Origin of the sequence: Sphingobium quisquiliarum P25 (assembly GCF_000445065.1) — a bacterium.
GTDB classification, from domain to species: Bacteria; Pseudomonadota; Alphaproteobacteria; order Sphingomonadales; family Sphingomonadaceae; genus Sphingobium; species Sphingobium quisquiliarum.
This window is the reverse complement of the sequence record NZ_ATHO01000147.1, coordinates 1-49,678: the sequence shown is the minus strand read 5'-3', so window position 1 is coordinate 49,678 and position 49,678 is coordinate 1. Positions and strand designations below refer to the sequence as shown.

The 49,678-nt window shown below is 65.8% G+C and carries 42 protein-coding genes; 19 read left to right on the top strand and 23 right to left on the bottom strand.

The window, feature by feature from the left end; translation table 11 throughout:
* Positions 1–554, top strand: a 554-nt coding sequence (npdG, locus tag L288_RS38315) for an NADPH-dependent F420 reductase (protein WP_021239451.1), incomplete at its 5' end; no start/stop codon positions are given.
* 90 nt (positions 555–644) lie between these two features.
* On the opposite strand, the gene L288_RS43670 is transcribed toward npdG, so the two are convergent.
* The 3 genes from L288_RS43670 to creD form a co-directional block, all read right to left on the bottom strand.
* Entirely contained in the window at positions 645–818 is a 174-nt protein-coding gene (locus L288_RS43670; RefSeq protein ID WP_021239450.1) for a DUF6771 family protein, read from the bottom strand.
* A 128-nt stretch (positions 819–946) separates the two neighbouring features.
* The gene (locus L288_RS43665) at positions 947–1,114 is read right to left on the bottom strand and encodes a hypothetical protein (protein WP_169533914.1); all 168 of its coding nucleotides are present in this window, start codon (positions 1,112–1,114) and stop codon (positions 947–949) included.
* Between the two features lie 365 nt (positions 1,115–1,479).
* A complete protein-coding gene (gene creD, locus L288_RS38310) occupies positions 1,480–2,889 on the bottom strand; it encodes a cell envelope integrity protein CreD (protein ID WP_031304742.1) in 1,410 nt (469 codons plus the stop codon).
* Between the two features lie 178 nt (positions 2,890–3,067).
* Between creD and L288_RS38305 the strand changes: the two genes are divergently transcribed.
* The gene (locus L288_RS38305) at positions 3,068–4,420 is read left to right on the top strand and encodes an FAD/NAD(P)-binding protein (protein ID WP_021239448.1); all 1,353 of its coding nucleotides are present in this window, start codon (positions 3,068–3,070) and stop codon (positions 4,418–4,420) included.
* 199 nt (positions 4,421–4,619) lie between these two features.
* Positions 4,620–6,983, top strand: coding sequence for a TonB-dependent receptor (locus tag L288_RS38300; protein ID WP_021239447.1), 2,364 nt, complete (start codon positions 4,620–4,622; stop codon positions 6,981–6,983).
* Between the two features lie 136 nt (positions 6,984–7,119).
* Here L288_RS38300 and L288_RS38295 read toward each other — a convergent pair whose 3' ends face one another.
* From L288_RS38295 to L288_RS38265, 7 genes are read right to left on the bottom strand one after another with little or no spacing between them, the layout of a single operon-like run.
* The gene (locus tag L288_RS38295; RefSeq protein ID WP_021239446.1) at positions 7,120–8,277 is read right to left on the bottom strand and encodes an LLM class flavin-dependent oxidoreductase; all 1,158 of its coding nucleotides are present in this window, start codon (positions 8,275–8,277) and stop codon (positions 7,120–7,122) included.
* Between the two features lie 11 nt (positions 8,278–8,288).
* The gene (locus L288_RS38290) at positions 8,289–9,245 is read right to left on the bottom strand and encodes an LLM class flavin-dependent oxidoreductase (RefSeq protein ID WP_021239445.1); all 957 of its coding nucleotides are present in this window, start codon (positions 9,243–9,245) and stop codon (positions 8,289–8,291) included.
* Entirely contained in the window at positions 9,242–9,850 is a 609-nt protein-coding gene (locus L288_RS38285; protein WP_021239444.1) for a nitroreductase family protein, read from the bottom strand. Before L288_RS38285 ends, L288_RS38290 begins: the two co-directional genes overlap by 4 nt.
* Complete coding sequence (locus tag L288_RS38280) at positions 9,850–10,704, bottom strand: ABC transporter ATP-binding protein (protein ID WP_021239443.1); 855 nt, start codon at positions 10,702–10,704, stop codon at positions 9,850–9,852. Before L288_RS38280 ends, L288_RS38285 begins: the two co-directional genes overlap by 1 nt.
* Positions 10,705–10,718: 14 nt before the next feature.
* Entirely contained in the window at positions 10,719–11,489 is a 771-nt protein-coding gene (locus tag L288_RS38275; protein WP_031304738.1) for an ABC transporter permease, read from the bottom strand.
* Positions 11,486–12,280, bottom strand: coding sequence for an ABC transporter permease (locus L288_RS38270; protein WP_021239441.1), 795 nt, complete (start codon positions 12,278–12,280; stop codon positions 11,486–11,488). The genes L288_RS38275 and L288_RS38270 overlap by 4 nt, the downstream gene beginning before the upstream one ends.
* Entirely contained in the window at positions 12,277–13,419 is a 1,143-nt protein-coding gene (locus tag L288_RS38265) for an ABC transporter substrate-binding protein (protein WP_021239440.1), read from the bottom strand. The genes L288_RS38270 and L288_RS38265 overlap by 4 nt, the downstream gene beginning before the upstream one ends.
* Positions 13,420–13,679: 260 nt before the next feature.
* Between L288_RS38265 and L288_RS38260 the strand changes: the two genes are divergently transcribed.
* The 8 genes from L288_RS38260 (at position 13,680) to L288_RS38225 (ending at position 24,329) form a co-directional block, all read left to right on the top strand.
* Positions 13,680–14,723 (top strand): ABC transporter substrate-binding protein, encoded by a 1,044-nt coding sequence (locus L288_RS38260; protein WP_021239439.1) that lies wholly within the window; start codon positions 13,680–13,682, stop codon positions 14,721–14,723.
* Between the two features lie 98 nt (positions 14,724–14,821).
* Complete coding sequence (locus L288_RS38255; protein WP_021239438.1) at positions 14,822–15,928, top strand: sigma-54 interaction domain-containing protein; 1,107 nt, start codon at positions 14,822–14,824, stop codon at positions 15,926–15,928.
* Between the two features lie 209 nt (positions 15,929–16,137).
* Positions 16,138–17,253, top strand: coding sequence for an ABC transporter substrate-binding protein (locus L288_RS38250; RefSeq protein ID WP_041208607.1), 1,116 nt, complete (start codon positions 16,138–16,140; stop codon positions 17,251–17,253).
* A gap of 11 nt (positions 17,254–17,264) precedes the next feature.
* Entirely contained in the window at positions 17,265–18,008 is a 744-nt protein-coding gene (locus L288_RS38245) for a class II aldolase/adducin family protein (RefSeq protein WP_021239436.1), read from the top strand.
* Positions 18,009–18,159: 151 nt separating this feature from the next.
* Positions 18,160–19,518, top strand: a complete 1,359-nt coding sequence (locus L288_RS38240; protein ID WP_021239435.1) for an LLM class flavin-dependent oxidoreductase — start codon at positions 18,160–18,162, stop codon at positions 19,516–19,518.
* A 56-nt stretch (positions 19,519–19,574) separates the two neighbouring features.
* Positions 19,575–20,633: an ABC transporter substrate-binding protein gene (locus L288_RS38235; protein WP_021239434.1), complete on the top strand. Its 1,059-nt coding sequence runs from the start codon at positions 19,575–19,577 to the stop codon at positions 20,631–20,633.
* A 56-nt stretch (positions 20,634–20,689) separates the two neighbouring features.
* Entirely contained in the window at positions 20,690–22,456 is a 1,767-nt protein-coding gene (locus L288_RS38230) for an ABC transporter ATP-binding protein (protein ID WP_021239433.1), read from the top strand.
* A gap of 4 nt (positions 22,457–22,460) precedes the next feature.
* On the top strand, positions 22,461–24,329 hold the full coding sequence (locus tag L288_RS38225) for an ABC transporter ATP-binding protein (protein ID WP_021239432.1): 1,869 nt from the start codon (positions 22,461–22,463) through the stop codon (positions 24,327–24,329).
* A 17-nt stretch (positions 24,330–24,346) separates the two neighbouring features.
* Here the strand turns inward: L288_RS38225 and L288_RS44155 are convergent, their stop codons facing one another.
* The 5 genes from L288_RS44155 to L288_RS38205 all read right to left on the bottom strand — a co-directional run bounded on the left by L288_RS44155 (position 24,347) and on the right by L288_RS38205 (position 31,235).
* On the bottom strand, positions 24,347–24,472 hold the full coding sequence (locus L288_RS44155) for a hypothetical protein (protein ID WP_269077989.1): 126 nt from the start codon (positions 24,470–24,472) through the stop codon (positions 24,347–24,349).
* 11 nt (positions 24,473–24,483) lie between these two features.
* Positions 24,484–25,911, bottom strand: a complete 1,428-nt coding sequence (locus L288_RS38220; protein WP_021239430.1) for an efflux transporter outer membrane subunit — start codon at positions 25,909–25,911, stop codon at positions 24,484–24,486.
* Positions 25,904–28,948, bottom strand: coding sequence for an efflux RND transporter permease subunit (locus L288_RS38215; protein WP_021239429.1), 3,045 nt, complete (start codon positions 28,946–28,948; stop codon positions 25,904–25,906). The genes L288_RS38220 and L288_RS38215 overlap by 8 nt, the downstream gene beginning before the upstream one ends.
* A 4-nt stretch (positions 28,949–28,952) precedes the next feature.
* A complete protein-coding gene (locus L288_RS38210) occupies positions 28,953–30,056 on the bottom strand; it encodes an efflux RND transporter periplasmic adaptor subunit (protein WP_021239428.1) in 1,104 nt (367 codons plus the stop codon).
* A 102-nt stretch (positions 30,057–30,158) separates the two neighbouring features.
* Positions 30,159–31,235: a helix-turn-helix domain-containing protein gene (locus L288_RS38205; RefSeq protein WP_021239427.1), complete on the bottom strand. Its 1,077-nt coding sequence runs from the start codon at positions 31,233–31,235 to the stop codon at positions 30,159–30,161.
* 153 nt (positions 31,236–31,388) lie between these two features.
* Between L288_RS38205 and L288_RS38200 the strand changes: the two genes are divergently transcribed.
* The 5 genes from L288_RS38200 to L288_RS38180 all read left to right on the top strand — a co-directional run bounded on the left by L288_RS38200 (position 31,389) and on the right by L288_RS38180 (position 38,798).
* Positions 31,389–31,997 (top strand): TetR/AcrR family transcriptional regulator, encoded by a 609-nt coding sequence (locus L288_RS38200; RefSeq protein WP_021239426.1) that lies wholly within the window; start codon positions 31,389–31,391, stop codon positions 31,995–31,997.
* Between the two features lie 343 nt (positions 31,998–32,340).
* Positions 32,341–32,736, top strand: coding sequence for a hypothetical protein (locus L288_RS38195; protein ID WP_021239425.1), 396 nt, complete (start codon positions 32,341–32,343; stop codon positions 32,734–32,736).
* Positions 32,733–33,983 carry an efflux RND transporter periplasmic adaptor subunit gene (locus tag L288_RS38190; protein ID WP_021239424.1) on the top strand — a complete coding sequence of 417 codons (1,251 nt, stop codon included), beginning with the start codon at positions 32,733–32,735 and terminating at the stop codon, positions 33,981–33,983. The genes L288_RS38195 and L288_RS38190 overlap by 4 nt, the downstream gene beginning before the upstream one ends.
* 174 nt (positions 33,984–34,157) lie before the next feature.
* Entirely contained in the window at positions 34,158–37,343 is a 3,186-nt protein-coding gene (locus L288_RS38185; protein WP_021239423.1) for an efflux RND transporter permease subunit, read from the top strand.
* A 12-nt stretch (positions 37,344–37,355) separates the two neighbouring features.
* Entirely contained in the window at positions 37,356–38,798 is a 1,443-nt protein-coding gene (locus L288_RS38180; protein ID WP_031304728.1) for an efflux transporter outer membrane subunit, read from the top strand.
* 4 nt (positions 38,799–38,802) lie between these two features.
* Here the strand turns inward: L288_RS38180 and L288_RS38175 are convergent, their stop codons facing one another.
* From L288_RS38175 to L288_RS38150, 6 genes are all read right to left on the bottom strand, one after another.
* A complete protein-coding gene (locus tag L288_RS38175; RefSeq protein ID WP_031304726.1) occupies positions 38,803–40,167 on the bottom strand; it encodes an efflux transporter outer membrane subunit in 1,365 nt (454 codons plus the stop codon).
* Positions 40,164–41,333, bottom strand: coding sequence for an HlyD family secretion protein (locus L288_RS38170; RefSeq protein WP_021239419.1), 1,170 nt, complete (start codon positions 41,331–41,333; stop codon positions 40,164–40,166). The genes L288_RS38175 and L288_RS38170 overlap by 4 nt, the downstream gene beginning before the upstream one ends.
* Positions 41,330–42,982, bottom strand: coding sequence for an MFS transporter (locus L288_RS38165; RefSeq protein ID WP_021239418.1), 1,653 nt, complete (start codon positions 42,980–42,982; stop codon positions 41,330–41,332). The genes L288_RS38170 and L288_RS38165 overlap by 4 nt, the downstream gene beginning before the upstream one ends.
* A gap of 170 nt (positions 42,983–43,152) precedes the next feature.
* Positions 43,153–44,664 carry an acetyl-CoA hydrolase/transferase family protein gene (locus L288_RS38160; protein ID WP_021239417.1) on the bottom strand — a complete coding sequence of 504 codons (1,512 nt, stop codon included), beginning with the start codon at positions 44,662–44,664 and terminating at the stop codon, positions 43,153–43,155.
* Positions 44,665–44,778: 114 nt separating this feature from the next.
* Positions 44,779–45,453 (bottom strand): NAD(P)-binding oxidoreductase, encoded by a 675-nt coding sequence (locus tag L288_RS42110; protein WP_161625674.1) that lies wholly within the window; start codon positions 45,451–45,453, stop codon positions 44,779–44,781.
* A 109-nt stretch (positions 45,454–45,562) separates the two neighbouring features.
* Positions 45,563–45,946, bottom strand: a complete 384-nt coding sequence (locus L288_RS38150; RefSeq protein ID WP_021239415.1) for a hypothetical protein — start codon at positions 45,944–45,946, stop codon at positions 45,563–45,565.
* Between the two features lie 221 nt (positions 45,947–46,167).
* Here L288_RS38150 and pncB point away from each other — a divergent pair, with 221 nt between their 5' ends.
* Positions 46,168–47,472, top strand: coding sequence for a nicotinate phosphoribosyltransferase (pncB, locus tag L288_RS38145; RefSeq protein WP_021239414.1), 1,305 nt, complete (start codon positions 46,168–46,170; stop codon positions 47,470–47,472).
* Between the two features lie 57 nt (positions 47,473–47,529).
* Here pncB and L288_RS38140 read toward each other — a convergent pair whose 3' ends face one another.
* Positions 47,530–48,069 (bottom strand): TetR/AcrR family transcriptional regulator, encoded by a 540-nt coding sequence (locus tag L288_RS38140; protein WP_031304723.1) that lies wholly within the window; start codon positions 48,067–48,069, stop codon positions 47,530–47,532.
* 103 nt (positions 48,070–48,172) lie between these two features.
* Between L288_RS38140 and L288_RS38135 the strand changes: the two genes are divergently transcribed.
* On the top strand, positions 48,173–48,490 hold the full coding sequence (locus L288_RS38135; protein ID WP_021239412.1) for a DMT family transporter: 318 nt from the start codon (positions 48,173–48,175) through the stop codon (positions 48,488–48,490).
* Between the two features lie 124 nt (positions 48,491–48,614).
* Here the strand turns inward: L288_RS38135 and L288_RS38130 are convergent, their stop codons facing one another.
* On the bottom strand, positions 48,615–49,079 hold the full coding sequence (locus L288_RS38130; protein WP_021239411.1) for a hypothetical protein: 465 nt from the start codon (positions 49,077–49,079) through the stop codon (positions 48,615–48,617).
* A gap of 231 nt (positions 49,080–49,310) precedes the next feature.
* Between L288_RS38130 and L288_RS0122050 the strand changes: the two genes are divergently transcribed.
* On the top strand, positions 49,311–49,678 hold a 368-nt coding region (locus tag L288_RS0122050; RefSeq protein ID WP_031304708.1), incomplete at its 3' end, for a thiolase family protein.

Sequence of the window (49,678 nt, the reverse complement as noted above, 5' to 3'; positions counted from 1 at the left end):
GCGCCGCCGAAGCCGCAAGCGAGCTTGCGCGCGCATCAGGCGGCGACGTGACCGGCGCCAGCAATGCCGAGGCGGCGGCCGCTGGCGAGATCGTCGTGATCGCCGTGCCCTACGCCGCGCAACGGGCGCTGGCGCGCGAGGTGCGTTCCGAAATCGAGGGCAAGATACTGATCGACGTCACCGTCCCGCTCATGCCGCCCAAGGTCGCGCGCGTGCAGCTTCCCGAAGGCGGATCGGCGGTCGAGGCGCTGCAACGCGAACTGGGCGAAGGCGTTCGCGTCGTATCCGCCTTCCAGAATGTCGCCGCGCATCAACTCTCCACCCTGGACGAGCCCGTCAATTGCGACGTGCTGGTCGCGGGCGACGATGTCGACGCGCGCGAAACGGTGTGCCAACTGGCAAAGGACATCGGCATCACCGCATGGCATGCCGGGCCGCTCGCCAATTCAGCAGCGGCGGAAGCCCTCACATCGGTCCTCATCGCCATCAACAAGCGCTACAAGGTCGCGAACGGCGCGGGCATTCGCATCACCGGCATTCCCGGCCAGCCCTGATCCGGTCACCCGCTCGAAACGGACATCAGGCCGGGCAGGCGATGCGGGATATGTCCCGAGCATAGGGCATCGCGCCCTGGCCGGATGCCCTCAATCCTTCCCGGCCTGCTTTCCGCCATGGGCCAGCCCATCAGCGACCATCGCCGCCAGCGTTTCCTCGGCCCGGCTGCGAACCGCTTGATCCTTGGAATCAAGGTCATGGCGGAGCCATTGGGGAGCGCGCTCTATCACGCTCAGGATGATGGCCTTTGTCGTGTCGTCCATTGCCGGAGCTTATGGCGGCTTCACCGGACTTTGCAATCAACATCCGTTTACGGCCGCCACAGGCTGGCTTGTGATGAAATCGCCAAAACCACGCTCGGAGGGCAAGGAAGCCGGCCGCGGCCAACAATCTACCCTCTCGACGTCTTGCGTGGTTTGAATGCCGGTCCCGCATTGGCGTCAGGACGGGCAATCCCCTCCAGCGCGGCGGCGCCATAAAGCGCCGCAGCAGCCTGGAGCAGGGAGACGGGGTAACGGGATGGGCCGGGATTGCGGCCGCCAAGGGTTCGTTCAGGCATGATGCCTCCTTCTCCCGCGCTCAGGCGCAGGCATGAAAGGATGGAGAGGGGCAGACAGGATCGCACACGCGCCCGGCCGCCATTTGGGTCACGGCCCCGGAAAGCGGGGACTCAGGCCTGCATTGAAAATTCGCGCATCGCTTCACTCCCAACATGGTGGGGGAACACGATCCTGGCGTAGCCGCCCTGGCTCGTGCGCTTTAGCCGTTGGTCACGCGGAGCAAGCTGCATCCCTTCAAAAGCCGCGGGCCTGCCAATGTCATCATCCGGTGCCAAGCCACGCACACCGCAAAGGCATTCTCTACATATCAAGTAGAGTTTTTGGCGCAAACCAAGATTTCCTTAACATCCGCGAAAGCTGGGTTTCACAACGGCTTCCCTTGCCCGACATTGCTCCAATCCACATTGCGCGTCGCATACATCACGCTTGCAAGCGCGATCAGCAGCAGGACCGATCCGATGAGCAGCGACCATGCCTCCAGATTGAGGAGCACGAATAGCAATGCGTAAAGGCCGGTCAGCAACGCCCCTATGAACTGGCCGCGTTTCCAGCTTTTCAGAACTGCGGCGCTATAGGCGGAAAGCAGGGCGATGATCGTGCCCGCGCCCGCGATATAGGCGGCGGTGAACCCGATCAGTTCGGCGAAGGCGAGCAGCAGCACGAAGAACAGCACCAGCGCCGCGCCGGTCAGCAGATATTCCGCCGCCGCGACACGCGCGCCGCCGACGATGTCGAACAGCAGGAACGCCAGAAAGGTGAAGCCGATGAACAGGAAGCCATATTTCACTGACCGGTCCACCTTGGAATAAAGGTTGACCGGCTCGACCAGCCCGACGGTGACGGCCTGCGAACTGCCGCCGATGGCTTCCGCAGGCCGCGCGGCCGTCGCGGACAGGCTGACCGGATCATCCAGAAGCGGCGGGCCCAGATCCTCCATCGCCACGGGCGGCTGGCCCAGCGCCAGCTTGTCGATCGCATAATGCGCCGCGAACCCCTTGTCCGAAATGTCGCGCTTTTCCGGCAGGAAGGCACCGCCGAAACTTGGGCTCGGCCAGCTTGACGACACGTCCCACCGGGTTGTGCCCCCGCGCGGCACAAGGCTCAATGACCGGCTGCCGCGCAGGCCGAAATCATAGGCGACGCTCAACTGCCCCTCGCCCGTCCAGGGGAGGAAGGCGAAGAAGCCCTGACCGCCTGTCGATCCCGGCCCCTTGCCCGGCTGCACCGCCAGCGCCTTGCCCCCGGCGGACAGGGAACCGCCATTGGTCAGCCCGCGCGCGTCCGAAGCGCCCATGCGCAGTTCCGCGCGCTCCCACAGCAACCGGTCGGCGGAGATGCCGAAGCGCGGCAGGTCCTGCGGCAAGGCAAAGCGCGCGGTCCCCTTCACCCGCGCATCATACAACACGCTGCGATAGATGGATTTGCGCCGCTCCTCCGGCCTGACGGTGGTGGTGACGATATTTTCGACCGGCGAGATGTAGAGCAGCTTTTCGACCTCGACCGCGCGGGACACGGTCTGCCCGTTGACCTGTTCCGATTGCTGCTGCGTGGTGCGAAAGGGAACGACGATCACCGGGCCAGCGATGATCTGCGGCCCGCCCCACCCCGCATTGATGGCATCCTGCGCGGTCCGCGACTGGTTCTGCCGGTCCCAGACAAGCGCATAGACCAGCATCAGGGGCACGATCAGCGCCAGCGCGACCAGGGCCGCGAACAGGAGCTTGATGCCGGGCGAACGCGCCTTGCGCGCGCCTTCAACTGAACCTTCGGTCACATCCGCTCCTCTGCAATCCGGTTCGCAAGTGATCCGTATAGGCAGCAGCGGGGCGCAGGCATAGACCCGCTGAGCCGTGGGCTGCCACGAACGGCGCACGCCGCCCATCCCCTGATTCGCCAAGTCCTTCCCAAACAACATTTGACCTGACGGCGCGATCTGGGCGAAGCCCTGCGCCATGCTGAAGGTCGATCACGCAGTCATCATCGGAGGAGGGTTCAGCGGGACCCTGCTCGGCATCAACCTGCTGCGCTATGGATCGCTCAAGGTCACGATCATCGAGCGGCAGGCGGACCGGCTGGGGCGCGGCCTTGCCTATGGAGCGGCGCAGGAGGGGCATATCCTCAATGTCCGCGCCGCCAATATGAGCGCACTGCCTGATCAACCGCGCCATTTCGTGGATTGGCTGGAACGCGAAGGACTGGGCCGTGAAAGCAGCTTCGCCACCCGCCGTGACTATGGCGCCTATCTCTGCGCCTTGCTGGAAGAGGTGAGCGGCGCGGCGCAAGGCAGATTGACGACATTGACCGGCGATGCCGTCGACCTGCTTCGGACCGGCGAAGGGGTCCGCGTCCTGCTACGCTCCGGCGAGCATGTGAATGCCGCCATCGCCGCGCTGGCGCCGGGCAATCTGCCGCCGCATGACCTGCCCGCCTTCACCGGCCTGCACAGCGCCGCCTATGTCAATGATCCCTGGGCTGCGGACATTGCGGAGGGGCTGCGGCCGAATGACGAACTGCTGCTGCTGGGCAGCGGACTGACGGCGGTCGATTGCGCGCTCAGCCTTGACAGCGCCGGGTTTCGCGGCCGGATCATCGCGCTGTCGCGGCGGGGGTTGTCGCCCCACGACCACCGGCCGCCCGCGCCCCATGATGCGCGCCGGGAACGGCCGAAAGGCAGCCTGTCCCAACTGGTGAAGACTGTCAGAAGCCGCAGCGCGGAAACCGGCTGGCGCAATGCCGTCGATGAATTGCGGCCCTTCATTCAGGATATGTGGCGCGCGGCAAGTCCCCAGGAACGAAGCCGCTTCCTGCGCCATCTGCGCCCTTATTGGGACGTGCACCGGCACCGCGTCGCGCCGCAGGTGGCGGAACGGCTCGCCCGGCTGCAAGCGGAGGGCCGCCTCCAGATCCGCGCCGGAAAGGTGGTGAAGGTCACGCCCGAAGCTGCGGCGCTGCATGTCCAGTTGCGCCGACGCGACCAGTCGGCGGCCGAAACGATCCATGCTGCGAAGGTCATCAACTGCACCGGCCCGCTCGGCGACCTGCGCCGCACCGACGACCCGCTGTTGCGGCGTCTCGCCGGACGGGGCGACATCCGTCCCGATCCGCTGGCCATCGGCATCGATGTCGATCGCCAGTGCCGCGCGATCAGCAGGGACGGCGCGGCGCAGCAGCGACTGTTCGTCGTCGGCCCCATGACCCGGGGCGCGCATTGGGAAATCGTCGCCGTCCCCGATATCCGGCGGCAGGTCTGGGCCCTCGCCCGTGAGATCACCGGCGCCCACTGGGTCGCGGCGGAAGGTCTGTAGGCCCCCCACCCCGCCATCCACCTGCTGCTGACGGAGCAGCAACGATCATCAGCGCTGTGCAATTTCAAACAGCCGCCTGGCAGGACCGCATAGAACCCGCCGTGAAATCAGCCATTTAGCAAAATGGCACAGCCTTTGCGACGGCTCCCCCGTCCGATCCGCACAACGCGGACAAGTTTCAACATCAGGGGGAACCTCCTTGTCCAGAAAGACCCATTCGTCGCGAACGCACCCTATCCTTGGGGCCAGCATCCTTGCCCTGCTCGCGGCTGGCCATGCGCCCGCCGCGCTCGCCAGCGAAGCCGCCGCTGCGGCGGACAGCGCCATCCCCGCCGATGCGGCTGATACTGCCGAAGCAGATTCCGGCTCCGGGATCGTCGTCACCGCGCAGCGCCGCGAGGAACGGTTGCAGGATGTGCCGGTCGCCATCACCGCTTTCGACAAGGACCTGTTCACCGTGGGCGGCCTTGGCCGGTCGGCGAACGAAGTGCTGAACTATGTGCCCAACGCGTCGGCGGGCACGCAGCAGCATGGCCGCCCGCGCTGGTGGATTCGCGGCGTCGGCGCGGGCCAGCAGCAGCTCGACCTTGCCAGTCCGGTCGGCTTCTACCTCGACGATGTCTATATCAGCAACTCCAGCGCCACCGGCCTGCCGCTGTTCGACCTGGAGCGGGTGGAAGTCCTTCGCGGTCCGCAAGGGACGCTGTGGGGCAAGAACACGACCGGCGGCGCGATCAACGTCATTTCCAAGCGTCCCTCGCTGAACGGCCAGGACGACAGCTATGTGAAGCTGGAATATGGCAGTTACGACAACAAGATCGCTGAAGGCGGCATCGGCACGACAATCATCGATGACAAGCTGGCGGCCCGCCTGTCCTTCCGCTTCGACGATCGCGGCGGCCGCTTCGACAATCTCTACACTGGCGGCAAGTCGAACGAGATCAAGGACAATGTGATCCGTGGCCAGCTGCTCGCGAAACCCACGGATAATCTTCAGGCGCTGCTGAGCGTCCATTATCGCGATTACGACACGGACGGCACTTACTGGACGACTGCCAGCTACGCCGCCAGCGGCGTGGTGCGCAACGGCTATGTGCCATCGACCGATATCAACGACGTCAGCATCAACGCGCCAGAATATAGCCGCAACAAGCAGTTCGGCGGCTCGCTGCATGTCGATCTGGATCTGGGCGGCGCTGCGCTGACCTGGATCGCGGGCTATGAGCGGTTCAAGACGCGCGGCGCAGGCGATGGCGACTATACGCCGCTGGAAATCTCGCGCAGCTATTCGGCGGCGCGGACCAGCCAGTGGACGCAGGAACTGCGCCTCGCCTCCAACGCCAACGACCGGCTGAGCTGGATCATCGGCGCATTTTATTTCAACGAGAAGATCCGCTCCAACGCCTTCTCCGCGACCCTGCCGCAGACGGCGGTGCCAGCGCTGGCGATCACGCCCACGGCGCCCACGCCAGCCTTCAGCGAAACGGCCTACCGGCACAAGGCCGAAAGCGGCGCGGTGTTCGGCAGCACCACCTTCCGCTTCACCGACGCGATCAAGCTGACGCTGGGCGGCCGCTGGACGCGGGAGACGAAGACGCTGGACTTCGACAGGCGGGCGTCTGCTGGCGCTTCGTGGAGCAATTATGCACAGTGGTGGAATAGTTACACTGGCGCTATCGGCGGTCCGGGCACTTTCGGCAATGACCTGAAACGCACGTGGGACGCCTTCACCTATGATGTGACACCATCGTGGAACATCGATTCCAACAACCTCATCTATGCGAAATTCTCCCACGGCGTGAAGTCGGGCGGCTTCAATACCGCCGCGACCTTGCCCGTCGCGCTAACGGCCGTACGGCCCGAAAAGCTCGACGCCTATGAGATCGGCTATAAATCGACATGGCTCGACGGGTTGTTGACGTTCAACGCAACGGCGTTCCATTATGATTACAAGGACGTGCAGGTGAATGTCGTCGGCCCCAATCCGGGCGCCGTGGGCGGAGCGACCGTGTCCTACCTCCAGAATGCGGAAAAGGCCAAGGTCGATGGCGCCGAGTTCGAACTGACGCTGGCCCCCGCTCAGGGACTGAAGTTCAACGCGGCGCTTGGCTTGCTGGACACCGAATATCAGAAGTTTCAGGTGCTGAACGGCGGCGCGAACCTGGCAGGCGCGCAGTTCGTCCGCTCGCCCAAGGTGACGCTCAATGCCGGTGGCTCCTATCGTTTCGCGCTGGCCGATCTTGGTTCGATCGAACTGGCGGCCGATGCCCGCTACCAGTCGCGGCAATATTATTTCGTGACGCCGCAAGATGCGGACAATCGCTATTATCTGACGCAGAAGCCCTATACGCTGACCAACCTGCGCGTCACCTATACGACGCCCAGTGAGAATTTGAGTGTCACCGGCTTCATCAACAATCTGTTCGATGTGCGCTACCTCAACCACTCGCTGCCGGGCGCCAACTTCGTGCAGCCGTCGAACCCGGCCTTTGGCCAGACAGGCGACACCGTCGCCTGGGCCGATCCCCAGACGCTGGGCGTGGCCGCGCTTTTCCGCTTCTGACGTGGAAGGGGCCGGGCGATCCCCGGCCCAACGCAAAAAGAATAGGCGCCGGGAGCCCTCCAGCGCCTATTTCCATTATATTTCAATATGTTACGCGATAACTGGCAAGAATAATCGGTTCGATCAATTTAATAGTTCACTCAGCAGCAACCGGCAATGCAGAAGCCTGACGGCCAAGCAGCGGCAGCACCTCTTCGCCGACGCGATAGGCTTCCTCCAGATGCGGAGTGCCAGCCAGGATGAAGGCATCCGTACCGCGCGCGATCAGGTCATCCAGCCGCGCCGCGCATTGTTCATAGCTGCCCACGATGCCCAGCGCAGGCCCGCCGCGCAGCAGGCTGAAGCCGCCCCACAAATTGGGCGCGACGATCAGGTCGTCATAACGGCGCGCGTCGGCAGGGCGGAGCGCGGCCTGACGCGCCGCGCCCACGGAATCGCTCCCCTGCCCGCCCCAGCGCTGGCGCGCCTCCTCGCTGACATTGGAAAAGCCCTTTTCGATATCGGCCCAGGCTTCTTCCTCGGTGGCGCGGGCGACCAGGTCGACGCGGACCGCGCATTTCTGCTCGCCGCCCAAAGCCGCCGTGCGTTCCTTGACGCGCGCGAACTTCTCGCCCAGCTGGTCGAACGGCTCCAGCCAGGACAGATAATAATCCGCATGACGCGCAGCGGTCTGGAGCGCGGCGTCGGACGAGCCGGAGAACCAGATTTCGGGGAACTCCTCCCCCCGCAACGCTGGCGCGAGGCCGCCCGATCGCAACTGGTAGAAGGCTCCATCATAGGAGAAGTCCGAAGCGTTCCAGACGCCCTTGAAGATGTCCAGAAATTCGCTCGTCCGCCCATAGCGGTCGTCATGGGCGAAGCTGTCGCCCCACCAGAGCTGCGCCGGACCACCCCCGCCGGTGATGATGTTGAACAACAGCCTCCCGCCCGTCGCGCGTTGAAGGCTGGCGGCCATGCGCGCGGTATGAACCGGATTGCCGAAGCCCGGCTGGAACGCGATCATGAAACGGAAACTCTTGGTCTCGCGCGCGAGCAGGGAGGAGATCACCCAGGGATCGTCGGTGTTGGGAAAGGACGGGATCAGCCCGCCCTGAAAGCCCACAGCTTCCGCCGCCTGGGCGATGGCCGCCAGATGATCGATATAGGTGAAGCCATCAACTTCTCCGTCGCGGTCCCGGCCCGGCGCGATGTTGCCGGGCCGCAGCGGCGACCAGTCGCCCCGCTCATAACCGCTGGTCTGGATGCTGTTGTGGCAGCCATGGGTCGGCAACCGCCAGTAAAAGTCGATGGACATGGACTGTCTCCTCAGGCGGCCTGCCGCGCGGCGCTGGTCAGCGCGCGCAGGCGAGGCAGAAGATGCTGGCCGATGCGGTAGGCTTCCTCCAGCGTGGGCGTAGCTTCCAGCACCAGTTCGGTGATTCCGATGGCCGCGAAACCGGCAAGAATCTCAGCGGCCTCGTCATAGCTGGCGACCAGCGTCCCCGGCGCAAGCGGGCGGTCCCGCGCGTCACGCTCCGCGGTCTGTCTCTCGTCCCGCACCAGCAGCGGCTGGATAAGACCAGCGGCGACGCTCCGGCCGTCCGCCAGTGCGTTGAGCCGGGCGATGTCCTTCGCCAGCGCCTCTGTGCTGGCGGGGGCGAAGAGATGCATATCCGCATGGCGGCCCGAAAGCGCCAGCGCCGCATCGCCGCTGCCCTGCAAATAGACGCGCGGGAAGGATGCGCGGTTGAGCGGCGCATCGAAGCCGCCATTCTCAACCTCGAAATAGCTGCCCTTGAAGCTGAAGGGCCGTTCCCGGTGCACGCCGCGCGCGACCGTCAGAAACTCGTCCAGCCTCTGCGCGAGATCGCCGTCGCTGACGAAGTCCGCCTGCGCCTCACGGCCCGCCGGCTCCGCATCGGGCGCGATGGCCCAGCCGAGGCGATCATGGGCCGCGCGCTGGAAAGTCGTGGCCTGCTTGGCCGCATAGACGGCCGATCCCACCGAAGCGGGAAATTCCGGCACGACATGAATGTGCGGCACCGCGCGCGCGATGATGGCGGCGATGATGCGGCTTTCGTCGGCCTCGATCCTGTGACGCACGAACAGCCCGTCAAAGGCGGTCTGCGCCGCCGCTTGCGCCACTTGCAGAAAATAATCGAAGCGGTTCTGTGTGCTGACGCGGCGGTCACGCGCCAGCGCGGGCAGGCGTTGCCACGCGCCCGGTTCGGACCTTCGCGGTTCGGCGGCAGGATCGAGCCGCCAATGGACAGAGAGCGTCATGCCGCATCCCTTTCCTGCGGGAAGGCCGGGTTATCGAGCGTCCCGGCAAACACGCTTTCGCTGAGCGGACGGCGGCCGTTCGGCGTTTCTGCGCCGTGGAACTGCGGGTCCAGCCCTTCAAGATCGCCCCTGCGCCCCAGCGCGATGATCGCTTCGACCGCGAAATCCTCGGGGATGTTCAGCCGCTCGCGCGCGGCGCCCTTGTCGAAGCCGCCAATGCCATGCGTATGCCAGCCCAGCAGCAGCGCCTGATGCGCGAAATTGGCCCAGGCCGCGCCCGCGTCGAAACTGTGGGAGGGGTTCGGCGCGCGCTCGCCGCGATAATCCAGATCCCTTGCCGACAGAATGATGATCAGCGCCGACGCCTTGGCCGCCCATAGCTGGTTGCGCGGCACCAGCAGGCCGACATAGGTTTCCCACAGTTCCTCTCCCGGCCGGGCGACCAGAAACCGCCACGGCTGCGCGTTCATTGCGGACGGCGCCCAGCGCGCAGCCTCGAAAGCGGTGTGGAGAACGGCGTCGGGCACGGCTTCGCCGGTGAAGCTGCGCGGCGACCAGCGGTTGGTGAAGAGGGGATCGATGGGGAAATCGGCTATACGGCTCATCAGCGGGCCTCTCTGCTGGGCAAATGGACAAGGTTGCCGGCGCTTTCTGCTGCATCCGCGCCGGATGTGAGTTCGGCCAGGATCTCATCCTTCAACCGGTGAAGCAACGGCGCGCGCCGGTCGCGCGGATGGGGAAGATCGACTTCCACTATCCGGCGGATGCGGCCGGGATTGGGCGACATCACGATCACGCGGTCGCCCAGATACAGCGCTTCCTCCACATCATGCGTCACCATAACCATCGTCGATCGCTGCGCCATCCATATCCGCTGCAATTCATTCTGGACGTGAACACGGGTGAGCGCATCGAGCGCGCCCAGCGGCTCGTCCAGCAACAGCAGCTTGGGTTCCGTCACCAGCGCGCGGGCGATGGCGGCGCGCTGAGCCATGCCGCCGGAAAGCTGGTGGGGATAGGCCTTCTCGAACCCCTTGAGGTTTACCAGCGCAATGTGATCGGCGGCGATCTGCGCGCGGCGCGCCTTGGGCGTGCCGGTGTTGAGCAGGGCGAGTTCGACATTCTGCTCCAGCGTCATCCACGGGAACAGGCGATGATCCTGGAACACGATGCCCCGGTCCAGGCTGGTCGTGGCGATCCGCTCCCCATCCAGCCGCAACTCGCCGCTATAATCGGTGTCGAGCCCGGCGATCAGCCGCAGCAAGGTCGATTTGCCGCAGCCCGACGCGCCGACGATGCTGACGAACTCGCCCGGACGGACATCCAGATTGATGTTGTCGAGTATCTTGCGCGGCGCGCCGCCGATATCGAAACTCTTGTGCAGCCCGCCAACCGTCAGCGCGCCCCGGCTGATGCTCGCGGGTGCATGCTCGTTTCGGGCTTGGGGGTGAAGGCTCATGCCGTTACTCCGTGTCATGATTGGGCTGGTTGCCAGCGCAGCAGGGACTGGCGCAGGCTGCGGAACAGCTGGTTGATGATGAAGCCGAGGATGGCGGTGACGCTGATCACCACCAGCATGATGTCGAGCCGCTGCTGAACCTGCGCGGCCTGCATGGCGACGCCCAGGCCCGCACCCGCGCCCGTCAGCAATTCCGTGCCGATGGTGGAAATCCAGGCAAAGGCCAGCGCCTGGGTAAGGCCGGTCATCACCAGCGGCATGGCGGCGGGCAGCAGAATGAAGCGGATGCGCTGAAACGTCGAAAAGCGGTAAATGCCGCCGACTTCCAGATAGCGGCGCTCCACCTGCGCGACACCGGCATGGCTGTTGAGCATGGAGGGGAAGAAGGCGGACATGCTGACCACGATCAGTTCCGTCCCCTCGCCCACGCCGAACCACAGGCCGATGAGGGGCAGCCAGCCGATCATCGGCACCTGCCGCAGCGCATGCAGCAGCGGCCCCAGCAGCCGGTCGACCGGCTTCCATATGCCCATGGCGATCCCGGCGGCCACGCCCAGCGGCGCGCCTATGGCAAGGCCGGTGAAGGCACGCTCAAGCGTCGCCAGCGTATCGCGCAGCAGTCCGCCGTTGCGCAACAGTTCCGCCAGCGCCGACGCCACTGCGGCGGGGGGCGCGAAGGCCGAAGGATGGGCGCTCCCCTGCCACTGCCACCAGAGGAAGAGGAACAGCGGCACGATCAGGCCGATGCCGAGGCGGACGGGCCAGCGGGTCAGTTGATGCTTCATGCCGCCCTCCAGCGCGTGGCGCGGCTTTCGACCCATCGCGCGCCGCGATCGAGCAGGAAGCCGATCAGGCCGCTGACGACCACGCCCGCCAGCACCACATCGATCTGGAATAATTGCCGCCCCATCTCCATCATCTGGCCGATCCCGCTGTCCGCCGCGAGCAGTTCGGCCGCGACCAGCACGACCCAGGCGCGCGTCAGGGAAATGCGCAGGCCGGTCAGCACGGCGGGCACCGTCGCGGGCAGCAATATGCGGCGGACCAGCTGATGCAGGCGGAGCCGGTAGATTTTCGCCACGTCGAACCAGTTGCGCGGCACGCCCCGGATGCCGTCGAACGTCGCAAGCGCCATGGGGAAGAAAGCCGCGATCGCCACCACCGCGATCTTGAAAGGCTCGTCAATGCCAAGGAACATGACCATCAGCGGCACGAAGGCGATGACGGGCACTTGCCAAAGCGTCAGGAACAGGGGCGACAGAGCGGCATCCAGCAGGCGCGACAGCGCCAGCGCCGCGCCGAAGATCATGCCCGACACGGCGCCGATCGCGAAGCCCACCAGCAGCCGGTGCAGGCTGTCTCCCACATGCCGCTGCAACTCCCCGGACCCGGCCATATCGGCAAGCGCCTTGGCGACGCCGCTGGGGGGCACCAGCACCTGCTGCGGAAACAGTCCGGTCAGGCAGGCAAGCTGCCATGCGCCAAGGAGCAGGACCGGCGCGGCGAAAGCGCCAACAGGCAGGTTGCGCAGCCGCGGGACGGAAGCCCCGGAAGGAAAATGCCGCCCCGCCATCATTTCCGCGCTCCGCCTTCGCGCGCCCAGAACTGCTCCAGTTTCAGGTCCTTCAGCGCCTTGTCGACGAAGCGCTCGTCCAGCAGAGCGCCGGTATCGACCTTCTTGCGGATCAGGCCCCGCTCCAGCGCATAATCGGCGACCGACCGGTAATGCTCTCGCACCGCCGGCCCGAATATGGGCGAGAAACGCTCGCGCCAGGCAATGCCGGACTCGGCATAATCCTTCGCCACGATGTCCTCTGGCAAAGCGCCGCGCGCCGCCCGGCGGATCACTTCGGCCTTGTTCGCCTCATCCGACGCCCAGGCGGCGGCGCGAACGAAGGCTTCCACCACCAATTGGGTCAGATCGGGATGCGCATCGACGAAATCGGCCCGGCCGAACAGCTCCGCGCGCATCTTCCAGTCGGCGGAGGCCTGCTTGGTCGACCAGATCACCCGGCCGATACCCTTCTGCTCGACCAGCAGTCCGTCCGACAGCAGCACGGCCGCATCGACGCTGCCCGACTGCAATGCAGCCGGAGTGGCGGACGGGTTGATGTTGACGATCTTGAAGTCGCTCAGCTTAAGGCCGCTGCTGTCGACCAGCTTGGAAAAGGGCAACTCCCATGGCCGCCCGCGATGCAGCGCGATCCGCTTGCCCTTGAGGTCGGCGATGCTCCTGGCGGCAAGGCCCTTGCGCACGACGATGTAAACATCCTGGCCTTGCCCGACTGGCGCGACGATCTTCAGCGGCACGCCGCCAGCAACGGCGATCACGGCGGGGAAGTCGCCATAGGAAGCGAAGTCGATCCGCTTGCCGGAAAAGCCTTCGTTGATGAGCGGCCCGCCTACCGCCGTCGATACGGGAGTGAAGACCAGATCGACGCCCTTCTTGGCCAATTGCTCCTTCAGCCAGCCCTGTTCGATCACCACGCCGTTAACGCCATTATACACCTGCTTGCCCTGATAGGGATAAGCGATGGAGGCGATGGTGACCGTCTTGACCTCGCCGCCGCCAGCCGCTTCGCCCGATCCCCCGCACGCCGTCAGCAAAGCGCATCCGAGCAGCGCCATCGCGGCGGCAAGCCATGCGCGGGCTTGGGACAGGAAAGACACGCTGTTCTGATAGGCCACTATGAAAGGCTCCGTATTGCCGACCATGTTGAGCCTTTCCCTTGCATGTCGTGTGCCAACCCGGCTTTGCGCGGTCCTGCTGCGGTCCATGCGGCGCATGGGGCGTCACGCTGCTGATTTTGCCGCAGACGCGCGCGGCCGACTGCGCGAAATGAAGCGGCAGCGCTGCCCGGAACCGCGCCTCCGCGTCTGTTCTGCGGCTGGCATGAGCCTTGCGACGCAATTTGTCCTGATGTTGGATCCGGGATTGGCGCTATGCAGCGGCAGTCCCTAGATGGAGGAAGAGGATGGTGAACAGCGTCGCGGAGCGGGCCGCCCTGGACAGCGTCTGGGTGACGCGATGTCCGGTGCCCGCCGCGTCGGGCGTCGCTTGCGCCAAGGGCTGGATGGCGGAAGCCTTCGGCCAGCAGGGGATCGCGGTCAAGCGCGTCCATGAGCTGGGTTTGAACCTGGTCGCCAGCGATCCTGAAAACCAGGCGCGGCACCTGTTCCGCGAAGGCGGCAATATCCAGGCGCTGGCCGCCCGCGCATTGGGCGCGCCGACCCGCGTGATCGGGCTTACCTGGATCGACGAGCGGCAGGCGATCATGGTGCGCCCCGATGTCGGCGTCATGGACCCCGCTGGTCTGAAGGGATTGCGCTTCGCCCTGCCCGGCTATGGCCGGACCCATGGCGAAAGCATCGCGCGCGGCATGGCGCTCCACGGCATTAAAAGCGCGCTGGCGCTGGGCGGGCTGACGCTGGAAGATGTCCAGTTGATCGAAGTCCCCGCACCGCCGGTGGAGCAGGCCAGCGTGGCGGGCATGCGCCGCCTGTGGCTGGGCCTTGAATGGCTGGCGGCGGGCCGCGTCGATGCGGTTTATGTGAAGGGCGCGGCGGGAGCGGAGGCGGCGCAGCGCCTGGGGCTCGAAACCGGGATCGATCTGGACGCCTATCCCAGCCGCCTCGCACGCGTGAACAACGGCACGCCGCGGCCGATCGTGGTGCACCAGCATATGATCGACCATCATCCCGGACTGGTCGAATGTTTCCTGGAACAAAGCCTGCGCGCGGCCGATTGGGCGGCGGGCAATCCGGGCGAACTCAAGGACATCATCGCCCAGGAAACGCTTTCCGGGCGGGATGGCGTGGAAGCCGCCTATCGCAACAATTTCCACCGCGCGCTGCATCCCGACCTGTCGGAGGAGCGTGTCGGCATGTTGAAGATTCAGGCGCAGTTCCTCTGGCTGCACGGCTTTCTGGAAGCGCCCGTGGACGTCGGCGCGTGGGTCTGCGCCGATCCCCTTCGCACCGTGCTGGAACGGAGATCGGCCCTTGCGGCATCCTTCTGACTGGCGCGTTGAAAGCTCAACTAGGCCCGCAAGATCATTTTCTACTAAAACAGAAGACAATTAGCTGCTATCCTCCGTGCGCCGGCAATGGAGGAAGCATGAACAACGGTTCGCACAGCCGCGCCGAAGACAGGGCGCAGGTCGGTCTGGTATCGGCAACCAATGGCGATGGCCGTCCCTTGCTGGCCTATGACAGCGACCGGCATCATGCCGTTGGCCCCCGCGCCCGCGCGCTGATATTCAACGATCCCCGTTCTCGCGCCCTGCTGCCGCTGATCGAGCGGATCGCGCCGAGCGACGCCAATGTGCTGATCATGGGGGAAACCGGCACGGGCAAGGAACTGGTCGCCCGCTATGTGCACAGCCTCAGCAACCGGGCGCATACGCCCTTCGTCGCGGTCAATTGCGGCGCCTTTTCCGAATCCCTGATCGAAGGGGAACTGTTCGGTTACGAAAAGGGCGCCTTCACCGGCGCCAATGTCGCGCGGCCTGGCTGGTTCGAAGCCGCCAATGGCGGGACGCTCTTTCTGGACGAGCTTGGCGACCTGTCGCTGCCCCTGCAAGTAAAGCTGCTTCGCGTGCTGCAAGAGCGGGAAGTCGTGCGCCTGGGATCGCGCAAGGCGGTGCCGCTCAACGTCCGCGTGATCGCCGCGACCAATGTAGAATTGCAGCAGGCGGTGAACGAAGGGCGCTTCCGTTCGGACCTGTTCTACCGCCTGCAAGTGGTCGCCATTCCGCTGCTGCCGTTGCGGGAACGGCGCGCGGACATCCTGCCGCTCGCCCGCCATTTCCTCGAAATCTACGGGACCCGCACGGGCGCGAACCGGCTGGAATTGAGCGCGGCGGCAGAGGAAGCGTTGTTCCAGCATGGCTGGCCCGGCAATATCCGCGAGCTGGAAAATGCGATCCATCGCGCCACGCTGATCTGCGAGGATGGCCGCATCCTGCCTGCCGATCTGGGATTGAGCGACCTTGGCGATCCGGGCGAACCGGCTGCTGACCCCGCTTCTCTGGAGGAAGCGGTCCGGCCCTTCATCGCCCGGCTGCTGAAGGGCGGCCATGACCAGTTGCTCGACCGGCTGGTGGCCTTCACGGTGACCGAAGCTTTCCGCCAATGCGGTGAAAATCAGATCAAGACGGCGGAGGCGCTGGGCATCACCCGCAATGTAGTGCGCACGCATCTGAAGAATCTGGATTTGATCTAGGCGTTAAATCCCCGATCCTCCCCATACCGCAGGTGCAGGGAGGATCGATGACAGCGGCCCGCCCACGCTGAAAAACCAACAGCCCTGCTGCTCAATATGCCGCACTCCATCGCGCGCCACTCCCTCTAAACCCGCGCATATCCGCCATTTCCGCGATTGGCACGGCTCTTGCGATTTTCTCCGGGCAACCAAATGGAGAGATGCGCGCCGTGCCGACTTCAGCCAACCCCGCCCCTGTAACAGCCAGCAAGCCGGATGAGATCTGGTTCACCCGCTGCCCCGTGCCCACCGCCACCGGCATCGCCTACAAGCTGGGCTGGCTGAGCGAAAGTTTCGAGGCGGACGGCATCGCGCTCAAGACCTTGCAGGAATCCGGGTCCGAACTTGGCCGCCACCATTATGACCACCGCCTGCCGACGCTGATACGCGAGGGCGGCAACATGCTGGCCATCGCCGCGCGGGCGCAGGGGGAACCAACCAGGCTGGTCGGCCTGACCTGGATCGAGGAAAGCCAGCTGATCCTCGCCCGGCCGGACTCGGGCATCCGTTCCGCCGCTGATCTCAAGGGCAAGCGGCTGGCGCTCCCCGGCTGGAGTCACAATGACATCCCCAGCCACGTGCGCGGCACCAGCATCGCGCGCGGCATGTCGCTGGCGGGATATAAGGGCGCGCTGGCATCGGCCGGACTGACCTTGGACGATGTGGACCTGATCGAAACGCCCGACCGGCTGCGCAACATCGGCGGCAGCGGGCGCGACCTGCAACCGCGCGGGCAGGGTCAGCGCAGCGGCGTCGGCCGCCTCTGGCCGATCGAGGCGCTGGTGGAGGGCAAGGTCGATGCCATCTATGTGAAGGGCGCCGCCGCACTGGATCAGGCGCGTGAAAATGGCCTTGTCGTCGCGATCGACCTTGATGCCCTGCCGGACCGGCGTTTCCGCGTGAATAATGGCACCCCCCGCCCCATCACGGTCCACCAGAGCCTGATCGACGATCATTTCGATCTGCTGGTCCGCTTCCTTGCCGTGACGCTGCGCGCGGCGGATTGGGTGGCGGAGCAGCCTGACCGGCTGCGCGACATCCTGGCCTATGAGACGGAAGGCAGCGCCGGGGCGGTCGACCAGGCCTATGCCCGCCTGCACGAAGGACTGCATCCCACGCTCGACGCGGAACGGCTCTCCCTGTTCGAGCAGCAGAAGAAGTTCCTCTTCACCCACGGCTTCCTCGACGCGGATTTCGCCCTTTCCGGCTGGATCGACCCGCGCCCGCTGGAAGCCGCCCGCGCCCTCAATGAACAGCGTCCCCAACTGGCCGCACTCTCCGCCTGAAAGGAAAGATCATGTCTGACGTCAACGGACTTTCGAAAGATGCCATCGCCTTCGTGCTGGAAACGGAGAAGGACGCGCGCCGCGCCTTCCGCCTGCTGCGCGACAGCCGGACCATTTCAGCCAGCGGAACCCTGTTCTTCGCCGTCCGGGTGCCTGATGAAGAGAAGATCATCACACTGAACTATGCCGGGCTGTGGGAAGACGACCCGGATCAGGCCGTCACCAGCGTCATCGGCTTCGATGGCACGCTTTATTGGGGCAACGCTCCGGGCGGCGCGGCGCGCTACCTGAAAATCTTCAGGAAATATCCTGATTTCAAGGCGATCAGCCACGTCCACACGCCGCATCTGGGCGCTTATTCGCAGGCGCATTCGGAACTGCCGCTGCTCTACGTGCCCAACCGCCGCTTCCGCTTCACCGCGCAACTGCCCGTGTACATCAACCGCCGCCAGCCCGAACCCGACTTCATCCTCGATTCCATCGAGAAGGATCGCGAGGTGCCCGGCATTGTAGAGGCCAATGGCGGCGCGACGATCTGGAGCTGGAAGGGCCTGCGCGACCTCACCAACAATATCGTGCTGCTGGAGGAAGGCGCGCAGTTCCAGATATTGGGCCAGGCGCTTGGCGGTTCCAAGCCCTTCGGCCCCGGCGTGCTGGAGCAGCAATGGAAGATGGGCAAGCTGGTGCCGCCCGATGCGCGCGTCGACGATGACGGCACGATCCACCTGCGGGAAACCGCGCAGGCTGCCGAGTAGGCAAAGGCGCCGGACCTGCTCTCATTCCGTTCGTCCTGAGCCTGTCGAAGCCGCTCCCAGTAAAAAGGCTTCGACAGGCTCAGCCCGAACGGAGGTCAGACAGTGCCATGCACAGCATAATACCCAACGCCAGACAAAACCGGAGCATCCCATGTCCCAGAAGAAGCGCCAGCTCGCGCTCGCCGTATTCCTCACGCGCCACGGCCATCATCCCGGCGCATGGCGTCAGCCGGGCACCGCAGACACCGGCAAGCCGGATTTCCGCTATTGGGCGAACCTCGTCCACACCGCCGAGCGGGGCAAGCTGGACGCGGCCTTCTTCGCCGACTTCGTGGGCCAGAGCGGCGACAGCACCAGGGGGATCGAGCGGCGCCACGCCTTCCTCGATTTCGAACCGCTGACCGCGACCGCCGCGCTCGCCAGCATCACCAGCCATATCGGCCTGGTCGCGACGGTGAACACCAATTTCGAACAGCCCTATGCCCTCGCCCGCCGCTTCGCCTCGCTCGATCATATCAGCGGCGGGCGGATCGGCTGGAACATCGTGTCTTCGCTGGCGGACGGCGCGGCCAGGAGCTTCGGCATCGACCAGCCCGCCAGCCACGCCGAACGCTATGCCCGCGCCCATGATTTCGTGGAGCTGGCCAAGGCGCTGTGGAACAGCTGGGAAGACGACGCCTTTGAAGGCGCGGACAAGGAAAGCGGCGTCTACCTGAACGCCGATGCGGTGCATCCCGTCCATTATCGCGGGCCTTATTATCATATCGACAGCGTGCTGGACATGCCGCGCCCGGTTCAGGGCTATCCGGTCTTCGCGCAGGCGGGCAATTCGGAAGTCGGCCGCGATTTCGCCGCCCGCCATGCCGAGATGATCTATGCCGCCGCCCAGTTCATCGAGGATGCGCAGGCATTCTACAAGGATGTGAAAGCCCGCGTCGCTGGCTACGGCCGCGATCCCGATACGTTGAAGGTCATGCCTGGCCTTTCCTTCACCATCGGCTCCAGCCTTCAGGAGGCGCAGGACAAGTTCGGCGCGCTGGAGGAGAAGGTGGATTTTTCCGGCGACCTCAACCTCATGGGCCAGGATGTCAGCGCCTATCCGCTCGACGGGCCGCTGCCTGACCTGCCGGAGCCGGAAAACGGCAAGGGCCGCTGGCGGCAGCTCACCGCCTTGGCCCGGCGCGAGAATCTCACCATCCGCCAGCTTTTCCTGCGCTTCAATGCCGTGCGCGGGCATCGGGTGGTGCTGGGCACGCCCGGCGACATCGCCGACCAGATCCAGGACTGGTTCGAGCGTGATGCCGCCGATGGCTTCAACCTCATCCCGCCGCTGCTGCCGAGTTCGCTGGAGGATTTCGTGGACCTGGTGGTTCCCGAACTTCAACGGCGCGGCCTGTTCCGCACCGAATATGAAGGCGCGACCCTGCGCGAACATCTGAACCTGCCGCGCCCGGAAAATCCCAATGCACGAACAGCCCCGGCCGAGGCCATTCTGGAGTCTGCCGCTTAGCATCGCCGTGGCTCCCGCCTCCGCAGGAGCGCCTTGCACTGAAAAGGAGTGCCTTCATGTCCAACACCCTCGATACCCTCTGGTACACTCGCTGCCCCGTCCCGACCGGCCTTGGCATCGCCATTCAGCAAGGCTGGCTGGAAGAAGCCTTCCGCGCTCAGGGCACACGCCTTTCCTCGCTCCTCGAATCCAGCGATTTCGCCAAGCGGGAGTCGCATTTCTCCCACACCGTCCAGAACAGCGTCCGCCACGGCGGCAATATTCCTGCGATCAGCGCGCGGGCGCGGGGCCGCGACACGCGCGTCATCGGCCTGTCCTGGGCGGACGAAACGCAGTTGATCCTCGCCAGCCCGGAATCTGGCATCACCTCCGTCCGTGACCTGAAAGGACGGCGCTTCGGCCTGCCAAACTGGAAGAATGTGGAGATCGACTTCAGCCGCGCCCAGGCCATTCGCGGCCTTGAAAATGCGCTGCGGCTGGAGGGGCTGGAAGTATCCGATGTCGAACTGGTCGATCAGGATATCGAAACCCACTACAGCGATGGCCAGGCGCAGACCGTCGGCGGCATGCTCGCCTGGAACGGGCGCAGCACCAGCCGGGCGCGCGCCAATAATCTGGAGCTGATCGCCCTGCTGCGCGGCGAGGTCGACGCGATCTTCCTCAAGGGCGCAAGCGGCGCGCAGATCGCGCATCAGTTCGGGCTGACGACCGTCATCGACACCGGCATCCATCCCGATCCGCTGGTGCGCGCCAATAATGGCACGCCGCGCACTCTGGCGGTGGACGGCCATCTGATCGACAATCATTTCGATGCCGCCGTCACCATTGCCGAACAGGTGCTGCGCGCCGAACATTGGGCGCAATCCCACCCATCCGAAGTACGCCGCTATCTGGCCCGCGAAACCAACAGCAGCGAATATTGGGTGAGCATCGCCTATGGCGAGGATGCCCATACGAAGCTGAAGACCGGCCTCGCCGAACAGTCGATCGTGGCGCTCCAGGACTTCACCGACTTCCTGCACCGCTGGAACTTCATCCCGCAAAGCTTCGACGTGCGCCAATGGATCGACCCGCGCCCGCTGGAAGCCGCGCAGCCGCTCGCGCTGGCCAGCTGACGCAGCCCGTGGGGAAGAGGGCCGTGGGGGAGAGGGCCGTGGGGGAGAGCGGACTATTGCAACGCAGCCCGCTGCTGCGCTGCCTTGCCATCTATGGCGAGATGCCGGGCCGGTTCCTGTTGACCGCCGTCCTGCTGGCGGCGATCAATATCGCGCTGGTCGGGCAACAGGTGCTGGTCGGCCATGCGGTGCAGGAAGCGCAGCATGGCAAACTGGTCGTCGCGGGGCCTGACGGGCTTGACTATCATCGCGCCTGGTTCTGGGTCGTATTGCTCATCGGACTCTCCCTCGCGCGCGCGGCGGTGCAATATGGCGCGGGGCTCCTCTCCCTTTCCATCGGCCAGCGGCTGCTGACGATATTGCGGGCGCGCATTCTTGTGCAGATCCAGCGGCTCGACCTTGCCTATCACTGGCGGCACGGCGTCGGCGAGATGGTGACGCGGATGACCCGCGACGCCGACAAGGTGCGCGACGCGCTCATCAACTTCTGGCGGCAGATTTTCGAAACCGGGCTGATCGTCGCCATCTCGCTTGGCCTGCTCTGCGTCTATTCCCCCTGGCTGGCGCTGGTTCCCGCGCTGCTGCTGGCACTGGGCATCGCGCTCCTCTGGTCAGAGGCGGACACGCTGGTCGCGCTCGACCGGCGGATCGGCGACGCCTATGACGCAGTGACGCAGGACCTGTCCGAAGGCGTGAACGGCGTCCGCGTCATCAAGGCCTTTTCGCTCGGCGAAGCGCGGGCGGAGCGTTTCCGTGCCCATGTCGATCTGTTCCGCGCGGAAGCCAAGGCGGCGATCCGCCATGCCTCCCGCCGCGTGCCTCTGCCCCAGACGATCATCGCGCTGTCCCATGCCTGGGTGCTGGGCTTTGGCGCATGGATGGTGGCGCAAGGGATGCTGGGCGTGGGCGCGCTGGTCGCGGCCATGCTGGTGGTCAACACGCTCGTGCTGCGGATAGAGGGGATTGGCCGCCTGTTGCAGGTCATCGCCGACGCCCGCGCTTCGGCCGCGCGCATCTGGGAAGTGCTGGACGCAGAGCCGGTGATCCGGTCAGGGGCAAAGCCGCTGCCTTCCGGCCCATTGGGCGTCCGTCTGCGCAACCTGTCCGCATCGCCGCTGGGCGATGGCGCGGCGGTTCTGCGCGATCTTGGCCTGACGGTGCGGCCAGGGGAAATCGTCGCGCTGGTTGGCGCAACCGGATCGGGCAAGAGCATCCTCACCGCCCTGCTCCCCCGGCTGGTCGAGGTGGACGGCGGCGCGGTAGAAATCGGATCGGACGAAAGCGGATGGCAGGATATTCGCGAGTTGGACCTGCGCGAACTGCGCCGCCGGGTGCATGTGCTGCCGCAGGAAAATTTCCTCTTTTCCGATACGCTCGCGGCCAATCTGCGGCTGTGCGCGCCCGATGCGACGGAAGCGGAGCTGCGCGCGGCGCTGGACCATGCCGCGGCCGGAGAGTTGCTCGACCGCCTGAGCGAAGGGCTGGACACGCGGGTCGGCGACCGGGGCGCCACCCTGTCGGGCGGACAGCGGCAGCGTGTCTGCCTCGCCCGCGCGCTGCTTGCCGATGCGGACATTTTGGTGCTGGACGACGCCACCAGCGCGCTCGACGCGCGGACGGAGCGCCGGGCGATCGACAATATCCGCAGCCTGCGCGGCGGACGCGCCCGGCCGCTGACGATGCTGATCGTCGCCAGCCGCCTGTCCACCGCCCTGATCGCCGACCGGGTTGCGGTGCTGGCCGGTGGACGGATCGTCGCGGAAGGAGCCCATGCCGAACTTGTCGAGCAGAGCGCTCATTATCGCGCGCTGATGGGACTGTAGGACGATGAACGGCTTTCGTGGCGACAGCGCCCTTTCCGATATCGAACTGGAGGAAACGCTTTCCAAAAGATCGCTGAACCAGAGCGTCGTATCAAGGCTGCTGCCCCTGATCGCGCCGGTGTGGCGGCCGATCGCGGCGGTGATCGGAATCGAACTGGTGCAAGTGCTGGCGATCTTCGCCCGGCCGCTGCTGATCGGGCTCGTCATCGACCGGGGGTTGAGGCAGGCGGGCGTCGACGCGCCGCTGATCGCCTGGGCCTGCGCCGGGCTGGCCGCGACCTGGGGCATTCGTTTCGCCCTCGGCGGCCTGTCGCAATATTGCGCGGGGTTGGCGGCGATCCGCGTCCTCAACGATCTGCGCACGCGCGTCTTCGCCCATGTCCAGCGTCTCAGCGTCGGTTATTTCGACCGGACCAAGGCAGGGCGCATCATCGCGCGCGCCGACCGCGACCTCGATACGCTGGAGCCGCTGCTGATCCAGGGGCCGCCCGAATTTCTGTCGGCCGTGCTGCGGCTCTGCCTGTCCGGCTTCCTCCTGTGGCTGATCGCTCCGGCGCTGCTCGCGGGGCTGGCGGCGGTGGTGCCGGTGCTGGTCGCCGCAACCTTCCTGTTCAAGCGGGTCGCGCAGCGCAGCTGGGCCAGCGTCGCTGAAAACCGCAGCCGCTTCACCGCCCATCTGGTCGAAACGGTCGCCGCCGTCCGCCTGATCAAGCAATCCGGGCGGGATCGCGAGAACCTCGCCAAATATCAGGGCCTGCTGGAAGACTTCAATTCTTCGCTCATCTTCGGTTCAGTGCGTTCGGGCTGGTTCGCGCCCTTCACCGGCCTGCTGACCACCGCCGGGCTGGCGCTGACGCTGGTGGTGGGCGGCCGGGGGCTGGCGCTGGGCACGCTGACCCTGGGCGAACTCACGCAAAGCCTATTCTACGTCTTCCTCTTCCTCGCTCCGCTCCAGGAATTCAGCGACCTCTTCGAACGCTTCGCCAACGGCACGGCCTGCGCCCAGCGCATCTTCCTGCTGCTGGATACCGAGCCGGAAATTGCCGACGCCCCTGACGCCCTGATCCCGCCCCTGGTGGAGGGGCGCATAGAGTTTCGCGATGTCAGCTTCGGCTATCGCCCCGGCCAGCCTGTCATCAGGGGCCTCAGCCTCACCATCGAGCCGGGCGAGGTGCTGGCGATCGTGGGACCGACAGGCCATGGCAAGAGCACGCTCGTGCAACTGCTCACCCGCTTCTATGATGTTGATGAAGGCGCGGTGCTGCTGGACGGACAGGACATCAGGAGCTTTGCCGAACGGAGCCTGCGCAGCCATATCGGCGTCGTGCTCCAGGACAATGTGCTGTTCGGCGGCACCGTGCTCGACAATTTGCGGCTCGCCCGGCCCGATGCGTCCGACGAGCATCTCGTCACGGCATCGGAGCATATCGGCGCTCATGACGTGCTGAGCGCCCTGCCCCATGGCTATGCGACGCAGGTAGGGCCGCTGGGCAGCCAGCTCAGCCAGGGACAGCGGCAATTGGTCTGTCTTGTCCGCGCCTATCTGGCCGACCCGTCCGTGCTGGTGCTGGACGAAGCGACGTCGGCCGTCGACGTCAGCACCGAGCGCCGCATCCAGCAGGCCCTGCGCGTGCTGTGCGAAGGCCGCACCGCGCTGATCATCGCTCACCGCCTGGAAACCATCCGTTCGGCGCACCGGATCGCCGTCATCGAAAACGGGCAGGTGGCCGAAATCGGGAACCACGCCGCACTGATCGCCCGGGGCGGCCATTATGCCGCGCTCCATGCCAGCTACGAGCAGGCGGCGGGGCTTGACCGGACGAATGCGGCACCGGGCGAACCGCTACCGGCTATAGCGAATGCAGCATCATGAGCGCTCAGCCGCCCCGCTCAACGCAGGCTGAAATAGTGGATGCGGTTGCTGAACCTGCGGCCTGCCCGCGAGGCGGGACGGACGGTGGTCAGGATGGAAAGCGGCGGCCTGAAACCTGCGATGCTGCCGATTAGAACACTCACGAAATAGCGCCTCATCGCCCCAATGCCCGGTAAAGCTGGACATGGGCGAGAAGGACGGCGGTGCGCTGCCTTTGCGCCTGGATTTCGGCCTCGATGGCGGCGGCCTGCGCGTCGAGGAGCGGCAGCAGGCCGGTCTCTCCCCGGCGTGCGCGGAGATCGCTCGTTTTGGCGATGACCGCGCGGGCATCGCGTTCGGCCTTGCCCAGTTCCAGTTGATCGTTCAGCGCGCGCAGGCTGGACAGCGCGTCTTCCACCTCCTGCCATGCCGCGACGACGGTTGCGCGATAGGCGAGCGCCGCGCTGCGCTGTTCGGATTTCCGAAGGTCGAGCGTGCGCTGGAGACGTCCGCCGCTGAAGATCGGCAGCGAGATCGCGCCGCCGATGCTGGTGTTGCGGGAGTCCCAGCCCAGATCCTTGAGGCTGAGCGCGTCAAGGCTGAACAGGCCGCTCAGGCTGATGGCAGGATAGAAGTCCGCCTTCGCCGCGCCAACCAGCGCGGTCGCGGCGTGAAGCCGCGCTTCGGCGGCGAGGATATCGGGGCGGCTGCGCACCATCTGCGAAGGCAAGCTGCTGGGAGGAGGCCCCAGCGCTGGCTCATCATCATGGATGTCCAGAATGTCGAGCGGGGCGTCCGGGCGGCCCTCGACCAGCACGGCCAGGGCGCGGCGCAGGCGGTCGCGCTGCTCCTGAAGGCTGCTCTCATTCCCACGCGCCGTCCTGACGCGCGATTCCCGTTCGATGACATCCGCCCGCGATGCCAGTCCGCGCGCCTCAAGGGCCTTGAGCGCGGCCGCCGCCCGCTCCGCCAGGGCAAGGCTCCGCCTGGCCTGCATGAGTTCGCGGACCGCCTGCCGCCACTGGAAATAAGTGCGGGCGATTTCGGCCTGCACCGAAAGCCGCATGCCATCGGCATCGGCCTGGCTTTCCGCGACCTGCGCTCCGGCTGCTTCGCGCCTGCGGCGTATGCGGCCCCACAGGTCGATTTCCCACGACGCGCTGCCGCCAATCCCCACCATGTCGAAATCAACGCCCTTCGGCGCATCGCCATCGCCCTTCTCCAGTCCCAGGAGCGGGCGTGCGAAGTCGGCGATACCGGCCGTTCCCACCCGGTTGCGGCTGTAATTGCCCTGCGCGGTCAGGCTGGGCGCGCCTTCGGCCCCGGCCACCCCATATTGGGCCTGGGCGGCGGCGATCCTTTCCACGGCCTGCCGGATGTCGAGATTGTTCACCACCCCCCGCGCCTCCAATGCATCGAGCGCACGATCCTCGAAACCATGCCACCATGCGGCGGCCACCGGCTTCACCGGCCCCTGCGCGCCCGCAAAGGTGGCGGGCAGGTCCGGCGCCGGACGCACGAAGTCCGGCCCGACCGTGCAGGCGGACAGCAGGAGTGCGAGGATCATCGCGCTGGTGCGGGGCAGGCATGTCCGGTCAGTCATGGCCGATATCCTCCGATGAACCTGCGCGGGGCGTGAAGACGAGGGCGTAAAGCGCGGGCAAGGCCAGCAGCGTCAGCAATGTGGCCCCCGCCAATCCGCCGATCATGACGATCGCCATTGGTCCCCAGAATATGTTGAAGCTCAAGGGAATGAACGCCAGCACGGCCGCGAGCGCGGTGAGGACGACCGGGCGGGACCGGCTGATCGTGGCGTCAAGCAGCGCAGCGTTCAGGCTTGCCCCGCCCGCCTGATTGACCTGGACCTGATCGACCAGGATGATCGAGTTGCGCATGATCATGCCCGCCAGCGCGATAAGGCCGAGCAGCGCCACGAAGCCGAAGGGCGCACCGGTGACGAGCAGCGCCGCGACCGCGCCGATCAGCCCCAGCGGCGCTGTGGCCAGCACCAGCAGCACATGGCGGATGCTCTGGAGCTGGATCATGAGCAGCAGCAGCATGACCGCGGACGCGACAGGCAGAAGGTCGACGATGGCCTTGTTCGCCTTGGCCGAAAGTTCCTCGTCACCGCCGATTTCGATGCGATAGCCGGGCGGCAGCGCCTGCGCGATGCGGTCGATGCGCGGCTTGGCGCGGGCGAGGATCTGCGACGCCTGGACATTGCCCGCCATATCGGCCTGCACCGTCATCACCGGTTCGCCATTGCGGGTCCAGAGGATCGGCTGTTCCTGCGCAATCGAAACGCGGCCAAGCTGGCCAAGGGGCGCGGAACCCTGCGCAGTGGTGACGGCGACGTCCTCCAGCCGGGCGGGGTCCGTGCGATCGGGCTGCGCGCCGCGCAGCAGGATGGCGGCGCGCTTGTTGCCGTCCAGCACTTCGCCCGCCTGCATGCCCGAAAGGACGATGTTCACATCATCCGCCATGCCGGTGCGATCGCCGCCGATATGCCCCAGCCGGGCCGCATCGAACCGCACGATCGCGGCGGGCGATGGCAGCCCCCAGTTCACCTGAACGGCGGTCGCGTCCTGCGTGGTGCGAAGCACGTCCGCGATCTCGCCAGAAATGGCGCGGAGCCGCTCCACATCCGGCCCGGCGACGCGATATTGCACGGGAAAGCCAAGGCTGGGGCCCAGCGAGAGCCGCCGGGGATGGAGGTGGGCGTCGGGCGTGACGCGCAGTCTGCCGATCTTTTCGACCAGCCGCTCGCGCGCAGCCAGATCCCGTGCGACGATCATCACCGTGGCGGTGGCCGGATTGGGAAGCTGCGGACCGAATGGAAGATAGAAGCGCGGCACGCCATCGCCGATATAGCTGTTGAGCGAGGCGATGTCGCGATCGCGCGCGAGGCCCTTTTCGATCTGGGCCACGGCAGCGCTGGTCGCGCCGATCGACGATCCGGGCCGCATCGCGATGTCGACGATCAGTTCGGGACGGTCCGATGCCGGGAAGAATTGCTGACGCACGAGGAGCGCGCCCGCGAGGCTGACCGCCAGCAGCCCGGCGGTCCCCGCGACGATCAGGCCACGCCGCGCGATGCACCATGACACGGTCGCGCGCAGCCTGCGGTAGACGGGGCGGTCATAAAGGTCGTGGCTTTCCGGCTTGTCCGGCATGGGCAGCAGCTTGACGCCAAGATAAGGCGTGAAGACCACGGCAACGATCCAACTGACCAGCAGGGCCGCGCCCGTCACCCAGAAGATGCCGCCCGCATATTCGCTGGTGGTCGACCGTGCGAGGCCGGCGGGCAGGAACCCGGCGACGGTGAGGAGCGTGCCGGTCAGCATCGGAAAGGCCGTGTGGGTCCAGGCATAGGCCGCCGCGTCCATGCGGCTGGCCCCCTTTTCCAATTGCACGGCCATCGCCTCGACACTGATGATCGCGTCGTCCACCAGCAGCCCCAGCGACAGGATCAGCGCACCCAGCGATATGCGTTCAAGGCCGATGCCAGCCACGCCCATGAACAGGGCGACGATCGCGAGCGTCAGGGGCACCGACAATGCGACGACGATGCCGGTCCGCAGCCCCAGCGTCAGAAAGGCGACGATGAGCACCACGGTCAGGGCCGCGAAGAATTTGACGAGGAAGGTGTCGACCGCTTCCCTGATCGTCACGCTTTGATCCTCGACCTGCGACAGCATCATGCCTGCCGGAAGCTGGCTGCGCAGTTGATCCGCCTGCGCACGCAGCGCCTTGCCGAAGGCGAGGCCGTCCGCGCCCGGCCGCATGGCGACGGACAGCGAGACGGCGGGCTGTCCCTGATGGCGGACGAGCATGGGCGGCGGATCGGCATAGCCCCGGCTGACGGTGGCGATATCGCCGACCCGGACGGCGCCGCCGGGCGTTGCGACCATCGTGTTTTCCACCGCTCCCGCGCCATCGGCCTCTCCGGCAATGCGGACGGGCACGCGGAGCGGGAGTTGATAGGTCCCCGCTGGCGTCACCATATTCCGGCGGGAGAGCGCCCGCGCCACCTGCCCCGGCGTGATGCCCATCCCGGCGAGCCGGGCGGGATCGAAGGCGACGACAATCTGCCGCGGCACTTCTCCCGCGATCTGCACCTTTCCAGCGCCGGGGATGCGCAGGAAAGACCTGCGCATATGTTCGGCCTGCTGGACGAGCCGCGCATTTTCAGCGCCGGTCAGAAGAAAGACATAGCCATAGACATCGGAATATTCATCGTTCGCGCTCAACGCCACGCCATCGGGCAGGCTGGGCCGCAGGTCCGACAGTTCACGCCGCACCTGTTGCCATATCTCCGGCACGCGCGCGGGCGGCGCGCCATCGAACAGGGACAGGGTGAGCACGCACGCCCCATCGACGCAGTAGGTCTGGATGGTCTCGATTGATTCGGTCGCGCGGAGCTTGCGTTCCAGCGGATCGGCGACCTGCGCCTGCATCTGCGCGGCGCTCGCGCCCGGCCAGCTTGCCGAAACGATCATGTCCTTGAGCGTGAAGCCGGGATCTTCCGCCCGGCCGAGGTGAAGGAACTGAACCGCGCCCGCCACGAACAGCAGCGCGACGAGGAAGCCGACCAGCGCGGGATGTCCGGTCGCCCAGCGGGACAGGTTGAAGCGCGACATTCGTTCAGCGCCCTTCCAGCATCTCGACAACCGTCACGGCCTGACCCGGACGAAGCCCGTGCGTTCCGCTGGCAACGATGGGCGTGCCGTCCTTCAGCCCGGCGACGATGGCATCCTCGCCGCGCAATGCGATGATGCGGACCGGCTGGGGACGGACATGGCGTCCATCGCCGGTCAGTGCCCAGACATTGGCGCCCTTCCCCGCATCCGCCACGCTGCCCAAAGCGGTAAGGGGCACGCGCATTCGCGTTCCTTCCGGGGCGTCCGCGATGGTGACGGTCGCGCTGCTGCCGAACGGCACGGCGGGCGCTGTGGCGGGCAGGGTGAACCATGCCTTGCGCATCCGCAGCGCGTCGCCTTGCGGACTGATGGCGCGCAACCGCCCCGCGACCGTTCCGGGACGGTTCCAGAATGTGATCGCAGCGGTCGCTCCGGGTTTCAGCATGACATCTTCCGGCACCCGCAATTCCACTTCGGACGCGCCGGTCGCGATGCGGACGACGGCCATCCCCGCGCTGACGACAGTGCCGGGTTCCGCGACGATTTCCGTGATCACGCCATCGGCTGGGGCAAGCAGCAGCCCCTCATCGGCCGTCGCCCTTGCCTGGCGCAGCCGCGCCTGCGCTGCCATCAGCCTGGCTCTGGCTGCGTCGGCGGCGAAGCGGCGCTGGCTGACATCTCCAGCGGCGACAGTGCCGTCGCTGCCCAGTCCCCTGACGCGGGCGGCTGCATCCTCCGCCTGCCGCAGATCGGCGCGGGCGCTCGCCTCTTCACCCAGCGCCTGATCCGCCGCAGCTTCGGCTTCCGGCTGGGCCAGACGGGCGATGACCTCGCCTGCGGCAACGATCTGCCCCACCTGAACCCTCAGGGCAGCCACGCGTCCACCCTGACGGAAAGCGAGATCGACCGAGCGCCTGGGGCGAACGACCGCATCGAAGCTGCGGCTCTCTCCGCTATCGCTGACCGCCGGGCGGATCGCTTCCACAAGGGCCGTGTCGGCGGAACGGGTCTGCGCCTGTTCGCCCGGCGAGCAGGCAGGCAGCAGGACGAGCAGCGCGAGGAGAAGGAAAGGACTGGTCGCGATGCAAGCGCGAGGCGGATGAGTCATGAAAGGCGGGTGTCCGGTCTGTTGGGCCGGGGACCGGCTTCACCCATTCATGCTGCCTTGGCCTTGCGATCTCGAAATCGACAGGTCGAATTTCGAAATCGATCAGCTCGCCACCCGCATCCTCTGCTTGAAATCGCGCGGCGTTTCCCCGGCGGCGGCCTTGAAGGCGCGATTGAATGCGGGCAGACTGCCGAAGCCCGCATCCATCGCGATGGTCAGGATGGGCACGTCCGTCTGCGCCGGGTCGGCAAGCGCCGCGCGCACCTCCTCGATCCGTTTCGCGTTGAGATAGGCGTTGAAATTGCGAAACCCCATCCCGCCGTTGATCAGCCGCCGCAGCCGGTGTTCGGCGGTGCCCAGCCGGACCGCAAGCTGCCCTATCGTCAGTTCGGGATCGCGATACAGCCGGTCATGCTCCATGATCTGGTCCAGCCGGTGTTTCAGCACGGGATCGACAAGCTCCTCCTCCGGCGAGGACGGCTTTGCCTCCGGCCGCGCCGGGGCGATCCCCGGCCTTGCGGGATGCGGAAAGGTTTCCGGGTGCGCGAGGCCGAACAGCGCGCTGTCGAGGCCGAGGGTGAGAAGGAACAGCACCGCCGCATCGGCCAGGGAAAGCCATGGCAGGGGCGTGGCGAACCGGCTCGCCGCCTCGCTCCACAGCGACCAGACGATCGTCAGCGCGACGGCGATGACGAACAGCAGCCGCACGCGGCAGCGCGGCTCGACCAGATCGGACGCGCGGTCCCGCCAGGCGAGCCACAGCGCATGGACAGCAAGCATGGTCCCAAGGCCGTAGACGATGGCGTCGCTCGCCCCCGGATCGCCCGGCCGGTGTTTCGCCTGATGCTGCACGAGGACCGCGGCGACGAACGCGATCGCGACGGCTCCATCAATGCCGCCCGGCCGGTAATCATCGTCGAACCAGGCGCGGGCGAACAGCCAGAACAGCGGGATCACAAGCGCCGAACAAAGTTTGATGAACCAGTCGAGCGGCAGGAGTCCCTGGATCACCGGCACGCCTTCCAGCACGAAGGCGACGGTGCACAGCATCAGCATCATGCCAAGCCGGGATGCATAGGATACAGGCGCGCGGCACAGCATGATCGCCCCCAGCAGCAGGAGCCCGATGCTTCCCCCGCGCAGGCAGATATCGATGAAGACGGTATTCGCCTCGACCATTGTTCCTCATTCCGTGGCAGCATGCGCTGGCCGACCGATAGGGGATATGCGGGCGAAGAGGGAAGAATATTGATGATGGCAGCCGCGTCATGAAGAAGCAGCGGCTTTCATCGCCCTTGAGCTATCCGCAGGAATATCTATATACTGACCGGTATGAAAAACGCTTCCGCCCCTGTCAGAGGCCGTCCGCGCGAATTTGATCCAGACAAGGCGCTTGCCGCCGCGCTGGAGATATTCTGGCGGCGCGGTTATGAGGGCGCGTCGCTCGCCGAACTGACCGAGGCGATGGGCATCACCAAGCCCAGCCTTTACGCCTGTTTCGGCAACAAGGAATCGCTGTTCCGCAAGGCGCTCGACCTCTATGAGCGGGATAAGCTCTGTTATGTGAAATCAGCGTTGGAAGCGCCGACGGCCAAGGAAGTGGCGGAACGGCTGCTGCGGGGCGCGCTCGCCATGCAGTGCGGCAGCACAGATCCCAAGGGGTGCATGGGCGTCATCAGCTCGGTCGCCAATACCTCGCATGCCGAATGCATTCGCGAAGAGATTTTGGCGCGCCGCGCATCGTCCGACCGTGCGCTTGTCGAACGGTTCGAACGCGCGAAGGAGGAAGGCGATCTGCCCCCCGGTGTCGAACCGCGAGCACTTGCCCTTTATCTTTCGACGATCCTCCAGGGCATCGCCGTGCAGGCCGGTTCCGGCGTGGCGGAGGGCCGCTTGACCCAGCTTGTGGATACGACCCTCGCCATGTGGCCCAGTGCGTAATATCAGTGCAATTTCTGCCTTCTAATAAAAAAAGACCGGTCGGTACATAAAGCTACTTGACGCGCTATTGCCCTAGATTTATATACCGTCTGGTAATTTATTCGACATGCTCTTGGTCAGGAGGTCGAATGCAAGACAGGGGTTGCCGTCAATAGCGGCGCAGGCACGGCCGTTCGGAGAGGAAGGCCGTTCCTTTTCATCATCAAGAGACGCTGATCGTCCTGGCGCAACCATGCGAGGGGCGCGCAGGGGTTATTCATCTATCCGCGAAAGGCAGTGACTTTGCGGCGCGTTCCTTCGCGCGCCCCAGCTCTGCTGCCTTCCCAAAACAGGGGACGAGATCATGGTCTATCGTTCAGACATATTCCTGGCCGAAGGCGGCACCGGGGGGACGCTTTACAGCCCGGCGGCGAAGGCCGAAGCGGCCACCTTTTCTCCCTTGGAATGGCAGGTCGTGCAGCTTGCCCGGCAGGACAGCCTGGCGACGCTGCGGGAACCGGGCCGCTGGACCCGGCTGCAAAGGCTGATCTTCGGGCAAAAGCCCGACCCACGGCTTGCCGACAAGCGGTTGGAAGCACTGCGGCAGATCGCCGTCGAAGCCTGGCACCGCAGCTATGACGTCCATTCGCGCCGCATATCCGCCTTCCGGTCCGCAGGGTTCAGCGACGCTCATCTCGAACGGCTGCTTGCCGCCATCGCCGCGATGCGCGGCAGCCCGAAGGTCAGGAGTTTCGCATGAACATGCACAAGTCCATCGACGCCGACAGCAGCAACGCGGTGTCTTCCCCCCTCCTCCGGCCACGCAAGCGTCATGCCGCAATCGCAGGGATTGCGCTTGTGGTGCTGGGCGGCATTGGGTGGAAAGTGATCGATCGTCCCCAGGCTCAGGCCGCACCGTCGGCGCTCGCAGTGGTGGGGGTCGCTGCGCCGCTCAGCCGCGCGGTCACGCAATGGGATGATTATGTCGGGCGGTTCGCGCCGAGCCAAACGGTCGATATCCGCCCGCGCGTATCGGGTTCGGTGACGGCGATCCATTTCCGGGACGGTGACTATGTGAAGGCGGGGCAGTTGCTGTTCACCATCGACCAGCGCCCCTTCCTGGCGGCTCTTGCGGAAGCCCGCGCCAATAGCGCCAGCGCCCGCAGCACGCTGCTGTTGGCGCAGAATGACTATAAGCGGGTTCAGCGCCTGACAGGCGACGAAGCGGTTTCGGCCAGCGAAGTCGATGCGCTGCGGTCGCGGCTGCAAGCCGCTCAGGCGGCGTTGGCGGCGGCACAGGCGCGCGAGCGCCAGCGGGCGCTGGAGGTGGAGTTCACTCAGGTGCGCGCGCCCATTTCGGGGCGTGTGTCGGACCGGCGCGTCGATATCGGCAATCTAGTGTCCGGCGCGGAAGGCGCAGGCGCGACCTTGCTGACCACCATCAACAAGCTTGATCCCATCTATTTCAACTTCGACGCGTCCGAAGCGCTGTATCTCAAGTCCCAGCGGGACAAGGACGGCGCTGGCGCGGTCGAGGTGCGGTTGCAGGATGAGGCCGATTATCGCCACAAGGGCCGTCTGGATTTTACCGACAACGGACTTGATCCCCGGTCCGGCACGATCCGCATTCGCGCGGTGTTCGCCAATCCCGGCATGTTCCTGACGCCCGGCATGTTCGGCAACATGCGCCTCGCCAATGGCGGCAAGGTGAATGCGCTGCTAATCCCCGATGAGGCGGTGCAATCGGATCAGGCGCGCAAGACGGTGCTGGTCGTCGGCAAGGATGACAGCGTTTCCGCCAAGCCGGTGGAGCTTGGGCCTGTGGTGGATGGGCTGCGGATCATCCGGTCGGGCTTGTCGCCCAGTGATCGCGTGGTTGTGAGCAATCTTCAATCGGCGGTGCCGGGTGGGAAGGTTGCTACGCGGGCTGTGGCGATCAAGGCGGTGGCTGCGCCGGTGGGGGCTGGTGAGAGTGTGGTGCCGGCTGCTTCGCAGGCGACTTTCTAGTTAACTTTAAGCCCTCCCCTTCAGGGGAGGGTTGGGTGGGGGCCCTCCCCCTGCGCCGCACCATCCGGCGAGCCCCCACCCCCTTTCCCTCCCCTGAGGGGGAGGGGCTAAAAATGACAGTTCCCGCGATCCCCGGACCGCGCACCCTTTTTCACGCCATCGAGGAACAGACCGATGCGCCTATCCCGTTTCTTCATTGACCGGCCGATCTTCGCTGCGGTCATCGCGGTGGTCATCACCGTGGTTGGCGCGCTGGCCTTTATCGGGCTGCCCGTTTCCCAATATCCCAACATCGTTCCGCCAACGGTCACGGTGTCGGCGCAATATCCGGGCGCGTCGGCCGAGACCGTCGCGTCCACCGTCGCCGCGCCGATCGAGCAGGAAATCAACGGCGTCGATGACATGCTCTATCAGAGCAGCCAATCGACCGGCGACGGCAAGGTGACGATCACCGTCACCTTCAAGGTGGGGACCGATCTGGATGAGGCGCAGGTGCTGGTGCAGAACCGGGTCGCCGTGGCCATCCCCCGCCTGCCGGAAGAGGTGCAGCGGCTGGGCGTGGTCACGCGCAAGACGACGCCGGACTTCCTGATGGTCGTCAATCTGCAATCGCCGGACGGCACGTTCGACCGCAATTACCTGTCCAACTATGCGTTGACGCAGGTGCGGGACCGGCTGGCGCGGCTGGATGGCGTTGGCGATGTGCGGCTGTTCGGATCGCGCGATTATGCGATGCGCATCTGGATCGATCCCGACCGCGCCGCCGCGCTGGACCTGACGGCGGGCGAGATCGTCTCCGCGCTCCGTTCGCAGAATGTGCAGGTGTCCACAGGCGCGCTGGGCCAGCCACCCTATGATAAGGGCGAAGCTTTCCAGTTGGGCGTCGAGATGCAGGGCCGCCTGACCGAGCCCAAGCAGTTCGCCGAAATCGTCATTCGCACCGATGCGGATGGCCGTCAGGTCCGCGTGGGCGACGTTGCTCGCGTTGAGTTGGGCGCGCAGGATTATGGCATCAACACCTATTTGTCGGGCACGCCTACCGTCGTCATTGCGGTGATGCAGCGGCCGGGCTCCAACGCTCTGGACGCGGCGGAGAAGGTGAAGGCGGAGATGGACGCGCTGTCCAAGAGCTTCCCCAAGGGCCTGGAATATAGCGTCATCTACAATCCGACCGAGTTCATCAGCCAGTCGATCGATGCGGTTTATCACACGCTGTTCGAGGCGGTGGTACTGGTCGTCCTCGTCATCCTGATCTTCCTCCAGAACTGGCGCGCGGCGATCATTCCTATCATTGCCATCCCCGTGTCGCTGATCGGGACGGCGGCGGTGCTGGCGGCGCTTGGCTATTCGCTCAACAACCTGTCGCTGTTCGGCCTTGTCCTGGCCATCGGCATCGTGGTCGATGACGCGATCGTGGTGGTCGAGAATGTGGAGCGGAACATCGAGCATGGCATGTCTCCGCTGGAGGCGGCGCGCACGTCCATGGACGAAGTGTCGGCCGCGCTGGTGGCGATCGTGCTGGTGCTGTGCGCCGTGTTCGTGCCGACATTGTTCATCACCGGCATTTCGGGCGCATTCTATCAGCAGTTCGCCGTCACCATTTCGACTGCGACGGTGATCTCGCTGATCCTCTCGCTCACTCTGTCCCCGGCCGCAGCCGCCTTGCTGCTGAAGCCCAAGCATGGGGAGCATGATCTGGACAATGCGCCGCGCTGGCGCAGGGTAGGCGCGCGGGCGGCGGCGGGGTTCAACCGGGGCTTTGACCGGATGAGCGCTGGCTATGCCCGGCTGACGCGCTTCCTGGTGCTGCGGCCCAAGAAGATGCTGCTGACCTATGCGGGGCTGATCGCCGCGACCATCGCCCTGTTCTGGGTGACGCCGGGCGGCTTCGTGCCTTCGCAGGATCAGGGCTATTTCCTGGCCGTGGTGCAGTTGCCATCGGGCGCGTCATTGGAACGCACGGACAAGGTGACGAAGGAGGTCGCGCAAAAGCTGCTGCCCATCAAGGGGCTGCGCGGCGCGGTGATGTTCGCGGGCTTCCATGGCCCTTCGCAAACGCAGGCGCCCAACAGCGCCGCCATCTACTTCCCGTTCAACAGCTTTGCGGAGCGGCAGAAGGAAGGCGTCACCTATGCCGGGATCATGGAGCAGGCGCACAAGGCGGTCGCGGGTTATGAAAAGGCGCGCATCCTGCTGTTGCCGCCGCCGACCATTTCGGGCCTCGTGCCTCCGGGCGGCTTCCGCATGCTGGTGCAGGATAAGGAGGAACGCGGCTATACCGAGCTGAACAAGGTTGCGCAGGACTTCATCGCTAAGGCGAACCAGACGCCCGGCCTGTCCATGGTCTATACGCTGTTCGACAATGCGACGCCGCGCGTCTTTGCCGATGTCGATCGGCGCAAGGCCGACCTGCTGGGCGTGCCGCCGGAACGCGTGTTCGAAGCGATGCAGGTCTATCTGGGGTCGGCCTTCGTCAATGACTTCAACTTGCTAGGGCGGACCTATCGCGTGACGGCGCAGGCGGATGCGGACCATCGCGGGACGGTGGCGGATATCGCGAACCTGAAGACGCGGTCGAACAGCGGGCAGATGGTGCCGATCGGGTCAGTCTCGACATTCGAGGACAAGACCGGGCCTTATCGCGTGGTGCGCTACAATATGCTCCCGGCGATAGAGGTCGATGGCAATACCGCGCCCGGCTACAGCACCGGCCAGTCGCTGACGACGATGGAGAAGCTCGCCGACGCCAATCTACCCGAGGGTTATGCCAAGGAGTGGACGGGCGTCGCCTATCAGCAGGTGATGGCGGGCAACACCGCGGGCATCGTGTTCGGGATGGCGGTCTTCTTCGTCTTCCTGGTGCTGGCGGCGCAATATGAAAGCCTGACGCTGCCGCTGTCGATCATCCTGATCGTGCCGATGTGCCTGTTCGCGGCCATGCTGGGCGTGAACCTGCGGGGACAAGACAATAATATCCTGACGCAGATCGGGCTGGTCGTGCTGATCGCGCTGGCGGCGAAGAATGCCATCCTTGTGGTGGAATTCGCCAAGCAGGCGGAGGAGGAACAGGGCCTCTCGCCCGTCGATGCGGCGGTTCAGGCGGCGCAGACCCGGTTGCGGCCGATCCTGATGACCAGCTTCGCCTTCATCCTGGGCGCGGTGCCGCTGGTGATCGCGAGCGGGGCTGGCGCGGAGTTGCGGCAGGCGCTGGGCACGGCCGTCTTCTTCGGTATGACCGGCGTGACGGCGTTCGGCCTGCTCTTCACCCCCACCTTCTACGTGGTGTGCCGCGCGCTGGGCGACCGCTTTTCCCGCAAGGGGAAGGGCGGAGCCGCCGTCGCGATGCAGCCCGCCGAATAGGAGACATATGAGATGAGAAAGACCCTACTTCCCCTTTTGCTCGGCGCTTCGGCTTTGACCGCCTGCGCGGCGGGGCCGGATTATAAGGCTCCGGCCACCCCAAGCGCGGCTGCGGGCGCGTTCATTGGGGCGGCTAGTCCGGCGGTGAGCGTGGCGGAGCCTGATGGCGACTGGTGGCGGCTGTATAATGATCCGGTGCTGGACGAGCTGGTGCGCGATGCGCTGGCCGCGAATACCGACATTCGCGTGGCTGTCGCTCGGCTGGAAAAGGCGCGGGCGGGGCTACGTGGCGCGCGGTCGGACAGGCTGCCGCAGACGAGCCTTAGCGCGCAGCCGACCTATGGCCGGGCGTCCGCCGCGCAGACTTTGCCGGGCGCTGATCGCGAGAATTGGACCGTCGATGCCGGGCTGGACGTCGCTTATGAGGTGGACCTGTTCGGCCGGGTGAAGCGGAGTATCGAAGCGGCGAAGGGCGACGTCAACGCGGCGGCGGGCGATGCTGACGCGGTGCGGGTGGCTGTGGTTGCGGATACGGCGCGGGCTTATGTGGATGCGACCAGTTCGGCGGAGCGTATCGCCGTGGCGGAGCAGACCGTGGCGCTGCTCGACAAGAGCATCCGCATCACCAATGCGCGGTTTGAAGTGGGCCGGTCCGACCGGCTGGATGTAATCCGCACAACTGCCTTGCGGGACCAACAAGCGGCGCTGATCCCAAGTCTGGTGGCGGATCGGGACAGTGCACTGTTGCGGCTCGCGACGCTCACGGGGCGGACGCCGCAGGAACTGCCTGCCGTGGTTCGGGAGCAGAAGGTGACGCCGGATCTCAAGCAGCCCATTCCGGTCGGCGACGGCCGCGCCCTGCTCGCCCGCCGCCCGGATGTGCGCGCCGCTGAGCAGCGGCTGGCGGCAGACACGGCGCGCATCGGGGTTGCGACGGCGGACCTTTATCCCCGCATCACTTTGGGCGGCTCCATCGGCACCACGGCGATCGGCGGCGGCGACATATTGGGCGGGGGACCGTTCCGCTGGCTTCTGGGTCCGCTCATCAACTGGGCCTTCCCCAATCAGGAAGCCAACCGCGCCCGCATCGCCGCTGCAAAGGCCGACGCCAGCGCGTCCCTCGCGACATTCGACGGCACGGTGCTAAGGGCGCTGGAGGAAACCGAAACTGCGCTGTCGGTCTATGCCCACGCGCTGGAGCGGCGCGATACCCTCAAGGCCGCGCGCGAAGCCGCGGACCGGGCCGCACGCATCAGCCTTGCGCGGCAGCGGGAGGGAAGGATCGATTTCCTGACGGTGCTGGATGCTCAGCGCACGTTGGCGGCGGCGGAGAGCGAGCTTGCCACGGCGGAACGCGCGGTGGCCTTTGCTCAAGTTGATCTGTTCAAGGCACTGGCGGGCGGCTGGACCAGCGCATCGCCCGTGACCGCATCCCGAAGCGGACCGGCCCTGTAAAGGTTCAGGCGGACCAGCCGCCGCCCATTGCCTGATAAAGCGCGATCAGGGCGTTGAGCTGGTCGACCCGCAATTGGACGAGGCTCAGTTCCGCCGACAGCAAGGCCCGCTGGGCGTCGAGCTGCTCCAGATATGTTGTGTAGCCCGCCCTGTAGCGATTCGTGGCGTGGCGCAGCGCATCGGCCAGGGCGCTGCGCTGCGCTTCCAGCCGGACGCGCTGCGCCGCTAGGCGGTCGATGCCGATCAGGGCGTCGTCCACTTCGCGAAAGGCGGTCAACGCCGCCCGCTGGTAGGCGAAGGCGGCCTGATCGCGCCTTGCCGCCGCCCCTTCCACATTGGCGCGCAGCCGGCCGCCCTCGAACAGGGGGGCAAGGATGCTGGCGCCCAGAGACCAGATCGACAGCGGGTCGCTAAGCGCGGTCGACAGCGTCAGCCCGGCCGTGCCGGTGAGCCTGATGCTGGGCAGATATTGCGCGCGGGCCGCAGCCAGCGAACTGTCCGATGCCGCCAGAGTGCGCTCCGCCTGCGCCAGATCGGGCCGCCTGCGCAGCAGATCGGACGGCAGACCGGCGGGGACGGCCAACGGCCGCAGCCGGTCGAGCGACGCGCCACGCCCGATGGCGCGCGGAGACTCCCCGATCAGCAGGCTGAGCGCATTTTCCTGCCGCCCTATGGCGAGTTCGACCTGCGGCAGAAGCTGGGCCGCCGCTTCATATTCCGCCTGCGCCTGACGCAGTTCAAGGTCGGACGTATAGCCCGCCTCCGCGCGGGACCGCGCCAGCCGCAGCGCTTCCGCGCGCGAGGTGATGGTCGCCTGCACCACCGACCGCCGCATGTCGAGGCCAAGCAGCGTCACATATCCGGTTGCGGTGGCGGACGCGACCGCCAGGGCGGCCGCATCGCGGGCCGCTTCCGACGCTTGAGCGCTCAGGCGCGCGGCTTCCACCTGATTTGCGATCCGGCCGAACAGGTCCACCTCATAGGCGGCCTGGAACAGGGGTTGAGCGGATGTCGTCTCCGTGGACGTGCCCAGGGGACCGGCGCTGCGCGACCGCGTGACGCCCGCTCCCAGATCGAGCGACGGGAAAAGCTGCGCGCGGGCAAGCCGCTCATTGGCCCGCGCCTCCTGAACCCGCGCGGCGGCGATGGCCACATCCGGGTTGTTGGCCAGCGCCCGTTCGACAAGGCTGGTGAGCACGGGATCGCCAAAGCCCTGCCACCATCCCGGCGTTATGGCGGCGGCGGCAGGCAAGGGCGTCCGCCATCCGGGCGGCGGGCGGACCGATGACGATGCGGGACGCGGCGGATCGGGCGCGGTGCACCCCGCCAGCAGCACCGCCGTGCTCCACAGGGCCAGGGCCCCCTTCATCGCGGCGCTGGCGTGCCGCGCGTGACGACGCGTGCCTCGACCGACATGCCGGGGCTTAACCGGCGATAGAGCGGATCGTCCTGGTCTATCGCGATGCGGACGGTCAGCCGCTGGGGCACCTTGACGAAATTGCCGGTCGCATTGTCGGTCCGGATCACCGAAAATTCGCTGCCTGCCGCCGGGGCGAGGCTTTCCACCCGCCCCTTGATTTCAGCGCCGTTCAGTGCGTCGACGGTGAAGCTGGCGGGCTGTCCCGGCCGGATGAGCGCGGTCTGGCGCTCCTTGAAATTGGCCGAAACCCAAATGGCCGGCGGCACCAGGAACATGAGCTGGCTGCCCGCCGTCACATATTGGCCCAGCCGGACCGACACTTCGCCCAGCCTGCCTGATTGCGGCGCGCGAATGATGGTGTTCGACAGGTCGATCTCCGCCAGCCGGAGCGCCGCCCGCGCATTTTCGACGCCCGCTTCCAGCCCGCCGCGCCCGACCAGCACCGATTGCACTTCCTCCCGGCCGATGGCGCGTTGCGCCTGCGCCTGCCGCACGGCGGCTTCCGCCTGCGCCAGCGCGGCGCGGGTCTGGTCACGCTCCCGCTCCGACACCGATCCTTCGTCCGCCAGTTCGTTGACGCGCCGCATGTCCGCCTGCGCGCGCAACAATTGCGCCCTTGCGCTGGCGATCGCGGCATCCTGTCCGCCCAGCGCCGCCTCGCGGGAACGCTGGTTCTGCTGGCTGTTCGCCAGTGTGGCGAGTTGCGTCGAAAGATTGGCTTTCGCCTGGTCCACCCGCTGGCGGTAGATGCGATCGTCGATCCGCGCGAGTATCTGTCCCTGCTTCACATTGTCATAGTCGCGGACGAGGACCTGCGTCACATAGCCGCTGACCTGCGGCGCGATGATCGTGGTCTGCCCCCGCACATAGGCGTTGTCCGTCTCCTGCACATAACGGCGGAATGGAGGCAGATCCCAGGCGTACAGGGCAAGCAGCGCGCCCGCGATCAGCAGCGCCACGAAGAAAATGGTGGCCCGGCGGCTCCCCCGTGGCGGCGCCCACCCCCGCCGCGGCGCATCCGCATCCGTATCCGCGGATGGCTGGTCCGGCACCTCCACCGGGTCGTCCAGCCGTCCCTTCGTTTCCGGCTGGGGCGTTCTGGACAGTTCGTTCATTGCGCCGCTCGCTCCCGCATCCGCTGCATCGCGACCAACTCCTCAGCAACCGGATTGATGCCCTTTGCCCGCAAATAGATCCATCGCCCGCCCAGCCACAGCGTGACGAGCGACGCCACCACGCCAATCAGGAAGAAGACGTCATTATAGGCCAGGATATTCGCTTCGCGGCTGACCTGCTGGGCGAAAAGCGCGCCTCCTTCCGCCTGCCGCAGCAGCGGATCGCCCAGCGTCCGCGCATAGGCGCCGCCCAGTTGCTGGATGCGTTGCAGAACCAGCGGATCGGTCGCGCTCAGCGTCTCCACGATCTCCTGCGAATGCAGGCGCTCCCGCATGATCTGGTAGCTGCCGAGCAGCGCCGTCCCGGCAAGGCCTCCGATCGTCTGCGCCATGCCGAACACGGCGGAAAAGCTGACGATATGGCTGGGTCCCCGCGAAAGGGCGCGCAATATGCCCACCATCGTCGCCGCGCCCATCCAGAACAGCGCCGCGAAGCCGATCAGGGCCTGGCTTGCATAGAGATTGGCCGGGCGGGTCAGGTTGGTGGCGTCCGCGTCCATGAAGGCGCCGATGGCGATGATCGCGACCGAAACGACGACAGGCCACAGAAGATCCTTGGGGTTGAGGGTCAGCACGCCCGCCGCGATGCCCGCGACAGCCGCCAGGGTAACGATCAGGTTCAATGTCACGAGCTGGTCGTTGGTCATCCCCGCCAGGGTCAGCAGGCCGATAGACCCGAAATTCTGTTCCGACAGCAGAATACGGATGATCGCGACGATCGCGATGAAGCGCAGCACGTTGCGCGTCCGCATCCAGCGCGTGTTGAGCAGCGGATTGGCGCGGTTATGCTCGATCAGCAGGGCAGCGCCGATAAGGAGGATCGCCCCCGCCACCGCATAGCCAAGCCATGGCGTCGTCCACCACACCACGCGCCCCAGCGCAAGCACCGCGCAAAGCAGCGCCATGCCCGGCGCGAAAAGGCAGAAGGTGAGGAAATCGAGCGGCTCGAACGCCTTGATCCGCTCGCTCGGAGGCAGCCGCAGCAAAGCGGCGGACCCCAGGCAAAGCAGCGTCAGCCCCAGTTCAAGGACGAACAGATTCTGTATCTCTCCATTTCTGAGCAGCATGGGCGAAATGACGCGCGCCAGCGGCAAAGCCACCTGCGACAGGCCAAAGCCGATGATCATGCCCGCCAGACGCGCGGTCGCTGGCATGGCCTGCATGATGTAGAAGAAGCAGAGGGTGGTAAGGCCGCTGCTCACTATCCCCGCCGCGCCCCGGACGATCAGTTCCACGGCATAGCTGTGCACGAACAGTTGCAGCACGGCGACGGTGAGGAAGCCGAGCAGCGACATTCTGATGAAGCGTTGCAGCCCGAATTGCTGCCTGAACTTGATGAGCAGCAGGCTCATGCAAACGCTCGTCATCGAATAGATCGCGGTCAGCCACGCCCCCTCGACGGAGGTGAGGCCAAGGGAACCCTGTATCTGCGGCAGATTGGCGATGAGAAGCCCGTTGCCCAGACCCCCGGTCAACCCCAGCAGGGTGCCGATCGCGAAATATGCGGCGCGGCGGGCAGGCGGATGATCGGGCGTCGCGGGAGAGCCCGGCAGAAGGGGCCGCTCATGGGGAGCGAAACTGTGCGCCATAGGCTCGCAATCCCTTCCGCCTGTTTGTCAAACGAGCCTTGCAGCAAGCCGCGCCATGCATGCCCAACCATTGTCGTTACCCAAGGGTTCCGAAATGCTATGGGTGAGCCGCGGCCCTGACTAACATGGGGAGGCCGCGTAAAAGGCCGCCGCCCCACGGAAGAACTGGCTCATGCCAGCATCGAGCCGGTATCGATGAAGCGCTGGTGCCAGGACAGCGCTTCGCCGGGCAGCGACGGAGAATGCTGGCCATAGGCCCCTTTGCGGGCGCGCTCGAAATAGTCGGCAAGTGCCGGGCGATAGTCGGGATGGGCGCAGTTCCCGATGATCAATTCGGCCCGCTGCTTGGGGCTGAGGCCGCGCAGGTCGGCAAGCCCCTGCTCGGTCACCAGCACCTGCACGTCCTGCGATATGTGGTCGACATGGCTCGCCTGCGGCACGATGGCGGAAATCTTTCCTCCCTTGGCCGTCGAGGGCGTCATGAAGATCGAGATATAGGCGTTGCGCGCGAAGTCGCCCGACCCGCCGATGCCGTTCTGGATGCGCGACCCCATGACATGGGTGGAATTGACCGCGCCATAGATGTCCGCCTCGATCAGGCCGTTCATGGCGATGCAGCCAAGACGCCGGATCAATTCGGGATGGTTGCTGATCTCCTGCGGGCGAAGGATCATCCTGTCGCGATAGCGCGCCATGTCCGCATTGATCCGGGCGGCCGCTTCCGGGCTCAGCGAGAAAGCGGTGGCGGACGCCATCAGCAGCTTGCCGGAATCCAGCAGGTCCAGCATGCCGTCCTGAATGACCTCCGTATAGGCGGTCATCTGCTCGAACGGGCTGGTCACCAGCCCGCTCAGCACCGCATTGGCGATATTGCCGACACCCGACTGGATGGGCAGCAGCGTGGCGGGCAGGCGGCCCCTTGCCACCTCATGCCGCAGGAATTCGAGCAGATGGCCCGCAATGGCATGCGCGGCGGCGTCAGGCGGGGCGAAGGGCAGGTTGCGGTCCGGCGCATCGGTCTCGACAATGGCGACGATCTTCTCTGGATCGCACCGGAAGCCCGGCTCGCCAATCCGGTCGTCGGGCTGCGTGAGCGGAATGGGCACGCGATGCGGCGGCAGCGCCGTTCCGTAATAGATGTCGTGCATCCCCTCCAGCGCTTCATTCTGCCAGCGGTTGACCTCGATGATCACCTTCTGCGCACGATCGAGCCAGGTCTTGTTGTTGCCCACGGAGGAGGATGGGATGAGGCTGCCGTCCGGGCGGATGCCCGACACCTCGACGACCGCCGTATCGAGCGGGCCCAGAAAACCCTGCCAGGCCATCGGCGCGACCTGGCTCAGATGCATGTCGAAATAATCCATCTGGCCCGCATTGATCTTCTCGCGCGCGACCGGATCGGAATTATAGGGCAGGCGGAATTCGATGCCGTCCGCCTTGGCCAGCGCGCCGTCCAGCTCAGGCCCTGTCGACGCGCCCGTCCAGACGCGCACGCGGAAAGGATCGCCCGCCGCATGCGCCGCTTCGATCCGGGCCGCAAGCGCGAGCGGCACTGCCTTGGGATAGCCGGACCCCGTGAACCCGCTCATCCCCACGGTGCTGCCCGGATCGATGAGGGCGGCGGCCTCTTCCCCGCTCATGACCTTCGTACGCAGCGCGGGGCAGGCAATTCGACTGTTCATTTTCGGTGAATCATCCTTGGTTTCAAATATGTTGACGGCTTAGCACAATCAGCGGGAAAGCGTCCTCCCCGGATCGACCGCGTCCCTCTCCTTATGGGAACGCGGTCGAGTGCGTCAGCCTTGCCACTGGCCCTTCGGCGCAAGCAGCAGCTTGGCCCCGGCTTCGCCCTGTTCGAGCGTCAGAGCGACCAGCGCCCTCGTCACCGTGGCGAAGGTCAGAGTGGGATTTCCCGGCACCTTTTTCACCCGGTCGATGGGAATCAGGTCCCAATCGGGTTCGGCGGGTCCATCCTTCAGCACAACGGGATAGACCGCCGTCCAGCGGGCACGGCAATCATCAAGCGCCCGTTCCGCGATCTGCTTGTCACGGAACAGGTTCCTCGCGACGATGCCGGTGAGCAGAAGGCGGAGCATGGGGGATTGCCTGGACGCCGTATCGCCGACGCCCAGTGAGGACATGAGGACGAAGCGCTTCACGCCCGCATTGTTGATGGCTTCGATGACGCGTGGCAAGGTTCTTTGCTGAAAATCCACCCGCCTGAACAGCATGACCGGCGCCCAGCGCGCGCCAAGGCACCAAAGGACGGCATCGGCGCCCTTGAACGCGGCGGTCATTGCCGCTGCATCTTCGACGGACCCGGTCACAATGGTGAGGCCGGGCGAAGGCGCAAGCCTGGCGGGATTGCGGACATAGGCAAGCACTTCATGGCCCGCCGCCAGGGCTTCCTTCACCGCCAGAACCCGGTTGTTCCCGTCGCTCCCAAAATCACCAGCTTCATTTCGACCCACCCCTGCCGCTATCGAAGCGCACATAGCGGATCGCAGGATGCAACGTAAGGGGCCGCACCCGGCCGCATCTCGACATGGCGCTGCGCTGCTGGCCGCGCCTGCAACCCGTTCACTCCGCCTTCGCGCGGGCCCTGTAGGCAAGGATGGCGAAGGCCCCCGTCAACAATCCATGGAGCAGCAGGAAATATTTCGCGATGTCCCGCGCTTCTCCGCTGCCCACGCCCCACACGTCATTGGCGGCGACAGCGCCGAAACCGATCATGTTCGCCAGCACCACAGGGCGGATTTCCGAAGGATCAGCATTGCGCGACAGCCAGTTGAGCACGGCGATCCCCAGGAACGGCCCGCCCAGCAGCCGCAGCAGGGCGACAAGTTCAGGGCTGGCGTCCGGCGGAACCGCGCCGCGGCCGAACTGCAACGGCACGATCATGAGCGCGAAGCCCACCATCGCCAGGTAAATGGCCGAAAGGGTGAACAGCGCCTTTGCGTTCAAGCCTCATCTCCGTCCGCTGGAGCCGCTTTGGCGAAGGATTCCGGCTCCAAATGGTTCATGGTGCATTTTCCTACCATATGCGCAGCGGGCGGCGAATATCATCACTCCTAATCCGGCGCGCTCCAATCCCGGCAGAGCTTCTGGAACTTGACCGGGGCTATCGCATATTCGTAGCGCTTGCCGCCCCTGCCTTCCACCTCGCCACCCGCTGAGGATCGACCATGCCCGTCACCGACATCGCCACTCGCGTCTATAATCATAGCTGGCGGCTCGATCCTGTCATTCGCAGCCTGCTCGACACGGATTTCTACAAGCTGCTGATGTTGCAGATGATCCGGCACCTGCATTCGGACGTGCAGGCGACCTTCTCGCTGATCAACCGCAGCACATCGATACGGCTGGCGGACGTGATCGACGAAACGGAGCTGCGCGAGCAACTCGACCATGCCCGCACGCTCCGCTTCTCCAACAAGGAACTGATCTGGCTCGCGGGCAACAGCTTTTATGGCAAGAAACGCATGTTCTCGCCGGACTTCATCGAATGGCTGGCCGATTTCCAGTTGCCGGACTATGAACTGCGCAAGACCGGCGGCCAGTTCGAACTGCACTTCGCCGGGCCGTGGACCCACACGACGATGTGGGAAATCCCTGCGCTCGCCATCGTCAACGAACTGCGGTCGCGCGCCGCGCTCAGGGGCAAGGGCCGCTTCGAACTGGACGTGCTCTACGCCCGCGCCAAGGCCAAGCTTTGGGAAAAGGTCGAACGGCTGCGCCAGCTTCCCGGCCTCGTCCTTTCCGATTTCGGCACCCGCCGCCGCCATGGCTTCCTCTGGCAACGCTGGTGCGTGGAGGCGCTCAAGGAAGGTTTGGGCAGCCGCTTCATCGGCAGTTCGAACGTGCTGCTCGCGATGGACAATGATCTGGAAGCGATCGGCACCAACGCGCATGAACTGCCGATGGTGCTGGCCGCCCTTGCCGGGGACGATGCCGGGGTGGCGGCCGCGCCCTACCGGGTGCTGGAGGAATGGCAGGCGCATTATGACGGAAACCTGCTGGTCGCGCTGCCCGACGCTTTCGGCACCACCGCCTTCCTCCGCAATGCGCCCGGCTGGCTCGCCGACTGGACCGGCTTTCGCCCCGACTCCATGCCCCCGATCGAGGGCGGCGAGCAGATCATCGCCTGGTGGCAGGCGCATGGCCGCGATCCCCGCACCAAGCTGCTGATCTTCTCCGATGGGATGGATGTCGACAGCATCGAAGCGACGTATCGCCACTTTCATGGCCGGGTGCGGATGAGTTTCGGCTGGGGCACCAACCTCACCAACGACTTTCGCGGCTGCGATCCCGCTGGCGGGCATGGGCTGGAGCCGATCTCCCTCGTCGCCAAGGTGACGAGCGCCAACGGGCGTCCTGCCGTGAAGCTCTCCGACAATCCTTCCAAGGCGACCGGCGATCCTGCCGAAATCGAGCGATACCTGCGGATTTTCGGGCAGGATGGCCGCGCGGGAAAGGCGGTCGAGGTTTGATCGATCCCAGCCCTCAAGGCGCTGGTCCTTCACGGCCTGCCGCAGCAGCGCCGCCTGTCAACTGACCGCAAGATCTTGGGCGTCGGCCAGAATGGAATCCCACTCCGCCGCGGACATCGGCAGCAGGTTGAAATAGCGCAGGAAGAACGCGCCCTCCGTCGCGAAGAATGCCAGCCGCGCCAACCGGCTGCTTGGGTCATCGGCGGCCACTGGAACCGCGCGTTCGCCATACCACCGGCGCACCTCGTCCAGATGCGACCCGGATTGCAGCAGGACCGCGATCAGATTGGCCGCGCGCCGGTGCTTGCCGTCGGCATAGCGCCTGGTCGTCGCCACATGCGCCGCCACGCGTTCGCCGGTGGTCGCCGCTGTCCCGGCGGCCGCTTCGAACAGCGCGCGCTCCTCTTGCATCCAGCGGCCCAGCATGGCGGCAAGCATCGCTTCCTTGGTGCCGAAGCAGGATTGGACCCCGCCCTTGGTGATGCCGGACGCCGCAGCGACCGCGCCTATGGTCAGCGCAGCCGCGCCGCGCGCAACGACGATCGCCTCCGCCGCATCAAGGACAGCGCCGCGATCGATCCTCTTGTTGCGCCCCATAGCATGCTTGCCTAATTTCAATACATGCGTATTCTTATTACGCAGTTCCGGCCGTCCCGCAAGTCCCGCGGCGTCCGTGATGGCAAGGGATGGAATGACGCGCATGAGCTGGATATATCTGTTTGCCGCCGGCCTGTTCGAAATCGGCTGGCCCGTCGGGCTGAAGATGGCGCAGTCGCCCGGACAACGCCTGCCCGGCATCGCATTGGCGGTCGTCTTCATGATGGTGAGCGGCACGCTGCTCTGGCTGGCGCAGCGCCAGATCCCGATGGGGACGGCCTATGCCGTGTGGACCGGCATCGGCGCGGCAGGCACATTCGCGCTGGGTATCATCGTCTATGGCGATCCCGCCTCGCTTCTCCGCTTCCTGGGCGTGGCGCTGATCGTCGGCGGAGTGGCCGTCCTCAAACTCGCCAGCTGACCGCCCAACACCCTGCATCCAATCTGATATTTCATTCGCGAGATTTCCCTCGCCTACCCTGCTTCGCCTGGTCCGCCTTGGCAACGAACGCAGCCTCTCGCCCGCGTCCATCGCCGCGACAGCGTCAACTCCCGCGCGCCAGCAGACCGGGGTTCGCCACGGCAATTCCGGTACTCAGCACGATAGCGTCCTCGACGAAGCCGGTAGCGGTCTGGCCGTAGCGCCGCATGGCCGCGCAACGCAGACGCCAGCCAACATAGGATGAGGTCAAAGCCGTTCCCATCGCCACGGCAGCGCCCAACATTCGCTGGCCGCGCGGGGCGAGGGCGGCTCCTGCATAGGCGCTCGTGATCGCCCGCACGGCGAGACCGGCGGGCACGATCCGGTCGGGCGCCGACTTCATCTTGTCCCCGGCCATCTCCGCAGCCGCCAGAGCCGCCGTTCCCGCAGCGGCAAACGGATTGCGGAGCAGCCGTTGCAGCGGAAGCGCAACAGGCAGCGCACGGCGCCGCGTCGCCAGCGCGATCGATGTAAGCGGAGTGATTCCGCGCTGCCCGGCCACCAGGCCGATGAGAAAGGAACGGATCATGCGCTGCCATCCTGTCTTGTGCTGAATGACCAAATGACCGGCGGCCCTGGTTTGATCCCGCAGCGGACAAATTGGTCATGTTCGCACTTGGTGGTTCTTCGCGGCCATGAGATGCTCAGGCATGAGCGTACAAGGCTGCGCCGCCGCAGGCGCAATGTTCGTGAGTGAATATCCCGCCTACCAGTGAATTATATCGTCAGGTAAGGCTAAGGCCATAATAGGAGAGCAAGGATGCAGGACGATCCTGTCGTTATCGCTGGCTATGCCCGCACCCCGATGGGGGGTTTCCAGGGCGCGCTTTCGGCGCTCAAGGCCACTGAACTCGGCACGGTGGCGGTCAAGGCCGCTGTCGAGCGCGCGGGCGTGCAGCCGGACGCTGTGGACCGCATCTATATGGGCTGCGTGCTTCCCGCCGGGCTTGGTCAGGCGCCCGCACGGCAGGCGGCGCTGGGCGCTGGCCTTCCCCGGTCGGTCGAAGCCACCACGGTCAACAAGATGTGCGGATCGGGCATGCAGGCGGCGATCATGGCGGCCGAAGCGATTGCCGCGGGCGGGGCCGGGATCATCGTCGCGGGCGGCATGGAAAGCATGACGAACGC

Excerpts from the sequence above, each read along its gene's own strand:
- L288_RS38305 (WP_021239448.1), top strand. The coding sequence starts at position 3,068 with ATGCTGAAGGTCGATCACGCAGTCATCATCGGAGGAGGGTTCAGCGGG.
- L288_RS38245 (WP_021239436.1), top strand. The coding sequence starts at position 17,265 with ATGTCTGACGTCAACGGACTTTCGAAAGATGCCATCGCCTTCGTGCTG.
- L288_RS38180 (WP_031304728.1), top strand. The coding sequence starts at position 37,356 with ATGAGAAAGACCCTACTTCCCCTTTTGCTCGGCGCTTCGGCTTTGACC.
- L288_RS38275 (WP_031304738.1), bottom strand. The coding sequence starts at position 11,489 with ATGAAGCATCAACTGACCCGCTGGCCCGTCCGCCTCGGCATCGGCCTG.
- L288_RS38200 (WP_021239426.1), top strand. The coding sequence starts at position 31,389 with ATGAAAAACGCTTCCGCCCCTGTCAGAGGCCGTCCGCGCGAATTTGAT.
- L288_RS38190 (WP_021239424.1), top strand. The coding sequence starts at position 32,733 with ATGAACATGCACAAGTCCATCGACGCCGACAGCAGCAACGCGGTGTCT.
- L288_RS38195 (WP_021239425.1), top strand. The coding sequence starts at position 32,341 with ATGGTCTATCGTTCAGACATATTCCTGGCCGAAGGCGGCACCGGGGGG.
- L288_RS38285 (WP_021239444.1), bottom strand. The coding sequence starts at position 9,850 with ATGAGCCGTATAGCCGATTTCCCCATCGATCCCCTCTTCACCAACCGC.
- L288_RS38295 (WP_021239446.1), bottom strand. The coding sequence starts at position 8,277 with ATGTCCATCGACTTTTACTGGCGGTTGCCGACCCATGGCTGCCACAAC.
- L288_RS38270 (WP_021239441.1), bottom strand. The coding sequence starts at position 12,280 with ATGATGGCGGGGCGGCATTTTCCTTCCGGGGCTTCCGTCCCGCGGCTG.
- L288_RS38265 (WP_021239440.1), bottom strand. The coding sequence starts at position 13,419 with ATGGTCGGCAATACGGAGCCTTTCATAGTGGCCTATCAGAACAGCGTG.
- L288_RS38185 (WP_021239423.1), top strand. The coding sequence starts at position 34,158 with ATGCGCCTATCCCGTTTCTTCATTGACCGGCCGATCTTCGCTGCGGTC.
- L288_RS38140 (WP_031304723.1), bottom strand. The coding sequence starts at position 48,069 with ATGGGGCGCAACAAGAGGATCGATCGCGGCGCTGTCCTTGATGCGGCG.
- L288_RS38240 (WP_021239435.1), top strand. The coding sequence starts at position 18,160 with ATGTCCCAGAAGAAGCGCCAGCTCGCGCTCGCCGTATTCCTCACGCGC.
- L288_RS38170 (WP_021239419.1), bottom strand. The coding sequence starts at position 41,333 with ATGAACGAACTGTCCAGAACGCCCCAGCCGGAAACGAAGGGACGGCTG.
- L288_RS38215 (WP_021239429.1), bottom strand. The coding sequence starts at position 28,948 with ATGTCGCGCTTCAACCTGTCCCGCTGGGCGACCGGACATCCCGCGCTG.
- L288_RS38205 (WP_021239427.1), bottom strand. The coding sequence starts at position 31,235 with ATGGTCGAGGCGAATACCGTCTTCATCGATATCTGCCTGCGCGGGGGA.
- L288_RS43665 (WP_169533914.1), bottom strand. The coding sequence starts at position 1,114 with ATGCCTGAACGAACCCTTGGCGGCCGCAATCCCGGCCCATCCCGTTAC.
- L288_RS38280 (WP_021239443.1), bottom strand. The coding sequence starts at position 10,704 with ATGAGCCTTCACCCCCAAGCCCGAAACGAGCATGCACCCGCGAGCATC.
- L288_RS38255 (WP_021239438.1), top strand. The coding sequence starts at position 14,822 with ATGAACAACGGTTCGCACAGCCGCGCCGAAGACAGGGCGCAGGTCGGT.
- L288_RS38260 (WP_021239439.1), top strand. The coding sequence starts at position 13,680 with ATGGTGAACAGCGTCGCGGAGCGGGCCGCCCTGGACAGCGTCTGGGTG.
- L288_RS38160 (WP_021239417.1), bottom strand. The coding sequence starts at position 44,664 with ATGAACAGTCGAATTGCCTGCCCCGCGCTGCGTACGAAGGTCATGAGC.
- L288_RS38130 (WP_021239411.1), bottom strand. The coding sequence starts at position 49,079 with ATGATCCGTTCCTTTCTCATCGGCCTGGTGGCCGGGCAGCGCGGAATC.
- L288_RS38290 (WP_021239445.1), bottom strand. The coding sequence starts at position 9,245 with ATGACGCTCTCTGTCCATTGGCGGCTCGATCCTGCCGCCGAACCGCGA.
- L288_RS38210 (WP_021239428.1), bottom strand. The coding sequence starts at position 30,056 with ATGACTCATCCGCCTCGCGCTTGCATCGCGACCAGTCCTTTCCTTCTC.
- L288_RS38165 (WP_021239418.1), bottom strand. The coding sequence starts at position 42,982 with ATGGCGCACAGTTTCGCTCCCCATGAGCGGCCCCTTCTGCCGGGCTCT.
- L288_RS38225 (WP_021239432.1), top strand. The coding sequence starts at position 22,461 with ATGAACGGCTTTCGTGGCGACAGCGCCCTTTCCGATATCGAACTGGAG.
- L288_RS38175 (WP_031304726.1), bottom strand. The coding sequence starts at position 40,167 with ATGAAGGGGGCCCTGGCCCTGTGGAGCACGGCGGTGCTGCTGGCGGGG.
- L288_RS38220 (WP_021239430.1), bottom strand. The coding sequence starts at position 25,911 with ATGACTGACCGGACATGCCTGCCCCGCACCAGCGCGATGATCCTCGCA.
- L288_RS43670 (WP_021239450.1), bottom strand. The coding sequence starts at position 818 with ATGGACGACACGACAAAGGCCATCATCCTGAGCGTGATAGAGCGCGCT.
- pncB (WP_021239414.1), top strand. The coding sequence starts at position 46,168 with ATGCCCGTCACCGACATCGCCACTCGCGTCTATAATCATAGCTGGCGG.
- L288_RS38235 (WP_021239434.1), top strand. The coding sequence starts at position 19,575 with ATGTCCAACACCCTCGATACCCTCTGGTACACTCGCTGCCCCGTCCCG.
- L288_RS38135 (WP_021239412.1), top strand. The coding sequence starts at position 48,173 with ATGAGCTGGATATATCTGTTTGCCGCCGGCCTGTTCGAAATCGGCTGG.